At 67.9% G+C, this 47,057-nt stretch carries 63 protein-coding genes (1 of these 63 running past the window's edge); 60 read left to right on the forward strand and 3 right to left on the reverse strand.

Annotated features, from left to right (window positions below):
• The 51 genes from BM287_RS03095 to glmM form a co-directional block, all read left to right on the forward strand.
• A protein-coding gene (locus tag BM287_RS03095; RefSeq protein ID WP_170857411.1) for a type IV pilus twitching motility protein PilT crosses the window boundary here: on the forward strand, positions 1–74 show its 3' end. It extends 1,132 nt beyond the left edge of the window; the window shows 74 of its 1,206 coding nt (coding positions 1,133–1,206); its start codon lies beyond the left edge, outside the window; the stop codon is at positions 72–74.
• Entirely contained in the window at positions 74–1,297 is a 1,224-nt protein-coding gene (locus BM287_RS03100) for a type II secretion system F family protein (RefSeq protein WP_090035881.1), read from the forward strand. Before BM287_RS03095 ends, BM287_RS03100 begins: the two co-directional genes overlap by 1 nt.
• Before the next feature lie 208 nt (positions 1,298–1,505).
• Positions 1,506–1,913 carry a type II secretion system protein gene (locus tag BM287_RS03105; protein ID WP_244527848.1) on the forward strand — a complete coding sequence of 136 codons (408 nt, stop codon included), beginning with the start codon at positions 1,506–1,508 and terminating at the stop codon, positions 1,911–1,913.
• Between the two features lie 87 nt (positions 1,914–2,000).
• Complete coding sequence (locus BM287_RS03110) at positions 2,001–2,399, forward strand: type IV pilus modification PilV family protein (protein ID WP_090035885.1); 399 nt, start codon at positions 2,001–2,003, stop codon at positions 2,397–2,399.
• A 1-nt stretch (position 2,400) separates the two neighbouring features.
• A complete protein-coding gene (locus BM287_RS03115; protein ID WP_090035887.1) occupies positions 2,401–2,982 on the forward strand; it encodes a prepilin-type N-terminal cleavage/methylation domain-containing protein in 582 nt (193 codons plus the stop codon).
• A 68-nt stretch (positions 2,983–3,050) separates the two neighbouring features.
• Complete coding sequence (locus BM287_RS03120) at positions 3,051–4,448, forward strand: hypothetical protein (RefSeq protein WP_139230608.1); 1,398 nt, start codon at positions 3,051–3,053, stop codon at positions 4,446–4,448.
• Position 4,449: 1 nt separating this feature from the next.
• Positions 4,450–5,271, forward strand: a complete 822-nt coding sequence (locus BM287_RS03125; RefSeq protein ID WP_090035889.1) for a prepilin peptidase — start codon at positions 4,450–4,452, stop codon at positions 5,269–5,271.
• A gap of 46 nt (positions 5,272–5,317) precedes the next feature.
• Positions 5,318–6,382 (forward strand): type IV pilus assembly protein PilM, encoded by a 1,065-nt coding sequence (gene pilM, locus BM287_RS03130; RefSeq protein WP_090035890.1) that lies wholly within the window; start codon positions 5,318–5,320, stop codon positions 6,380–6,382.
• A complete protein-coding gene (locus BM287_RS03135) occupies positions 6,379–7,134 on the forward strand; it encodes a hypothetical protein (RefSeq protein WP_244527849.1) in 756 nt (251 codons plus the stop codon). The genes pilM and BM287_RS03135 overlap by 4 nt, the downstream gene beginning before the upstream one ends.
• Before the next feature lie 2 nt (positions 7,135–7,136).
• A complete protein-coding gene (locus tag BM287_RS17745) occupies positions 7,137–7,898 on the forward strand; it encodes a hypothetical protein (RefSeq protein WP_170857412.1) in 762 nt (253 codons plus the stop codon).
• Positions 7,899–7,977: 79 nt separating this feature from the next.
• Positions 7,978–9,120, forward strand: coding sequence for a cation:proton antiporter (locus BM287_RS03145; protein ID WP_090035891.1), 1,143 nt, complete (start codon positions 7,978–7,980; stop codon positions 9,118–9,120).
• Between the two features lie 14 nt (positions 9,121–9,134).
• Positions 9,135–9,629 carry a hypothetical protein gene (locus BM287_RS03150; protein WP_090035892.1) on the forward strand — a complete coding sequence of 165 codons (495 nt, stop codon included), beginning with the start codon at positions 9,135–9,137 and terminating at the stop codon, positions 9,627–9,629.
• A 348-nt stretch (positions 9,630–9,977) separates the two neighbouring features.
• Positions 9,978–10,352, forward strand: a complete 375-nt coding sequence (gene rpsL, locus BM287_RS03155) for a 30S ribosomal protein S12 (protein ID WP_011186743.1) — start codon at positions 9,978–9,980, stop codon at positions 10,350–10,352.
• On the forward strand, positions 10,352–10,822 hold the full coding sequence (gene rpsG, locus BM287_RS03160) for a 30S ribosomal protein S7 (RefSeq protein WP_090035893.1): 471 nt from the start codon (positions 10,352–10,354) through the stop codon (positions 10,820–10,822). Before rpsL ends, rpsG begins: the two co-directional genes overlap by 1 nt.
• A 120-nt stretch (positions 10,823–10,942) precedes the next feature.
• Positions 10,943–13,057 carry an elongation factor G gene (gene fusA / locus BM287_RS03165; protein WP_090035894.1) on the forward strand — a complete coding sequence of 705 codons (2,115 nt, stop codon included), beginning with the start codon at positions 10,943–10,945 and terminating at the stop codon, positions 13,055–13,057.
• A gap of 116 nt (positions 13,058–13,173) precedes the next feature.
• Positions 13,174–14,367, forward strand: a complete 1,194-nt coding sequence (tuf, locus tag BM287_RS03170) for an elongation factor Tu (RefSeq protein WP_090035896.1) — start codon at positions 13,174–13,176, stop codon at positions 14,365–14,367.
• A 462-nt stretch (positions 14,368–14,829) separates the two neighbouring features.
• Positions 14,830–15,819, forward strand: coding sequence for a hypothetical protein (locus tag BM287_RS03175; protein ID WP_090035897.1), 990 nt, complete (start codon positions 14,830–14,832; stop codon positions 15,817–15,819).
• Positions 15,820–16,366: 547 nt separating this feature from the next.
• Positions 16,367–16,675, forward strand: coding sequence for a 30S ribosomal protein S10 (gene rpsJ, locus BM287_RS03180; protein ID WP_018191969.1), 309 nt, complete (start codon positions 16,367–16,369; stop codon positions 16,673–16,675).
• 14 nt (positions 16,676–16,689) lie between these two features.
• On the forward strand, positions 16,690–17,349 hold the full coding sequence (rplC, locus tag BM287_RS03185) for a 50S ribosomal protein L3 (protein WP_090035899.1): 660 nt from the start codon (positions 16,690–16,692) through the stop codon (positions 17,347–17,349).
• A 4-nt stretch (positions 17,350–17,353) separates the two neighbouring features.
• Positions 17,354–18,022 carry a 50S ribosomal protein L4 gene (gene rplD / locus BM287_RS03190; protein ID WP_090035901.1) on the forward strand — a complete coding sequence of 223 codons (669 nt, stop codon included), beginning with the start codon at positions 17,354–17,356 and terminating at the stop codon, positions 18,020–18,022.
• On the forward strand, positions 18,022–18,321 hold the full coding sequence (gene rplW, locus BM287_RS03195; protein ID WP_090035902.1) for a 50S ribosomal protein L23: 300 nt from the start codon (positions 18,022–18,024) through the stop codon (positions 18,319–18,321). Before rplD ends, rplW begins: the two co-directional genes overlap by 1 nt.
• A gap of 24 nt (positions 18,322–18,345) precedes the next feature.
• A complete protein-coding gene (gene rplB / locus BM287_RS03200) occupies positions 18,346–19,185 on the forward strand; it encodes a 50S ribosomal protein L2 (protein WP_090035905.1) in 840 nt (279 codons plus the stop codon).
• A gap of 12 nt (positions 19,186–19,197) precedes the next feature.
• The gene (gene rpsS / locus BM287_RS03205) at positions 19,198–19,479 is read left to right on the forward strand and encodes a 30S ribosomal protein S19 (protein WP_018191964.1); all 282 of its coding nucleotides are present in this window, start codon (positions 19,198–19,200) and stop codon (positions 19,477–19,479) included.
• A 25-nt stretch (positions 19,480–19,504) separates the two neighbouring features.
• Positions 19,505–19,897, forward strand: a complete 393-nt coding sequence (gene rplV / locus BM287_RS03210; RefSeq protein ID WP_090035907.1) for a 50S ribosomal protein L22 — start codon at positions 19,505–19,507, stop codon at positions 19,895–19,897.
• On the forward strand, positions 19,897–20,664 hold the full coding sequence (rpsC, locus tag BM287_RS03215) for a 30S ribosomal protein S3 (protein WP_090035909.1): 768 nt from the start codon (positions 19,897–19,899) through the stop codon (positions 20,662–20,664). Before rplV ends, rpsC begins: the two co-directional genes overlap by 1 nt.
• Before the next feature lie 2 nt (positions 20,665–20,666).
• Positions 20,667–21,086, forward strand: a complete 420-nt coding sequence (rplP, locus tag BM287_RS03220) for a 50S ribosomal protein L16 (protein ID WP_018191961.1) — start codon at positions 20,667–20,669, stop codon at positions 21,084–21,086.
• Positions 21,086–21,451 (forward strand): 50S ribosomal protein L29, encoded by a 366-nt coding sequence (rpmC, locus tag BM287_RS03225; protein WP_090035910.1) that lies wholly within the window; start codon positions 21,086–21,088, stop codon positions 21,449–21,451. The genes rplP and rpmC overlap by 1 nt, the downstream gene beginning before the upstream one ends.
• On the forward strand, positions 21,451–21,756 hold the full coding sequence (gene rpsQ / locus BM287_RS03230; RefSeq protein WP_090035912.1) for a 30S ribosomal protein S17: 306 nt from the start codon (positions 21,451–21,453) through the stop codon (positions 21,754–21,756). The genes rpmC and rpsQ overlap by 1 nt, the downstream gene beginning before the upstream one ends.
• On the forward strand, positions 21,753–22,121 hold the full coding sequence (rplN, locus tag BM287_RS03235) for a 50S ribosomal protein L14 (RefSeq protein ID WP_018191958.1): 369 nt from the start codon (positions 21,753–21,755) through the stop codon (positions 22,119–22,121). The genes rpsQ and rplN overlap by 4 nt, the downstream gene beginning before the upstream one ends.
• Before the next feature lie 3 nt (positions 22,122–22,124).
• On the forward strand, positions 22,125–22,484 hold the full coding sequence (gene rplX, locus BM287_RS03240) for a 50S ribosomal protein L24 (protein WP_090035914.1): 360 nt from the start codon (positions 22,125–22,127) through the stop codon (positions 22,482–22,484).
• Entirely contained in the window at positions 22,484–23,071 is a 588-nt protein-coding gene (gene rplE / locus BM287_RS03245) for a 50S ribosomal protein L5 (protein WP_090035916.1), read from the forward strand. Before rplX ends, rplE begins: the two co-directional genes overlap by 1 nt.
• A 102-nt stretch (positions 23,072–23,173) precedes the next feature.
• Positions 23,174–23,572: a 30S ribosomal protein S8 gene (rpsH, locus tag BM287_RS03250; protein WP_090035918.1), complete on the forward strand. Its 399-nt coding sequence runs from the start codon at positions 23,174–23,176 to the stop codon at positions 23,570–23,572.
• A gap of 6 nt (positions 23,573–23,578) precedes the next feature.
• A complete protein-coding gene (gene rplF, locus BM287_RS03255; RefSeq protein ID WP_090035920.1) occupies positions 23,579–24,115 on the forward strand; it encodes a 50S ribosomal protein L6 in 537 nt (178 codons plus the stop codon).
• Between the two features lie 2 nt (positions 24,116–24,117).
• Positions 24,118–24,489, forward strand: a complete 372-nt coding sequence (gene rplR, locus BM287_RS03260; protein ID WP_090035922.1) for a 50S ribosomal protein L18 — start codon at positions 24,118–24,120, stop codon at positions 24,487–24,489.
• A gap of 59 nt (positions 24,490–24,548) precedes the next feature.
• Positions 24,549–25,199, forward strand: a complete 651-nt coding sequence (rpsE, locus tag BM287_RS03265) for a 30S ribosomal protein S5 (protein ID WP_280140922.1) — start codon at positions 24,549–24,551, stop codon at positions 25,197–25,199.
• Entirely contained in the window at positions 25,199–25,384 is a 186-nt protein-coding gene (gene rpmD, locus BM287_RS03270; protein WP_090035925.1) for a 50S ribosomal protein L30, read from the forward strand. The genes rpsE and rpmD overlap by 1 nt, the downstream gene beginning before the upstream one ends.
• On the forward strand, positions 25,384–26,082 hold the full coding sequence (rplO, locus tag BM287_RS17940; protein WP_090035926.1) for a 50S ribosomal protein L15: 699 nt from the start codon (positions 25,384–25,386) through the stop codon (positions 26,080–26,082). Before rpmD ends, rplO begins: the two co-directional genes overlap by 1 nt.
• Positions 26,083–26,158: 76 nt before the next feature.
• The gene (gene secY, locus BM287_RS03280; RefSeq protein WP_090035928.1) at positions 26,159–27,481 is read left to right on the forward strand and encodes a preprotein translocase subunit SecY; all 1,323 of its coding nucleotides are present in this window, start codon (positions 26,159–26,161) and stop codon (positions 27,479–27,481) included.
• Positions 27,478–28,092, forward strand: coding sequence for an adenylate kinase (locus BM287_RS03285; RefSeq protein WP_170857413.1), 615 nt, complete (start codon positions 27,478–27,480; stop codon positions 28,090–28,092). The genes secY and BM287_RS03285 overlap by 4 nt, the downstream gene beginning before the upstream one ends.
• Before the next feature lie 16 nt (positions 28,093–28,108).
• Positions 28,109–28,939, forward strand: coding sequence for a type I methionyl aminopeptidase (map, locus tag BM287_RS03290; protein WP_090035931.1), 831 nt, complete (start codon positions 28,109–28,111; stop codon positions 28,937–28,939).
• A 172-nt stretch (positions 28,940–29,111) separates the two neighbouring features.
• Positions 29,112–29,333, forward strand: a complete 222-nt coding sequence (gene infA, locus BM287_RS03295) for a translation initiation factor IF-1 (protein ID WP_011186713.1) — start codon at positions 29,112–29,114, stop codon at positions 29,331–29,333.
• An 81-nt stretch (positions 29,334–29,414) separates the two neighbouring features.
• A complete protein-coding gene (rpmJ, locus tag BM287_RS03300; RefSeq protein WP_021759549.1) occupies positions 29,415–29,528 on the forward strand; it encodes a 50S ribosomal protein L36 in 114 nt (37 codons plus the stop codon).
• A 134-nt stretch (positions 29,529–29,662) separates the two neighbouring features.
• Entirely contained in the window at positions 29,663–30,037 is a 375-nt protein-coding gene (rpsM, locus tag BM287_RS03305; RefSeq protein ID WP_090035932.1) for a 30S ribosomal protein S13, read from the forward strand.
• A 42-nt stretch (positions 30,038–30,079) separates the two neighbouring features.
• Positions 30,080–30,478, forward strand: coding sequence for a 30S ribosomal protein S11 (gene rpsK, locus BM287_RS03310; RefSeq protein WP_018191944.1), 399 nt, complete (start codon positions 30,080–30,082; stop codon positions 30,476–30,478).
• Between the two features lie 118 nt (positions 30,479–30,596).
• Positions 30,597–31,595, forward strand: coding sequence for a DNA-directed RNA polymerase subunit alpha (locus tag BM287_RS03315; protein WP_090035934.1), 999 nt, complete (start codon positions 30,597–30,599; stop codon positions 31,593–31,595).
• A 55-nt stretch (positions 31,596–31,650) separates the two neighbouring features.
• A complete protein-coding gene (gene rplQ / locus BM287_RS03320) occupies positions 31,651–32,223 on the forward strand; it encodes a 50S ribosomal protein L17 (protein WP_090035935.1) in 573 nt (190 codons plus the stop codon).
• 86 nt (positions 32,224–32,309) lie between these two features.
• Complete coding sequence (locus BM287_RS03325; RefSeq protein ID WP_244527850.1) at positions 32,310–33,344, forward strand: GNAT family N-acetyltransferase; 1,035 nt, start codon at positions 32,310–32,312, stop codon at positions 33,342–33,344.
• Positions 33,334–34,203 (forward strand): tRNA pseudouridine(38-40) synthase TruA, encoded by an 870-nt coding sequence (truA, locus tag BM287_RS03330; protein ID WP_090035938.1) that lies wholly within the window; start codon positions 33,334–33,336, stop codon positions 34,201–34,203. The genes BM287_RS03325 and truA overlap by 11 nt, the downstream gene beginning before the upstream one ends.
• 205 nt (positions 34,204–34,408) lie before the next feature.
• Complete coding sequence (gene rplM / locus BM287_RS03335; protein WP_090035941.1) at positions 34,409–34,855, forward strand: 50S ribosomal protein L13; 447 nt, start codon at positions 34,409–34,411, stop codon at positions 34,853–34,855.
• 50 nt (positions 34,856–34,905) lie between these two features.
• The gene (rpsI, locus tag BM287_RS03340; protein WP_090035943.1) at positions 34,906–35,403 is read left to right on the forward strand and encodes a 30S ribosomal protein S9; all 498 of its coding nucleotides are present in this window, start codon (positions 34,906–34,908) and stop codon (positions 35,401–35,403) included.
• A 27-nt stretch (positions 35,404–35,430) separates the two neighbouring features.
• A complete protein-coding gene (gene glmM, locus BM287_RS03345) occupies positions 35,431–36,792 on the forward strand; it encodes a phosphoglucosamine mutase (protein WP_090035945.1) in 1,362 nt (453 codons plus the stop codon).
• 57 nt (positions 36,793–36,849) lie between these two features.
• Here glmM and BM287_RS03350 read toward each other — a convergent pair whose 3' ends face one another.
• A complete protein-coding gene (locus BM287_RS03350; RefSeq protein WP_090035946.1) occupies positions 36,850–37,158 on the reverse strand; it encodes a helix-turn-helix domain-containing protein in 309 nt (102 codons plus the stop codon).
• A gap of 81 nt (positions 37,159–37,239) precedes the next feature.
• A complete protein-coding gene (gene coaA / locus BM287_RS03355) occupies positions 37,240–38,178 on the reverse strand; it encodes a type I pantothenate kinase (RefSeq protein WP_090035948.1) in 939 nt (312 codons plus the stop codon).
• 66 nt (positions 38,179–38,244) lie between these two features.
• Between coaA and glmS the strand changes: the two genes are divergently transcribed.
• The 8 genes from glmS (at position 38,245) to BM287_RS03395 (ending at position 45,198) form a co-directional block, all read left to right on the forward strand.
• Complete coding sequence (glmS, locus tag BM287_RS03360; protein ID WP_090035950.1) at positions 38,245–40,095, forward strand: glutamine--fructose-6-phosphate transaminase (isomerizing); 1,851 nt, start codon at positions 38,245–38,247, stop codon at positions 40,093–40,095.
• Positions 40,096–40,099: 4 nt separating this feature from the next.
• Positions 40,100–40,456 (forward strand): holo-ACP synthase, encoded by a 357-nt coding sequence (locus BM287_RS03365; protein WP_090035951.1) that lies wholly within the window; start codon positions 40,100–40,102, stop codon positions 40,454–40,456.
• The gene (gene alr, locus BM287_RS03370) at positions 40,453–41,613 is read left to right on the forward strand and encodes an alanine racemase (protein WP_170857414.1); all 1,161 of its coding nucleotides are present in this window, start codon (positions 40,453–40,455) and stop codon (positions 41,611–41,613) included. The genes BM287_RS03365 and alr overlap by 4 nt, the downstream gene beginning before the upstream one ends.
• Positions 41,614–41,699: 86 nt before the next feature.
• Complete coding sequence (gene tsaE / locus BM287_RS03375; protein WP_244527862.1) at positions 41,700–42,236, forward strand: tRNA (adenosine(37)-N6)-threonylcarbamoyltransferase complex ATPase subunit type 1 TsaE; 537 nt, start codon at positions 41,700–41,702, stop codon at positions 42,234–42,236.
• Between the two features lie 9 nt (positions 42,237–42,245).
• Positions 42,246–42,866 (forward strand): tRNA (adenosine(37)-N6)-threonylcarbamoyltransferase complex dimerization subunit type 1 TsaB, encoded by a 621-nt coding sequence (gene tsaB / locus BM287_RS03380; protein WP_090035957.1) that lies wholly within the window; start codon positions 42,246–42,248, stop codon positions 42,864–42,866.
• Positions 42,863–43,375 (forward strand): ribosomal protein S18-alanine N-acetyltransferase, encoded by a 513-nt coding sequence (gene rimI / locus BM287_RS03385; RefSeq protein WP_090035958.1) that lies wholly within the window; start codon positions 42,863–42,865, stop codon positions 43,373–43,375. Before tsaB ends, rimI begins: the two co-directional genes overlap by 4 nt.
• Positions 43,372–44,457: a tRNA (adenosine(37)-N6)-threonylcarbamoyltransferase complex transferase subunit TsaD gene (gene tsaD / locus BM287_RS03390; RefSeq protein ID WP_090035960.1), complete on the forward strand. Its 1,086-nt coding sequence runs from the start codon at positions 43,372–43,374 to the stop codon at positions 44,455–44,457. Before rimI ends, tsaD begins: the two co-directional genes overlap by 4 nt.
• A 123-nt stretch (positions 44,458–44,580) precedes the next feature.
• Entirely contained in the window at positions 44,581–45,198 is a 618-nt protein-coding gene (locus BM287_RS03395; RefSeq protein WP_090035962.1) for a DUF4190 domain-containing protein, read from the forward strand.
• A gap of 33 nt (positions 45,199–45,231) precedes the next feature.
• Here the strand turns inward: BM287_RS03395 and BM287_RS03400 are convergent, their stop codons facing one another.
• Complete coding sequence (locus BM287_RS03400) at positions 45,232–46,419, reverse strand: THUMP-like domain-containing protein (protein ID WP_090035964.1); 1,188 nt, start codon at positions 46,417–46,419, stop codon at positions 45,232–45,234.
• Positions 46,420–46,570: 151 nt separating this feature from the next.
• Between BM287_RS03400 and groES the strand changes: the two genes are divergently transcribed.
• Positions 46,571–46,867 carry a co-chaperone GroES gene (gene groES, locus BM287_RS03405; protein WP_090035966.1) on the forward strand — a complete coding sequence of 99 codons (297 nt, stop codon included), beginning with the start codon at positions 46,571–46,573 and terminating at the stop codon, positions 46,865–46,867.
• Positions 46,868–47,057 lie beyond the last annotated feature (190 nt).

The raw sequence follows: 47,057 nt of genomic DNA on the forward strand, positions 1-47,057 counted from the left end.
GCGACAGCGCCACGCGCGCTTTCGCGGCGAGCGGTCCCGACTATGGCGACTCCTACTCCGGGGGTACCCGCTGATGGCCGTCGTACAGGCTTACGCGTACCGAGGACGCGACGCAGGAGGGCGCCTGGTGAAGGGGCGCGTGGATGCGTCGAGCGAAGCCGCGGTCGCCTCCCGGCTCCGCACCCTCGGGGTCTCGCCGATCGCGATCACCGAGGCCAATGCGACCGGACTCAATCGCGAGATCGACATCCGGTTCGGCTCCGGCGTCAAGCTCAAGGATCTCGCCGTCATGAGCCGGCAGATGAGCACGATGATCGGCGCAGGGCTCTCGTTGCTCAAGACGTTGAACGTCCTCGGCGAGCAGACGGCCAACAAGCGGCTCGCGAAGATCCTGACCGAAGTGAGCACCCAGGTGGAGGCCGGATCGGCGCTGTCCGATGCGTTCCGCAAGCAGGGCGACGTCTTTCCTCCTCTCATGGTCAACATGGTGCGTGCAGGAGAGACAGGCGGCTTCCTGGACAGCGCTCTGGAGTCCATCGCGACGAACTTCGAGAAGGAGGTCAAGCTCCGCGGCACCATCAAGTCGGCGCTGACCTATCCGGTGATCGTACTGATCATGTCGCTGGTGTCGGTCATCGGCATGCTGCTGTTCATCGTCCCCGTGTTCGACAACATGTTCAAAAGCCTCGGTGGCCAGTTGCCGCTGCCGACCGAGATCCTCGTCGTCCTCTCGCACTCGATGGTCTGGCTGGCGCCTGTGCTGCTCGTGCTGATCATCGGCGGAGCGTGGTGGTGGGCCAAGAACAAGAACAGCGAGAAGGTGCGGCGGAAGGTCGACCCGATCAAGTTGAAGCTGCCGGTCTTCGGCCCGCTGATGAAGAAGATCGCAGTGGCGCGGTTCAGCCGTAACTTCGCGAACATGATCGGCGCGGGAGTTCCCATCCTCCAGGCGATCCGCATCGTCGGCGAGACGAGCGGCAACTGGGTGATAGAGCGTGCATTGATCGGCGTGGCGGAGTCGGTGCGGAGCGGCGAGTCGATTTCGCGGCCGCTGCTCGAGCATCCCGTCTTCCCGTCGATGGTGACCCAGATGATCGCTGTCGGGGAGGATGCGGGATCGCTCGAGGTGATGCTGGAGAAGATCGCCGACTTCTACGACGACGAGGTCCAGGCGGCCACTGAACAGCTCACAGCGATGATCGAGCCGCTGATGATCGCGTTCCTGGGCGTCGTGATCGGCGGCATGGTGATCGCTCTGTACATGCCGATCTTCCAGATCTCGAGCCTGATCAAATAGCGGAAACGCAACTGTCTGTCCACCAAGACGCGGACACACGGTCATGAATCACCCTCGCTTTGGGGCCATGACCAGGGGTTAAACCCCCCACTCAAGGGATTCTGGTGACAGGGTCGTCCTTTCTACTATCAAGACACGGACGGATCCTCGGGCCGCCTGCATCCCAAACATTCCCGACCGAATGGACACTGCAATGTATTTCCGACTCATGGGCAAATTGAATCGCCGCCGCCAGGGTCTCCTCGAAGAGAACGAGAAGGGCTTCACGCTCATCGAGTTGCTCGTCGTCGTGATCATCATCGGCATCCTCGCCGCCATCGCGATCCCGGTGTACCTGGGCATTCAGGACAACGCCAAGGACAGCGCGACCCAGTCCGACCTCACCAACATGAAGACCGCGGTGGTGTCGGCCGAGACCACGGCCAACGGCGTTCTGCCGGCCAACATCGGCGCCGCTGGTATCGGCGACACCCAAGCTACGACGGGCGTCACGTACACGACGACCGCTGCCACCGCGACGACTCCGGCGACCTTCTGCATCCAGGGCACCAGCAAGTCGACCAAGACCTTTAAGATCACCGATTCCACCTCCGTGGTTGCGGGTACCTGCCCGTAAGCATGGGTTGAGTGAAGGGTGGGCCGGCTCCTCGCGCGGGCCCACCCTTCCTCTCTTCCCTGCTGGAAAGTTGAAAGGAGGAGGACCATGATCGCTCGCACGCGCAGCGACAACGAAGACGGCTTCGGTATCGCCGAGGTCTTGGTCGCCATGTTCCTCCTCGGTCTGATCGCCGTCGCCGTCATCCCGATCCTCGTCCAGGGCCTTCGGGCCTCCCTCTCCAACGCCGCCGTCGCCAGCGCGACACAGCTGGCGAACCAGCAGCTGGAGCAGGTGCGGGGCCTCACCGCCTGCAGCGCCGTCACCTCGGCCGATACGACCAGCACCATGCAGAACGTCCCGCTCCGTGCCACCCGCACGATCGGCACGACCTGCCCGGCCACCGGCTATCCCATCACCGTGAAAGTCTCCGTCAGTGTGAAGCGCACGGATACGAACATCGTGCTGACGACCGCCTCCACGCTCGTCTTCGTCACAGGACCCTGACATGCCCCACTCGCCCGCACCGGCCGATGAGACCGGCACCGACCAGGGCTTCACGCTCATCGAGCTGCTCATCGCCTCGCTCCTCCTGGTCGTCGTGCTCGCCATCGTCGGCGCGATGCTCGCCAGCCTCCAGACGGCGTCACGACGTGTGGATGCCCTGTCTGCGACATCGAGCTCGGCGCAGGTCGCCGCCGAATCCATCGAGCGCGGCATCCGCAACTCGTCGGATTTCCTGCTGAGCACTCCCAGCGGGACCGACCAACTGCTGATCGCACGCACCGCTCAGGGTGGATCGACTCTCACGTGGATATGCGCGGCGTGGTACTTCTCCGCCGCGAACGGTGGGAGCATCCGGTACACGCAGTCGCCCTCTGCCATCGCTGCGCCCTCGTCATCGGCGCTCGCGACCTGGACGCTGCTCGCGAGCAACGTCTCACCTCTCAGCGGCAGTGCGGTGTTCGGCGGTACCAGCCCCCAGCTCACGATCGGGTTCTCGGGTCAGTCGTCCTCGGGTGGCTCGGTCTCCATTTCCAGCACAGTTCTCAGCCGAGCCGGTTCAGCAGGGAGTCCCGCATGCTACTGATCGTACGAACGCTCCGAGGCCGCCTTCGATCCGAGAGTGGCTCGGCACTCATCGCGGTGCTCGGAGTCATGATGGTCGGCCTCATCCTCACGACCCTCGTCGCCACCTCCGTCGTCTCTGCAGCCGGGACGAGTGCATCGACGAGGTCCGGCGTGCAAGCGCAGGCGGCTGCCGATGCAGGAATCGCCGCCGCCCGTGCAGGGCTCTACACGCCGGGCAACTGCGCCGCGCAACCGTCTCCCGGAACCTACACATCGACCGGAACCCTGACCTACACCGTGACCGTGCAGTTCGACGCAGGCTCCGGCTGGCAGGCCGGGTGCCCCACGTCCACGACCAGCCGGATACGCCTCCTCTCGACGGGAACGCCGCAGTCGCCGGCGATGGCAGGATCCACGACCCCGCGCACCCGCACGGTCGAGGCCATCTACAACTGGCTCATACCGGGCCCCACGCCGTCCGGGACGTCGGTCAACCTCTACAGCGGAGGTGAAGTCGAGGCGAACTCGTCGTTCGACCTCTCCGAGAGCGGCGGGCTGGTCGTGCAGAACGGGAACCTCCTATGCAATAAGAACAACTCGGTCTTCAACGGAAACGTCACGGTGGCGGGCAACAGCCCGAACGGCAACCTGACATTCAGCGCGACGTGCGCGGTCAACGGCGATGTGGCCGTCCAGAACACGGCGACTCTCGGCAGCGGGACGGTCAACGGCGACCTGACGGCCGGAGCGGTGTCCCCGAACCCGCCCGGCAGTCATGTCACCGGAACCTACACGCAGGGTTCGATCGCGCCCCCGACCGCCCCGTGGGTGGATGTGACCTACACGCCGTCCGACTGGCGCGACTCCACCGGCGCTCAGTTCGCCGTGAAGGTCGCCCCGACGGACACGCCCTGCTCGTTCGTCAACGGAAACCTGGGTGGTCCGTCTGGCTCGCCGATCATCGTCAACATGCTCGGCTGCGTCGGTGGCCCGTCCGCGGGGAACAACACGACTGTCGCCCTGACGAGCGATGTGGTGATCTTCGCGAACCAGTTCAATTTCACCACCGTCAACGGACTTCAGTTCACCTCGTCGTCGTCGGCGGTGCACCGCCTGTGGTTCATCACGCCGGACAACGTCGCCGACCACAAGCCGACGTGCAATACCGCACCCGCGGCCACCGACCCGGCACACCAGGACGACTTCAACGTGAAGAACACCCTCACTGCGTCCGACGTGATCCAGACGACCAACGCCGTCCAAGCCATGCTCTACACGCCGTGCGCGCTGGTGACCAAGAACAACCTGACGTGGAATGGGCAGATCTACACAGGTTCCTACAGCACCATCGTGAACAACCCCGTCTACACCTACGATCAAGTGGGCATCGCCGGGTACGACCTCAGCACCGGTGCCGTGATCCCGCCGCTGCTCAGCCCCCAGCCGGGAACGCTGATCTCCGACCGGGACTTGGCAGGTGGTTGAGATGCCCGTACTGTTCGGGGTGTTCGGCTCACTGATCGGGTCGTTTCTGAACGTAGTGATCTTCCGCGTCCCCGCCGGGCGCTCGATCGTCGCGCCGCCCAGTGCCTGCGGGTCATGCGGAGCGCGCATCCGGCCGTATGACAACGTTCCGGTGATCTCCTGGCTGCTGCTTCGAGGACGCTGCCGCGACTGCGGCGAGCGCATCTCGATGCGTTACCCCCTGGTCGAGCTCTTCACGGCACTCGCCTTCGGCGCAGTCGCCCTCTGGGCGCTCGATCGCTGGGGGACTGAGGCCACCCCCCTGGGCGGATTCGCCGCCGCAGGGCTCGCCCTCGCCGGCTACCTCTACCTCGTGGCCTCCAGCATCGCCCTGGCGCTCATCGACCTGGACACCCACCGGCTGCCCAACAGGATCGTCCTGCCGTTGTACCCGGCGGGCATCCTGTTTCTGGGCTCCAGTGCCCTGCTGTCAGGAGACCCGGCTGCCCTCCTGCGAATGGGACTGGGCATGGCGGGTCTCTGGGCTCTCTACGCCCTGCTCGCCCTCGCATATCCCGGGGGCATGGGCTACGGGGATGTGAAGCTGGCCGGCGCGCTCGGCCTCTTCCTCGGCTTCGCGGGGTGGGGCGAGCTCGCAATCGGCGCGTTCGCCGCATTCGCCTTCGGCGGCCTCTTCAGCATCGGCTTGCTCATCGCGCGCCGGGCCACCCGGCGTAGCGGCATTCCGTTCGGTCCGTGGATGCTGGGTGGCGCCTGGATCGGGCTGGTCGCCGGAGGCTCCATCGCCTCGGCGTACCTGACGTTGATCGGAGTCGGGCGATGAGGAGGAGCACCATGGAACTCTCGCTGACAGGAAGAGGAGTCGACTGATGGCATCCAAGATCGTCGGCCTCGACATCGGTAGCGACTCGGTGCGCGCTGTGGAGCTGGCCGACCCGTTCAAGCCACGACCGACGCTCGTGCGCTACCACCAAGCGGCCCTTCCGCCCGGCGCGGTGGTCCGCGGCGAGGTGGTCGAGCAGAACACGGTGGCCGAGACACTCAAAAGGGTGTGGAAGGCCGGCGGATTCACCTCGCGCCGGGTCGTTCTGGGCGTCGGCAATCAGAAGGTGTTCGCGCGGGAGCTGACCGTTCCGCGGGCGCCGCTCATCAACATCCGGGAGTCCCTTCCGTTCGTCGTTCAGGACATGCTCCCTGTCCCCGTCTCCGATGCGCTGCTCGACTTCTACCCGATAGCGGAGGTCCACGGAGAGGGGGCGCCGGCCGTGCGTGGCCTGTTGATCGCCGTGATCAAGGAGGCGGTCATCCCGAACGTGACGGCCGCCCGGCTCGCCGGCCTCACCGTCGAGGACGTGGACTTGCTCCCCTTCGCCCTCACGCGCCTCCTCCTTCCGCGACCGGGCTCGCGGGCGGAGGCGTCGGAGCCCGGAGGCGCCGTCCTCATCGATGTGGGCGCGAACACTACCAGCGTGGTGATGACGGAGGATGGTGTGCCGCAGTTCGTGCGTCTCATCCCCGCCGGGGGAGTGGATGTCACGCGCTCCGTCCAGGAGGGCTTGGAACTCGACGCGCCCACCGCGGACGCGGTCAAGCGGCGCATCGGCGTGAGACCGGTGCAGTCGGCGGAGGATCGCCCAGCTCTCGAGCTCATCCAGCGCCCGACCGGCGAGTTGCTGAACAGCCTGAGGAACACGATTTCGTTCTTCACGAACACACGCCCGGAGCAGGCGATCCGTCGCATCGTTCTGACCGGTGGCGGCGGCCTGCTCCCCGGCTTCTCCGAAAGCCTCGCGCGGCTCACCGGCATCCCCGTGATTGCGGGCGACCCGTTGGCGGCGGTCACTCTCGCGCCGCGCCTTGCGGCGGACGACGTACGACGTGACGGTCTCGCCCTTTCGGCAGCACTCGGTCTGGCGATGGGAGCGGCAGCATGATACAGACAGCCGAACCCGACGCCTCGGCGACGGTCGAGCGCTCGGGCCGCCGTTCCGGCGACGGCCGGAGCCGGCCGGCACCCGAGAGCCGAGCCCGGCGCCATGAGCAGCTGGTACTGGGTGCAACGCCGCGTGCACATTTGCTGCCGCCTGAAGTGCAGGCGGATCGTCGGGCTGCTGCCCTGCACCGACGGCTCGTCTTCGCCGTCCTCGCCGTGGTCGCCGTGGTCGCGCTGGGAGTCCTGGGGGCCGGTGCCGCGTCGACCAATGCGCAGGCGCAGCTCGCCGGCGCGCAGGCGACGACCCAGTCGCTCCTCGCCCAGGAGCTGAAGTTCGTGAAGGTCCGCGCGGTTCAGAATCAGGTGGATCTGATCAAGACAGCACAGGAAGTCGGCGCTTCGACCGAGATCGACTGGAAGCCCTATCTGCAGAAGGTGCAGGCGACCCTCCCCGCCGGCGTCACCATCGCGACCGTCAACATCGACTCCTCCACCCCCATCGAGCTGTATCAGCAGTCGTCCGCCTCGCTTCAAGGCCCCCGTGTCGCGACGATCGTGTTCACCGCGAAGAGCCCGGCTCTTCCGGTCGTGCCGTCCTGGCTGGATGCGCTGAAGACCCTGCCGGGTTACACCGACGCCCTTCCCGGCTCTGTCGCTCTCGACTCCGCCTCGGGCATCTACACCGTGACGATCACGATGCACATCGATGCGAGGGCCTTCTCTCACCGTTTCGCACAGAAGACGGGTAAGTGATCATGGACAAGAACAGACTCTGGATCATCGGCTCGGTGCTTCTCATGGCGATCGTGCTGGCACTGGGATGGTTCGTCGGCGTGGCACCGCAACTGGCGGCCGTCGCGACGGCCGACACTCAGCGGGCGCAGGTGCAGACGCTCAACGCGCAGCACCAGGCGACGCTTGCCCAGTTGAAAAGGGACTTCGCGCACCTCAGTGTGCTGAAAGGTCAACTGGCCGACTTGTCCCGGTCCGTGCCCGCCGACTCCGCCATGCCCGCGTTCGTCGATGAGGTGAATGCGCTGGCCGCGACAACCGGTGTCATCGTCACGGGCGTCTCCGTCGCCGACGCCAAGCCGTATGCTCCGGTCGCGCCGCCCGCGGCGTCCGGCGGGGCGACACCGACGGGGACGCCGTCTCCGTCGCCCTCGTCCTCCGCTGCCACGCCGACGCCCACTCCCAGCCCGACTGCCGTCGCCGGGATGCCGCCGGTCACGAGTTCAGAGCTCGACTCCAAGAACTTCTCGTCGCTCGCGATCACGCTGGATGTGGCCGGCACCTATGACCAGGTCCTCTCGTTCGTCGATGGCATCCAGTCAGGTGAGCGGCTCTTCCTGGTGAGCGGCATCACGACAGAGCCCGGGACGGGCAAGGGAGGAACCACCGCTCCGGATCCGAGCGGCGCACAGAAGGCCACGATCTCCGGGCTCGTCTACGTCGTCACCCCGGACGGCCAGACGGCAGGCTCGACCCCGACTCCGACCCCCACCCCGTCGCACTGACGGCCCGCCTCCCTGGACACGGCCCGCCCCGTTGCTACAGTGGGCGCAACGGGCCCGCCGGGCCGATGGAGGAGCCAGGATGAGCGACACGCCGGAGTCCGCGCCCAAGCGCGAGACCTACGAGCCCGCGCCGGACGCCGACCAGGTCGCCCCCGCGACCGCACCGGCGGCGTCGGCCGCAGCAGAGCCGCAGGACGGCGACCACCAGGTGGCCGAGCCGCCGTCGGACCCGGTCTCGGCCCGCGGGCACATCAACCGTCCGGCCGGGGAGGCAGGCGCGGAGCACGCTCCCGCGTATGCAGCACCAGCGGCACCGGCCGAGCCCGCACGGCCCGCCGCCATCGCCGAGCCCGAGCCCGTCGTCGCGAGCGAGGACGATGTCGCTGCGGCTGTCGCGCGCTCCGGCGCCCAGCCCTCCGCGACCGCGGCAGGCGACGCGACCCTCGACACAGCATCCCCGGTCGAGTCGGCGACGCCCGTGATCGCAGCGGCGGAGGCGGCCAACCTCCGGCAGTCGGGCCAGGCACCCACCGTCGCCTACGCCCCGGCGCCTGCCGGTGAGGCGACCGCGGCGCCGGCCGCCGGACCCGGCGCGTCCGTCCCGGGTCCGCAGCCCGTCACGCCGATCTACCTCCAGCGTCCCGAGCCGCCGAAGAAGAAGAGCAACCGCGGCGTCGGCATCCTGATCGCCCTCGTCGGCACCCTCGCCTTCGCCGTGCTGTGGGCGGCCGCCGTGCTGATCGTCGGCTCGCTGTTGACGCCGAGCGACGAGTTCCTGCCGGCGCTGATCCAGTTCTTCACCGGCGGGCTGCGCGGATGGGTGCCCGTCGTGGCGTTCTTCATCGGGATGGTCGTGCTCATCCAGCTCCTGAACCGCGCGCGCTGGTGGGCCTACATCCTGGGCGGCCTCTTCGTCGCCGTGTTCGTCTACTTCGTCTATATCGGCGCAAGCCTGATCGACGCCGAGTACTGGAAGCGCAACTCCAACGAGTTCGTCATCCTGCTGCGCAGCGCCTGGGTCAACCCGTTCGCGGTGCTCGCCGGCCTGATCGCCCGTGAGATCTCGGTCTGGACGGGCGCCTGGCTCGCCGGCCGCGGCCGACGGCTCAAGGCGCGCAACGCCGAGGCTCAGGCCGACTACGAGCAGCAGGTGGCCGACGCCCAGAACCAGGCTGCCGCCGCGTACGCTCAGCAGGGGACGTACGCCCAGCAGGGATACTGACCGGCGGATGACGGATGCGTGACGAGCGCGCCTACGCCACGATCGTCGCATTCTTCGCGGCGGGGCTCTACCTGGCGCTGCTGGTCGCCGCGTTCGGCCTGATCTCCCTCGCGACGGACACCGACGTGGTCTCCGATCCGGCGGCCGGTCCGCTGGTCGGACCGGTCATGGTGGGAGCTGCGACGATCGTCCTGCTCGTGTTCCTCATCGCCCTCGGGACGCGCGTCCCGGGCGACCGCCAGCGGATCGCGCCGGGGACGGCGCTGGGCGTCGGCGTCGCCTGCTACGTCGTCTTCGCCGTCGCGGGCGGGATCGCCGGTGCGGTGGGCGATCCGCGCGACCCGCTGCATTACGTCCTCTTCGGCCTGGCGCAGCTCGGCGGCTGGCCGGCCATCACGGCCGCCGCTGCGGCGTTCGTCGTGACGCTGCTCTACCAGCTGGTCCTCGTCGGCCGGTTCAGCCAGCGGGGACGGCCGCGCTGGCCCTGGGAGCGCGACGACGACGAGTGACGGCCCAGGGCTGAGCCGCTCCACCCTCCTTTCGCCCTGCGCGGACAGCGCTCCCTCGGCCCCTCGCTCATTTGACCGGCAGGGACACGGCGGATAGTATTTATCGGGTGTGCGCTTTGCCGCGCGCTCGTCGCATGCCCGGATTTCCGGGCCGGGGATGAGCGGGCCGGCACGTACTCATCCGATGGGCAGAGAGACCGCACGGGATCTCAGCCCCCACGGCATATCGGCCGGCGGACAACGCCTGTCAGCCGATTCCCCCAGACGCCTGACGCCCGCGATGCGGGTGGGTGGCTCATGGGGAAAATGCAACAGCTGTCACCGTGCAGTCCATACAAGGAGAAGTCAGTGCCAACCATTCAGCAGTTGGTCCGCAAGGGACGGACGCCGAAGGTCACCAAGACCAAGGCTCCCGCCCTGAAGGCCAACCCCCAGCAGCGCGGCGTGTGCACCCGCGTCTACACCACGACCCCGAAGAAGCCGAACTCCGCGCTCCGCAAGGTCGCCCGCGTGAAGCTGTCCAACGGGACCGAGGTCACCGCCTACATCCCCGGTGAGGGCCACAACCTGCAGGAGCACTCCATGGTGCTCGTCCGCGGCGGTCGTGTGAAGGACCTCCCCGGTGTCCGCTACAAGATCGTTCGTGGCGCCCTGGACACCCAGGCCGTGAAGAACCGCAAGCAGGCTCGCAGCCGCTACGGCGCGAAGATGGAGAAGAAGTAATGCCTCGCAAGGGTCCCGCTCCGAAGCGCCCCGTCGTCGCCGATCCGGTGTACGGCTCGCCGGTCGTCAGCCAGCTCGTCAACAAGATCCTCCTCGACGGCAAGAAGGGCCTCGCCGAGCGCATCGTGTATGACGCGCTCGAAGGCGTCGGCACCAAGTCCGGTCAGGATGCGGTCACCACGCTCAAGAAGGCTCTGGACAACATCCGTCCGACCCTCGAGGTCCGCAGCCGCCGCGTCGGCGGCTCGACCTACCAGGTTCCGGTCGAGGTCAAGCCGCACCGCGCGAACACTCTGGCGCTCCGCTGGCTCACCAGCTACGCCAAGGGCCGTCGCGAGAAGACGATGACCGAGCGTCTCACCAACGAGATCCTCGACGCGTCCAACGGTCTCGGCGCCGCGGTCAAGCGCCGCGAGGACACGCACAAGATGGCCGAGTCGAACAAGGCCTTCGCGCACTACCGCTGGTAACCGCGGCGCGGCCGGCCCTGCCGGCCCGCTGAGGAACATGGCGTCCGTCCGGGCGGTTGCACCCCACTGGGTGCCGCCCGGACGCGACACCTTCCACTTTCAACTTTTCGGAGGAACCCTGTGGCACAGGACGTGCTCACTGACCTGAAGAAGGTCCGCAACATCGGCATCATGGCGCACATCGATGCCGGCAAGACCACCACGACCGAGCGCATCCTGTTCTACACGGGCGTCAACCACAAGATCGGCGAGACCCACGACGGCGCCTCGACCACCGACTGGATGGAGCAGGAGAAGGAGCGCGGCATCACCATCACGTCCGCGGCCGTCACCTGTTTCTGGAACAAGAACCAGATCAACATCATCGACACGCCGGGTCACGTCGACTTCACCGTCGAGGTGGAGCGTTCGCTCCGCGTCCTCGACGGCGCCGTCGCCGTGTTCGACGGCAAGGAGGGCGTCGAGCCCCAGTCGGAGACGGTCTGGCGCCAGGCGGACAAGTACAACGTCCCGCGCATCTGCTTCGTCAACAAGATGGACAAGCTGGGCGCCGACTTCTACTTCACCGTCGACACCATCGTGAAGCGCCTCGGCGCGAAGCCGCTGGTCATGCAGCTCCCGATCGGCTCGGAGTCCGACTTCGTCGGCGTCGTCGACCTGATCGAGATGCGCGCGCTGGTCTGGCCGGGCGACTCCAAGGGTGATGTCACCATGGGCGCCAAGTACGAGGTCCAGGAGATCCCCGCCGACCTCAAGGAGAAGGCCGAGGAGTACCGTCAGACGCTGCTCGAGACCGTCGCCGAGACCGACGACGCGCTGCTCGAGAAGTTCTTCGGCGGCGAAGAGATCACCATCCCGGAGATCAAGGCCGCCATCCGCAAGCTGACGGTGAACAGCGAGATCTACCCGGTCCTCTGCGGTTCCGCGTTCAAGAACCGCGGTGTCCAGCCGATGCTCGACGCCGTGATCGACTACCTCCCGTCGCCGCTCGACGTGCCCTCCATCGAGGCCCACGACCCGCGCGACGAAGAGAAGGTCATCCTCCGCCACCCGGACGCGACCGAGCCCTTCGCGGCTCTCGCGTTCAAGGTCGCGGTGCACCCGTTCTTCGGTCGCCTCACTTACGTGCGCGTCTACTCCGGCCGCCTCGACTCCGGCGCCCAGGTCATCAACTCGACCAAGGGCCGCAAGGAGCGCATCGGCAAGATCTTCCAGATGCACGCCAACAAGGAGAACCCGGTCGACTTCGTCACCGCCGGCAACATCTACGCGGTGATCGGCCTCAAGGACACGACCACCGGTGACACGCTGTGCGACCCGGACAACCAGGTCGTGCTCGAGTCGATGACCTTCCCGGAGCCGGTGATCGAGGTCGCCATCGAGCCGAAGACGAAGGCCGACCAGGAGAAGCTGGGCACCGCGATCCAGAAGCTGGCCGAAGAGGACCCGACGTTCCGCACCGAGCAGAACCAGGAGACCGGCCAGACCGTCATCAAGGGCATGGGCGAGCTCCACCTCGACATCCTCGTCGACCGCATGAAGCGCGAGTTCAACGTCGAGGCGAACGTCGGCAAGCCCCAGGTGGCCTACCGCGAGACCCTCCGCCGCACGGTGGAGAAGCACGACTACACCCACAAGAAGCAGACCGGTGGTTCCGGTCAGTTCGCTAAGGTGCAGATCACCCTGGAGCCGCTCGAAGTCACCCCGGAGACCTCGTACGAGTTCGTGAACGCCGTCACCGGCGGTCGCGTGCCCCGCGAGTACATCCCCTCGGTGGATGCGGGCATCCAGGACGCGATGCAGGTCGGCGTGCTCGCCGGCTTCCCGACGGTGGGCGTCAAGGCGACGCTCGTCGACGGTGCAGCGCACGACGTCGACTCCTCGGAGATGGCGTTCAAGATCGCCGGCTCGATGGCCTACAAGGAGGCTGCTCGGAAGGCGAACCCGGTGCTCCTCGAGCCGCTCATGGCGGTCGAGGTCCGTACACCGGAGGAGTACATGGGCGACGTCATCGGCGACCTGAACTCCCGCCGCGGCCAGATCCAGTCGATGGAGGACGCCAGCGGTGTCAAGGTGGTGCGTGCCAACGTCCCGCTGTCCGAGATGTTCGGCTACATCGGTGACCTGAGGTCGAAGACCTCGGGCCGCGCGGTGTACTCGATGCAGTTCGACAGCTACGCGGAGGTCCCGAAGGCTGTGGCCGACGAGATCGTCCAGAAGAGCAAGGGCGAGTGACCTCGGGTCTCCAGCCTTCGGCAACATCCCGTAACATAAGAAACCAATCCCGTAGAGCTTCCGGTCGAAACCCATCGCCCGGTTCCTCTACACGAGAGTCCTGAGGAGGACCCACAGTGGCTAAGGCCAAGTTCGAGCGGACTAAGCCGCACGTCAACATCGGAACCATCGGTCACGTCGACCACGGCAAGACCACGCTCACCGCGGCGATCTCGAAGGTGCTTGCTGACAAGTACCCGTCGGCGACCAACGTTCAGCGCGACTTCGCGTCGATCGACTCGGCTCCGGAAGAGCGTCAGCGTGGTATCACGATCAACATCTCGCACGTCGAGTACGAGACGCCGAAGCGCCACTACGCGCACGTTGACGCCCCGGGTCACGCCGACTACATCAAGAACATGATCACCGGTGCTGCTCAGATGGACGGCGCGATCCTCGTGGTCGCCGCCACCGACGGCCCGATGGCCCAGACGCGTGAGCACGTTCTGCTCGCCAAGCAGGTCGGCGTGCCGTACCTGCTGGTCGCGCTGAACAAGGCCGACATGGTCGACGACGAGGAGATCCTGGAGCTCGTCGAGCTCGAGGTCCGCGAGCTGCTCTCCAGCCAGAACTTCGACGGGGACAACGCCCCGGTCGTCCGCGTCTCGGGCCTCAAGGCTCTCGAGGGCGACGAGAAGTGGACGCAGAGCATCCTCGACCTCATGGAGGCCGTGGACAACTCCATCCCCGACCCCGTGCGCGACAAGGACAAGCCGTTCCTGATGCCGATCGAGGACGTCTTCACGATCACCGGTCGTGGAACCGTCGTCACCGGTCGCGCCGAGCGCGGAACCCTCGCCATCAACTCCGAGGTCGAGATCGTCGGCATCCGCCCGACGCAGAAGACCACGGTCACGGGTATCGAGATGTTCCACAAGCAGCTCGACGAGGCCTGGGCCGGCGAGAACTGTGGTCTGCTCCTCCGTGGCACCAAGCGCGAGGACGTCGAGCGCGGCCAGGTCGTGGCGAAGCCGGGTTCTGTGACCCCGCACACCAACTTCGAGGGAACTGCCTACATCCTCTCGAAGGACGAGGGCGGCCGTCACAACCCCTTCTACACGAACTACCGCCCGCAGTTCTACTTCCGTACCACCGACGTCACCGGCGTCATCTCGCTGCCCGAGGGCACCGAGATGGTCATGCCCGGCGACACCACCGACATGTCGGTCGAGCTGATCCAGCCGATCGCCATGGAGGAGGGCCTCGGCTTCGCCATCCGTGAGGGTGGCCGCACCGTGGGCGCCGGTACGGTGACGAAGATCCTCAAGTAAGTCCTTCGCGACTCACTCGTGAGAGGGTCGGGCCTTCGGGCCCGGCCCTTTTTCGCGTTTCCTGGCGATCCTCTCGCAGCTCTTTACCTCTCGGCATCGCGGACGCAGAATTGACGCACCGTTTCAACCGGACGGTCCCGTCGACGAGAGGAACGCCTATGGATACCCACAGCCTCGCAAACCAGCCCACGCCCGCAGGTTCTCGTAACGGAAGTTCGGGGGCCGCATAGCGGTCGTAGGACATTCAGCTGAGTGGCGGCGCGAGGCGCCACTCGAGCGGGGCCGGCATCGCCGGCTCCGCTCCTTTGTGCGGTGTCTCGGAACGTCTGCGCCTGCGCGCGCCACCGCATACGTTCCCAATCGCCGCAGACGCACCTCTCCACACGCAGCAGGGGCGGCGGGTTCTCCACAGAAGTCCGCAGCGGCGGCTGCTCAGGGGTGGATGAGCCCTAGACCGGGAGGATGACCCGCGACTCCTCGCTCCCCATGCTCGTACTCGTGCGCCACCTCGTCGGCCACGACGAGACCCGTCAGCAGCACGCCCGCGCTGCCCGGCGCGGCGTCGAGGTCCGCGTGGGACGCGGCGCCTACGTCGAGCGCGAGACCTGGGAAGCGCTCGCGCGTGCGGAGAAGCAGTGGGTGCGGCTGAGCGCCTACGCGCGCACCCGGGCGCGCGCACCGATCTTCTCGCACTGGTCGGCGGCGGTCCTCCACGGATTGCCGTTCGCGGACGAACGCACCGGCGACATCCACGTGGCGGTGGGCAGCACGGCGGGCGGTCGTTCCGCGAGGGGGGTCAGGGCGCACTCGGTCCAGGTGCCCGAGGAGGACATCGTCCAGATCGACGGCATGCTCTGCACCGACCTGGCCCGGACCGTCGTCGACATCGCCGCGACCTCTCCGATGCGGGAGGCTGTCGCGGCGACGGACCACGTCCTGCGCGGCGCGAGCGCCCGCTCTGCGGAAGAGTACTCCGAGGAGGTTCGCCGCGGGCTGCTGGCCGCTTGGATGCGGGCACAGCCTCTGCGCGGCCATCGCCGTGCCCTCGATGTCCTCTCCTTCGCCGATGGCCGGTCCGAATCGGTGCTGGAGTCGGTCAGCAGGCTCGCGATGTACGAGGCCGGCCTCCCGAAGCCGGAGCTGCAGAGGTCGTTCTCCGACGCGCGAGGAAGGATCGGCTACGTCGACTTCGCCTGGCCCGACTTCCGCATCATCGGGGAGGCCGACGGCGATGCCAAATACCTGGATGCCGCGCTCCGCGGCGGCCGTACGGCCGAGCGGGTGGTTCTCGAGGAGAAGATCCGGGAGGACCGCCTCCGCGCGCTCGGATGGACGGTCGTGCGCTGGCGCTGGCCGGCCGTGCAGCGCCCGGCGGAGCTGATTGCGGCCCTCAGCGCAGCGGGCCTGCCCGCCGACCCCCGCCGCCGCTGGGACGACTGCGGCGCCGCGTAGCGACTGCGCCGGCGCGTAGCGACTGCGGCTCCGCGTAGCGACTGCGGCGGCGCGTAGCGACTGCGGCGGGGCGACCCGCCGCAGTCGCTACGAGGCGCCGCAGTCGCCACCCGGCGGGGCGCGAGAGGGCCGCGAGAGGGGCGCAGCCGGCGCCCGCCGGGCGGCGCGACACGCCCGGGTTGCAGCATCGCCGATCATCTGGCAAACTTGTCTAGTTCAACATTTCGGAACGAGCGTGCAGCTGTGCGCTCCGACCGGATCACTGCCAGGCAGTGCATAGCCCACCGCGAGAGTCGCACAGTGTTCAGTCACGAGAGCGATCGGCGGACGTTGGTTAGGCCGCAGGCAGCAGGACACGCTCAATTCGACCACCACCACGGGCACGGATACATCTGTGCCTCAAGCCGGGCGACACGCCCGAGCGCGGGGGTCGGGGAGTTGACAGAAGAATAGTGGCGTTCCCACGCGTACGTCGCCCGCGTCCAATGCGAAGAACGGCTCGAGAGAGCCGTCTCGTAAGACGCCATAACCAGAGAGAGAGTCAGACATGGCGGGACAGAAGATCCGCATCCGGCTTAAGTCGTATGACCACGAGGTCATCGACACCTCGGCGCGCAAGATCGTCGACACGGTGACCCGTGCCGGCGCGACGGTCGTCGGCCCGGTGCCGCTTCCCACCGAGAAGAACGTGGTGGTCGTCATCCGTTCGCCCCACAAGTACAAGGACAGCCGCGAGCACTTCGAGATGCGCACGCACAAGCGGCTGATCGACATCATCGACCCGACGCCGAAGGCCGTCGACTCGCTCATGCGTCTCGACCTGCCCGCCGACGTCAACATCGAGATCAAGCTCTAAGGGGGAGTGCCACCATGTCCAACATCGAGACCAAGACGTCGCGCGGCCTCCTCGGCACGAAGCTCGGGATGACCCAGGTCTGGGACGAGAACAACAAGCTCATCCCCGTGACCGTCATCGAGATCACGCCGAACGTCGTGACCCAGGTCCGGACGCCCGAGGCCGACGGCTACAACGCCGTCCAGATCGCCTACGGCCAGATCGACCCGCGCAAGGTCAACAAGCCGTCCGCCGGACACTTCGAGAAGGCCGGCGTCACGCCGCGCCGTCACCTCACCGAGGTCCGGACCGCCGACGCCGCGGAGTACGCGGCCGGCCAGGAGCTGACCGTCGACGGGACCTTCGAGGTCGGCCAGCGCGTCGACGTCGTCGGAACGTCCAAGGGCAAGGGCTTCGCCGGTGTGATGAAGCGCCACAACTTCCAGGGTGTCTCCGCCTCGCACGGTGCGCACCGCAACCACCGCAAGCCGGGCTCCATCGGCGCCTCCTCGACCCCGAGCCGTGTCTTCAAGGGCATGCGCATGGCCGGTCGCATGGGTGGCGAGCGCGTCACCGTCCTGAACCTCACGGTCCAGGGCATCGACGCCGAGAAGGGCCTGCTGCTGGTCAAGGGTGCCGTTCCCGGTGCCCGTGGCCGCATCGTTTTCGTCCGCAACGCAGTGAAGGGGGCCTGACCGCATGGCTACCTCGATTGACGTCGTCGACCTCAAGGGCAAGAAGGCCGGCTCCATCGAGCTTCCGGAGACCCTGTTCGACGTTCAGACCAACATCCCGCTGATCCACCAGGTCGTGACCGCCCAGCTCGCAGCAGCGCGCCAGGGCACGCACAAGACCAAGGGTCGTGGCGAGGTCTCCGGCGCCGGCCGCAAGCCGTTCAAGCAGAAGGGCACCGGCCGCGCCCGCCAGGGATCGATCCGCGCCCCGCAGATGACCGGTGGTGGCATCGTCCACGGGCCGACGCCGCGCAGCTACGCCCAGCGCACCCCGAAGAAGATGATCGCCGCAGCTCTGCTCGGCGCGCTCTCGGACCGCGCACGCGGCAGCCGCATCCACGCCGTCCAGGCCTTCACCACCGGTGACGCGCCCTCGACCAAGTCCGTCGTCGAGCTGCTCAGCGGCATCGCGACCTCGAAGCACGTCCTCGTCGTGCTCGAGCGCGACGACGTGCTGGCCTTCAAGAGCGTGCGCAACATCCCGACGGTGCACGTGCTGACCCAGGACCAGCTGAACGCGTACGACGTCCTGGTGAGCGACGACATCGTCTTCTCGCAGGCCGCCCTCGAGGCCTTCATCTCCGCGAAGACACAGATCGCAAGCACGAGCAACAAGGAAGAGGTGAACGCGTAATGGCCGCCGTCAACAAGGACCCGCGCGACGTCATCATCGCCCCGGTCGTCTCCGAGAAGAGCTACGGCCTGATCGACGAGGGCAAATACACCTTCGTCGTCGACCCGCGCTCGAACAAGACCGAGATCAAGCTCGCGATCGAGTCGATCTTCAAGGTCGAGGTCGCTTCGGTGAACACCCTGAACCGTCAGGGCAAGACCCGTCGCACCAAGTTCGGTCAGGGCAAGCGCAAGGACACCAAGCGTGCGATCGTGACGCTGAAGTCCGGTTCCATCGACATCTTCACGGCCGTCGGCTGAGCGAAGGACTAGAGGAAGACAGACATGGCTATTCGTAATTACAAGCCCACGACCCCCGGTCGTCGCGGCTCCTCGGTCGCCGACTTCGCGGAGATCACCCGCTCGACACCGGAGAAGTCCCTTCTCCGTCCGCTGTCGAAGTCCGGTGGCCGCAACAACCAGGGCCGCATCACGACCCGTCACATCGGTGGTGGCCACAAGCGCCAGTACCGTGTGATCGACTTCCGTCGCAACGACAAGGACGGCGTCAACGCCAAGGTCGCTCACATCGAGTACGACCCCAACCGCACCGCGCGCATCGCGCTCCTGCACTTCGTCGACGGCACCAAGCGCTACATCCTCGCGCCGGCCGGCCTCAAGCAGGGCGATGTCATCGAGTCGGGTGCCGGCGCGGACATCAAGCCGGGCAACAACCTCCCGCTGCGCAACATCCCGACCGGTACCGTCGTGCACGCGATCGAGCTGAAGCCGGGCGGTGGCGCCAAGATGGCCCGTTCCGCCGGTGCGTCGGTCCGACTCGTCGCGAAGGACGGCCCCTACGCCCAGCTGCGTCTCCCCTCGGGTGAGGTCCGCAACGTGGATGCGCGTTGCCGCGCCACGATCGGCGAGGTCGGCAATGCCGAGCAGTCGAACATCAACTGGGGCAAGGCCGGCCGCATGCGCTGGAAGGGCGTCCGCCCGACCGTCCGTGGTGTCGCGATGAACCCGATCGACCACCCGCACGGTGGTGGTGAGGGCAAGACCTCCGGTGGTCGCCACCCGGTCAGCCCCTGGGGTCAGAAGGAAGGCCGTACGCGCCACCCCAACAAGGAAAGCGACAAGCTCATCGTCCGCCGCCGTAACGCCGGCAAGAAGCGCAAGTAGGAGTTCGAGAAGATGCCACGCAGTCTCAAGAAGGGCCCCTTCGTCGACGAGCACCTGTTTCGCAAGGTGGTCGCCGCGAACGAGGCCAACAGCAAGAACGTGATCAAGACCTGGTCGCGCCGCTCGATGATCGTCCCGGCCATGCTCGGCCACACCATCGCGGTGCACGACGGTCGCAAGCACATCCCGGTGTTCGTCACCGAGACCATGGTCGGCCACAAGCTCGGCGAGTTCGCGCCGACCCGCACCTTCCGTGGACACGTGAAGGACGACAAGAAGGGTCGCCGCCGCTGACGCGGTGGCGAAAAGGAGGAGAGAAATGGTGGAGTCGATCGCCCGCGTGCGACACATCCGCGTAACCCCCATGAAGGCCCGCCGCGTCGTCAACTTGATCCGCGGCAAGCAAGCTCAGGAGGCCCTGGCCATCCTGAAGTTCGCGCCTCAGAGTGCGAGCGAGCCGGTGTACAAGCTCGTCGCCTCGGCCATCGCCAACGCGCGCGTCAAGGCCGACCAGAGCAACACCTACCTGGACGAGCAGGACCTGTACGTGAGCCGCGCCTTCGTGGATGAGGGGACCACCCTCAAGCGGTTCCAGCCGCGTGCGCAGGGCCGGGCCTTCCGCATCAACAAGCGCACCAGCCACATCACGGTCGTTCTTGCGACGCCGGACGAGGCAGAGGCCGCCAACGCAGCTAAGAAGGCGAGCAAGTAATGGGTCAGAAAGTCAATCCGTACGGTTTCCGTCTGGGCATCACCACCGACCACGTGTCGCGTTGGTTCTCGGACAGCACCAAGCCGGGTCAGCGTTACAGCGACTACATCGCTGAGGACGTGAAGATCCGTCGTCTGCTGCAGACCTCGCTCGACCGTGCCGGCGTGTCCCGCATCGAGATCGAGCGCACCCGTGACCGCGTCCGCGTCGACATCCACACCGCCCGCCCGGGCATCGTGATCGGTCGTCGTGGCGCCGAGGCCGAGCGCATCCGCTCCGACCTCGAGAAGCTCACGAGCAAGCAGATCCAGCTGAACATCCTCGAGGTGAAGAACCCCGAGGCCGACGCTCAGCTCGTCGCGCAGGGCATCGCCGAGCAGCTCTCCGCACGTGTGGCCTTCCGCCGCGCGATGCGCAAGGGTCTGCAGGGTGCGCAGCGTGCCGGCGCCAAGGGTGTCCGCATCCAGGTGTCGGGTCGCCTCGGCGGCGCCGAGATGAGCCGCTCCGAGTTCTACCGCGAGGGTCGTGTGCCCCTGCACACGCTCCGCGCGAACATCGACTACGGCTTCTACGAGGCCAAGACGACCTTCGGTCGCATCGGTGTGAAGGTGTGGATCTACAAGGGCGACATCACGAACAAGGAACTGGCTCGCGAGCAGGCCAACCAGAAGCCGTCGCGCGAGCGCAACGACCGTCCGCGCCGCGGTGGCCGGGGCAGCGCCCCCGAGTCCTCGAACGCGCCGGCCGCAGCAGGAGTTGAGGCATAACCATGTTGATCCCACGCAGAGTCAAGCACCGCAAGCAGCACCACCCCGGCCGTAGCGGCCAGGCGACCGGTGGCACGAAGGTCTCCTTCGGCGAGTTCGGCATCCAGGCCTTGACGCCCGCTTACGTGACCAACCGTCAGATCGAGTCCGCTCGTATCGCCATGACGCGTCACATCAAGCGTGGCGGAAAGGTGTGGATCAACATCTACCCCGACCGTCCGCTCACGAAGAAGCCGGCCGAGACCCGAATGGGTTCCGGTAAGGGTTCGCCGGAGTGGTGGGTCGCCAACGTCAAGCCGGGTCGCGTCCTCTTCGAGGTCTCCGGAGTCTCCGAGCAGCTCGCTCGCGAGGCCATGACCCGTGCAATTCACAAGCTGCCCCTCAAGGCACGCATCATCAAGCGCGAGGAGGGCGACGCGTAATGGCGATCGGATCCAAGGAGCTTGCCTCGAGCGAGCTCGACACTTTCGAAGACGAGCGACTCGTCGACGAGCTGAAGAAGGCCAAGGAAGAGCTGTTCAACCTGCGCTTCCAGTCGGCCACCGGCCAGCTCGAGAGCCACGGCCGCCTGCGCGCCGTGAAGCGCGACATCGCTCGCATCTACACCGTGATCCGTGAGCGCGAGCTCGGGATCCGGCCGACCCCGGTCCCCGCCGAGGCCACCCCGGCGAAGGCCGAGAAGAAGACCGCAGCGAAGTCCCGTGCCAAGAAGGCCGCCCCCGAGGCGACCGAGGCCGAGGCCGACACCACGGCAGCGTCCAACGAAGAGAATGCGGAGGCCAAGTAATGGCTGAGACCACCAAGGCCGCGGCCGCGGAGTCGACGGCCGACGAGGCCATCGTCCGCGGGTACCGCAAGGCCCGCCGCGGATACGTCGTCAGCGACAAGATGGACAAGACCATCGTCGTCGAGGTCGAGGACCGCGTGAAGCACCCCCTGTACGGCAAGGTCATCCGCCGCACCTCCAAGGTGAAGGCGCACGACGAGAACAACATCGCCGGCATCGGCGACCTCGTTCTCATCAACGAGACCCGTCCGCTGAGCGCCAGCAAGCGCTGGCGCCTGGTTGAGATTCTGGAGAAGGCCAAGTGATTCAGCAGGAATCCCGACTCAAGGTCGCCGACAACACCGGCGCCAAGGAGCTCCTCGCGATCCGTGTGCTCGGTGGCTCCAGCCGCCGTTACGCGGGCCTCGGCGATGTCATCGTCGCCACGGTCAAGGACGCGATCCCGGGTGGGAACGTCAAGAAGGGCGACGTCGTCAAGGCGGTCGTCGTGCGGGTTCGCAAGAACACCCGCCGCCCGGACGGCTCCTACATCAAGTTCGACGAGAACGCCGCTGTCATCCTGAAGAACGACGGTGACCCCCGCGGCACGCGCATCTTCGGACCGGTCGGCCGCGAGCTCCGCGACAAGAAGTTCATGAAGATCATCTCGCTCGCACCGGAGGTGCTGTAAGCCATGGCGAACATCAAGAAGGGCGACCTGGTCCAGGTCATCTCGGGCCGCTCGCAGGCCCGCGGTGGTGACCGTGGCAAGCAGGGTCGCGTCATCGAGGTTCTCGTCGAGCAGAACCGCGTCATCGTCGAGGGCGTCAACTTCGTGACCAAGCACGTGCGCGTCGGCCAGACGCAGCGTGGCACGAAGACCGGCGGCATCGAGACCCACGAGGCCCCGATCCACGTCTCGAACGTGGCCCTGGTCGACCCCGAGAGCAAGAAGCCGACCCGCGTCGGCTTCCGCGAAGAGAGCGTCACGAAGGACGGCGTCACAAAGACGGTCCGCGTTCGCTACGCCAAGAAGTCTGGTAAGGACCTTTAATGACTGACACTGCAGTGGGAACTGGCAAAATCCAGCCCCGCCTCAAGCAGAAGTACAAGAACGAGATCTCGCAGCAGCTCCTGAGCGACTTCGGCTTCACGAACGTGCACCAGGTGCCCGGTCTCGTGAAGATCGTGGTCAACATGGGTGTCGGCGAGGCGGCCCGCGACGGCAAGGTGATCGACGGTGCGGTCAACGACCTCACCCTGATCACCGGCCAGAAGCCGCAGATCAACAAGGCCCGCAAGTCCATCGCGCAGTTCAAGCTGCGCGAGGGTCAGCCGATCGGCGCGCACGTCACGCTGCGCGGCGACCGCATGTGGGAGTTCCTGGACCGTCTGCTGTCCCTCGCGCTTCCGCGCATCCGCGACTTCCGCGGCCTGAGCGACAAGCAGTTCGACGGGAACGGCAACTACACGTTCGGTCTCACGGAGCAGTCGATGTTCCACGAGATCAACCAGGACCGCATCGACCGCGTCCGCGGCATGGACATCACTGTGGTGACCACTGCCAAGAACGACGACGAGGGCCGCGCGCTGCTCAAGCAGCTCGGCTTCCCGTTCCGTTCGAACGACGCCGCCAACTAAGGCCCTACCTGCGGGCCGGCCGATCCGGTCGGCCCGCTTCCACCACAGGTCGTCAGTCGTGTACCGGCTGAACGAAACCTGGTGAACGAAAGAAGAACCGCAATGACCATGACAGATCCGGTCGCAGACATGCTGACCAGACTGCGCAACGCGAACTCGGCTCACCACGACACCGTGTCGATGCCGCACTCGAAGCTGAAGTCCCACATCGCCGAGATCCTCACCTCCGAGGGATACATCGCCGGCTGGGATGTCGCTGACGCCCGCGTGGGCAAGACGCTGACCCTGCAGCTCAAGTTCGGCCCGAACCGCGAGCGTTCCATCGCCGGTATCAAGCGCGTGTCCAAGCCCGGCCTCCGCGTCTACGCGAAGTCCACGGAGCTCCCCAAGGTGCTCGGCGGGCTCGGTGTCGCCATCCTGTCCACCTCCTCCGGTCTGCTCACGGACCGCCAGGCTGAGAAGAAGGGCGTGGGTGGGGAAGTCCTCGCCTACGTGTGGTAATCCGCCATGTCGCGTATTGGAAGACTGCCCATCGACGTCCCGGCAGGGGTCGATGTGAAGATCGACGGCCAGGCCGTCACGGTCACGGGCCCGAAGGGTGAGCTGAGCCTCACCGTCGCCAGCCCGATCGAGGTCAAGCTGGAGGAGAACCAGGTCCTGGTGACCCGTCCGGACGACGAGCGCGCTTCGCGCTCGCTGCACGGCCTGACCCGCACACTCATCAACAACCAGATCATCGGCGTCACCGAGGGCTACTCCAAGGGCCTCGAGATCGTCGGCACCGGTTACCGCGTCGCCCAGAAGGGCTCGGCTGTCGAGTTCGCGCTCGGCTTCTCGCACCCGGTGACCGTCGAGCCGCCTGCGGGCATCACGCTGACGGTGGAGGGCAACAACCGCCTCACCGTCGCCGGGATCGACAAGCAGGCCGTCGGCGAGGTCGCCGCGAACATCCGCAAGATCCGCAAGCCCGAGCCGTACAAGGGCAAGGGTGTGCGTTACGCCGGCGAGGTCGTTCGTCGCAAGGCCGGAAAGGCTGGTAAGTAATCATGGCTCTGGGTACCAGAGGAAAGAGCAAGGCGGCCGCCCGCGGGCGTCGTCACACCCGCCTTCGCAAGAAGATCGAGGGCACCGCGCTGCGTCCGCGCCTGGTCGTCACCCGTTCGGCCCGCCACGTCTTCGTGCAGGTCGTCGACGACGCCCAGGGTCGTACCCTGGCGTCCGCGTCGACCATGGAGGCCGACCTGCGCACCTTCGACGGTGACAAGACCGCCAAGGCCCGCAAGGTCGGAGAGCTCGTCGCCGAGCGCGCCAAGAGCGCCGGTGTCGAGGCCGTGGTGTTCGACCGTGGAGGCAGCAAGTACGCCGGCCGCGTCGCCGCTGTCGCCGAGGGCGCTCGAGAGGGTGGACTGAACCTGTGAGCGACGAGAACAACAAGGAGCAGACCGTGGCCGATCAGGTAACGGACAGCACGCAGCCGGTGGAGACCGCTGCGGGCACCGACAACAACACCCGGGCCGAGCGCGAGCCGCGCCGTGGTGGCCGCGAGCGCAACCCCAACCGCGACCGTGGCAGCCGTGACGCCGACAAGAGCCAGTTCCTGGAGCGCGTCGTCACCATCAACCGCGTCTCCAAGGTCGTGAAGGGTGGTCGTCGCTTCAGCTTCACCGCCCTCGTGGTCGTCGGAGACGGCAACGGCCTGGTGGGCGTCGGCTACGGCAAGGCCCGCGAGGTGCCGCTGGCGATCTCGAAGGGCGTCGAGGAGGCGAAGAAGAACTTCTTCCGCGTCCCCCGCGTCGGCGTCACCATCCCGCACCCGGTGCAGGGTGAGGCCGCTGCCGGCGTCGTCCTCCTGCGTCCGGCAGCTGCGGGTACCGGTGTCATCGCCGGTGGTCCCGTGCGCGCCGTGCTGGAGTGCGCCGGCATCCACGACGTCCTGAGCAAGTCGCTCGGCTCGTCCAACACGATCAACATCGTGCACGCGACCGTCGAGGCGCTGAAGCAGCTCGAGGAGCCCCGCGCTGTCGCTGCTCGCCGTGGTCTCGACTACGACCAGGTGGCTCCGGCCCGCCTGCTGCGTGCCGAGGCCGAAGCGGCAGAGGCTGCCGCGACCGCGAAGGCAGGTGCCTGATGGCTGCGCGTCTGAAGATCACGCAGGTCAAGTCGAAAGTGAGCGAGAAGCAGAACCAGCGCGACACACTGCGCAGTCTGGGTCTGAAGCGCATCGGTGACGTCGTCGTCCGCGAGGACAACCCGCAGAACCGCGGGTACGTCAACACCGTCGCCCACCTGGTTAAGGTCGAGGAGATTGACTAATGGCTGAAGAGAAGGCCACAACAGAGGCCGTCGAGAAGCCGGCCGCCAAGAAGCCCGCGACCAAGGCCGCGAGCACGAAGGCTGCCGAGAAGACGGCCACCGAGAAGACGGCTACCGAGAAGCCGGCCGCCGAGAAGAAGGCTCCGGCCAAGAAGGCGCCCGCAAAGGCCGCCGACAAGGCCGCTGCCTCCTCCACGGATGAGACCGTCGCCGCGAAGCCGGCGAAGGCCTCGGCCAAGAAGGATGTCGTCGCCCCGCGCGAGCAGGTCCTGAAGGTGCACCACCTCCGTCCCGCCGCCGGTTCCAAGAAGGACAAGACCCGCGTCGGACGCGGTGAAGGTTCCAAGGGAAAGACGGCCGGCCGCGGTACCAAGGGAACCAAGGCCCGCTACCAGGTCCGTCCGGGCTTCCAGGGCGGCCAGCTCCCGATGCACATGCGTGCGCCGAAGCTGCGCGGCTTCAAGAACCCGTTCCGGGTCGAGTACCAGGTCGTGAACCTGGAGAAGCTCGCCGAGCTGTACCCGTCCGGCGGTGACGTCACCGTCGCGGATCTCGTCTCCAAGGGAGCCGTTCGCAAGAACGAGAAGGTCAAGGTTCTCGGCAACGGGGACATTGCGGTTAAGCTGAACGTTGCGGTCGACAAGGTCTCCGGCTCAGCTGAGCAGAAGATCGTCGCCGCTGGTGGCTCCGTCAAGTAGCCACTCGATGAGCAGTTGAGTCGGGTGGCCGGGAGACCGGCCACCCGACTCACTCTTAGGAAAGCAGGACGCAACTTTGTTCAGCGCCGTTGCGCGGATCTTCCGCACCCCCGATCTTCGCCGGAAGATCTTCTTCACCCTGGGCATCATCGCCCTGTTCCGGCTGGGATCGTTCATCCCGTCGCCGTTCGTCGACTTCGGCAACGTTCAGACCTGTCTGAACGCCAATCAGGACACCTCGGGCCTCTATTCGCTCGTGAACCTGTTCTCCGGCGGTGCCCTCCTCAAGCTTTCGATCTTCGCGCTCGGCATCATGCCGTACATCACCGCGTCGATCATCGTTCAGCTGCTGCGCGTGGTCATCCCGCGCTTCGAGACCCTCTACAAGGAGGGTCAGGCCGGCCAGGCCAAGCTGACGCAGTACACGCGCTACCTCACGATCGCGCTGGGCGTCCTCCAGTCGACGACCCTGATCACCGTCGCCCGCAGCGGCGCCCTGTTCGGCACCACGGCCGTCTCGCAGTGCACGCAGCTGATCACGGACGACTCCTGGTACGCGATCATGCTCATGGTCATCACGATGACCGCGGGCACCGGCCTCATCATGTGGATGGGCGAGCTCGTCACCGAGCGCGGCATCGGCAACGGCATGTCGCTGCTCATCTTCACGTCGATCGCGGCGCAGTTCCCGTCCTCCCTCTGGGCGGTCGGCCAGTCGCAGGGCATCGAGATCCTGCTGGTCGTGATCGCGATCGGGTTGCTGATCGTGATGGGTGTCGTCTTCGTCGAGCAGTCGCAGCGGCGCATCCCGGTCCAGTACGCGAAACGGATGGTCGGGCGCCGGACCTACGGCGGCAACAACACGTACATCCCGATCAAGGTGAACATGGCCGGCGTCGTGCCCGTCATCTTCGCGTCGTCGCTGCTCTACCTGCCGGCTCTGATCGCACAGTTCAACCAGCCGGCCGCGGGCAAGGCCCCGGCCCCGTGGGTCACCTGGGTCACGAACTACCTGACCAAGGGCGACCACCCGCTCTACATGCTGCTGTACTTCCTCCTGATCGTGGGCTTCACGTACTTCTACGTCGCCATCACCTTCAACCCGGAGGAGGTCGCGGACAACATGAAGAAGTACGGCGGCTTCATCCCCGGCATCCGTGCAGGCCGTCCGACCGCCGAATACCTGGACTACGTGCTCACCCGCGTGACGCTGCCCGGTTCGTTCTATCTCGGCATCATCGCGCTGATCCCCTTGGTCGCCTTCGCCCTCATCGGCGCAAGCCAGAACTTCATGTTCGGCGGCACATCCATCCTGATCATCGTCGGTGTCGGGCTCGAGACGGTCAAGCAGATCGACTCCCAGCTCCAGCAGCGGCACTACGAAGGGCTGCTGCGTTGACCCGGATGCTGATCGTCGGTCCTCCGGGGGCGGGCAAGGGCACGCAGGCCTCCCGGATCACCTCGGCCTACGGGATCCCCGACATCTCCACGGGCGACATCTTCCGGGCCAACATCAAGAACGGCACACCGCTCGGCACGCAGGTGAAGGCCATCGTGGATGCGGGGGACTACGTCCCCGACACCCTGACGAACCAGCTCGTGGCCGATCGGCTGGACGAAGAGGATGCCAGGAACGGCTTCCTCCTCGACGGCTACCCGCGGACGCTGGCCCAGGTGGACTACCTCGACGAGCTGCTCGCCGGCAAAGGGCAGAAGCTCGATGCGGTCATCCAGCTGACGGCCGACCAGGAGGAGATCGTCCAGCGGCTGAGCAAGCGCGCTCGCGAGCAGGGACGCGCCGACGACTCCGAAGAAGCGATCCGGCACCGGCAGGCGGTCTACCTCCGCGAGACGTCGCCGCTGATCGCGGTGTACCGGGATCGGGGGCTGCTGGTCCCGGTCGATGGTCTCGGCGCGGTGGACGAGGTCGCCGACCGCATCGCCACGGCGCTTGCCGGGCGCGGTATCCACCCGGTCGCCGGCGAACCCGCCGGCGAGCCGGTCGCCTAGCGATGCCGCTGCTCCCATGAAGATCGGACGGTCGATCTACAAGACGCCCGCCCAGCTGCGCGAGATGGTCGCGCCGGGCCTTGCCACGGCGGCATCCCTGGATGCCGTCGCAGCAGCGGTCGCTCCCGGCGTGTCGACGCTCGAGCTCGACGCGATCGCGGAGCAGGCGATCCTCGCCGCCGGCGGAGCCTCCAACTTCAAGCTGGAACCGGGATACCACCACACGATCTGCGCGTCGGTGAACGACGAGGTGGTGCACGGTGTCCCGGGCGCGCGCATCCTGCAGCCGGGTGACATCCTCTCGGTGGACAGCGGTGCCGTCCTGCAGGGGTGGAACGGGGATGCGGCCCGCACTTTCGTGCTGCCGGACGCCGCACAGCCGGAGGTCGTCGCCGAGCGGCAGCGCCTCTCGGACGTCACCGAGCGGTCGCTGTGGCGGGGGATCGCCACGCTGGCGTCGGCCCGCTACCTCAACGATGTCGGCGCGGTGATCGAGGACTACCTCCTGTCCCAGGGGGACTTCGGCATCCTCACCGACTACATCGGCCATGGCATCGGCCGGCGGATGCACGAGGAGCCGCCCGTCTTCAACTACCGGGTGCGGGCGAAGGGACCGGAGGTGCGTCCCGGTCTCGTCGTCGCGATCGAGCCCATGGTGGTCCTCGGAGGCCAGGAGACCTACGTGAAGGACGACGGCTGGACGGTCGCGACCGAGGACGGCTCGGCCGCCGCTCACTGGGAGCACAGTGTCGCGGTGCACGCGGACGGCATCTGGGTCCTCACCGCCGCGGACGGCGGGGCAGCGGGCCTCGCGCCGTTCGGCGTGATCCCCACCCCCATCGCCTGATGGAACCGCTCAGCGAGCGTTCGCTCACAGCAGCGGAGGATCATACACTCCGATTGGCGAAGACGCTCCCTTTCCCATAAGATAGATCCTTGGTGTCTTAGGCGCGTTCTCACGCGCCTTTCGCCGATCAACGCACGACCAGCAAACCACGACTTTTAGCGACAGTGAGGCTATGGCCAAAAAAGACGGTGTCATCGAGATCGAAGGATCCGTGATCGAAGCTCTGCCCAATGCGATGTTCCGCGTCGAGTTGACGAACGGTCACAAGGTTCTTGCCCACATCTCCGGCAAGATGCGCCAGCACTACATCCGCATCCTCCCCGAGGACCGCGTGATCGTGGAGCTGAGCCCCTACGATCTGACCCGCGGCCGGATCGTCTATCGCTACAAGTAAAGGTCTGCTGTAAGTAACGGCCACGCCGATGGGTTGCCCCGGGCGAGGTACGAGGACAGCGAACAAAGGTAAAGAACACTCATGAAGGTCAAGCCCTCCGTCAAGAAGATCTGCGACAAGTGCAAGGTCATCCGTCGCAACGGCCGGGTCATGGTCATCTGCGAGAACCCGCGCCACAAGCAGCGCCAAGGCTGAACGCAGTTTCATAACCGAATAACGACAAGGCAATCCCAGATCCCGCGTCCGGAAGGGCGCGGGGGACACCCCCGGTGGAGGCCGGAGCACCGGGATTGCTGCAGACCTCCACACAACACAGGAGAAGCCACAACATGGCACGTCTAGCAGGCGTCGACATTCCGCGCGAGAAGCGCGTGGAAGTCGCACTCACCTACATCTACGGCGTCGGGCGCACCCGCGCGCTGCAGACCTTGCGCGAGACCGGTATTTCCGGCGACGTCCGCGTCAAGGACCTGACCGACGAGCAGCTGGTCGCCCTGCGCGACTACATCGAGGGAAGTTTCAAGGTCGAGGGTGACCTCCGCCGCGAGGTCGCCGCCGACATCCGCCGCAAGGTCGAGATCGGCAGCTACGAGGGTATCCGCCACCGCAAGGGCCTCCCGGTCCGCGGCCAGCGCACCAAGACGAACGCTCGCACCCGCAAGGGTCCGAAGCGCACCGTGGCCGGCAAGAAGAAGGCGCGCTAAGGCCCGCGGCCCCCGCAACGCTCTGAGGATTCAGGAGAAGAAATGGCAGCACCCAAGTCGGCCGCTCGAAAGCCGCGCAAGAAAGAAAAGAAGAACATCGCTGTGGGCCAGGCCCACATCAAGAGCACGTTCAACAACACGATCGTCTCGATCACCGACACCACCGGTGCGGTCATCAGCTGGGCTTCGTCCGGCGGCGTCGGGTTCAAGGGCTCCCGCAAGTCGACCCCGTTCGCGGCGCAGCTCGCCGCCGAGTCGGCGGCTCGTCAGGCACAGGAGCACGGCATGAAGAAGGTCGACGTCTTCGTCAAGGGCCCGGGCTCCGGTCGCGAGACCGCGATCCGCTCGCTCCAGGCCGCCGGCCTCGAGGTGGGCTCGATCAACGACGTCACCCCCCAGGCGCACAACGGTTGCCGTCCGCCCAAGCGCCGTCGCGTCTAGTAGTTCTCTCCGTTAAATTTTCGCGCAAGCGAGGGGCGGCGCCGGCTTCGCCGACGTCGTCCCTCACGCGCGACGCGAGTGTCATATAGCGGACACTCAGTCGAAAGGAAAATAAATAGTGCTCATTGCACAGCGTCCTACGCTCACCGAAGAGAACATCTCCGAGTTCCGCTCGCGGTTCGTTATCGAGCCCCTGGAGCCCGGCTTCGGATACACGCTCGGCAACTCCATGCGCCGCACCCTGCTCTCCTCCATCCCCGGCGCTGCTGTCACCAGCATCCGCATCGACGGTGTGCTGCACGAGTTCAGCACGGTGCCGGGCGTCAAGGAGGATGTCACCGAGATCATCCTGAACATCAAGGGCCTCGTCGTCTCGAGCGAGCACGACGAGCCGATCACGGCCTACCTGCGCAAGACGGGTGCCGGTCAGGTGACCGCTGCGGACATCTCGGCTCCGGCCGGCGTGGAGATCCACAACCCGGAGCTCGTCATCGCGACGCTCAACGACAAGGCGAAGTTCGAGGTCGAGCTGACCATCGAGCGCGGCCGCGGCTACGTCTCGGCGCAGCAGAACCGAAACGAGTACAGCGAAGCGGGCCAGATCCCGATCGACTCGATCTACTCGCCCGTGCTGAAGGTCACCTACCGCGTGGAGGCCACGCGTGCCGGTGAGCGCACGGACTTCGACCGCCTCGTGGTCGACGTCGAGACCAAGCCCGCGATCAGCCCGCGCGACGCCATCGCCTCTGCCGGCCGCACCCTGGTCGAGCTGTTCGGCCTGGCGCGCGAGCTCAACAGCGCCGCCGAGGGCATCGAGATCGGCCCGGCTCCGGTCGACGCCGTCCTCAGCTCCGAGCTGTCGATGCCGATCGAGGACCTCGACCTGTCGGTCCGCTCGTACAACTGCCTCAAGCGCGAGGGAATCAACACCGTGAGCGAGCTCGTCTCGCTGTCCGAGACCCAGCTCATGAACATCCGCAACTTCGGTCAGAAGTCGGTGGATGAGGTCAAGGACAAGCTGACGGAGATGGGCCTGTCGCTGAAGGACTCGGTCCCCGGGTTCGACGGCGCCCACTTCTACAGCGGCTACGACGAGGACGAGTCCACCACCATCTGAGGCTCGTCTTCCTCGACCCGCCAACCGACCTTTTCAACACTGGAGATAACCGATCATGCCCAAGCCCACCAAGGGCCCCCGCCTCGGGGGCGGCCCGGCGCACGAGCGCCTGATGCTCGCCAACCTGGCCGCTGCGCTCTTCACCCACAAGAGCATCAAGACCACCGAGACCAAGGCCAAGCGCCTGCGTCCGGTGGCCGAGCGCCTGATCACGTTCGCGAAGCGCGGTGACCTGCACGCCCGCCGTCGCGTCCTGGCCGTGATTCAGGACAAGACCGTGGTCCACGAGCTCTTCACCCAGATCGCACCGCTGGTCGCCGAGCGTGAGGGCGGCTACACCCGCATCACGAAGCTCGGCTTCCGCAAGGGCGACAACGCGCCCATGGCGCAGATCGAGCTCGTTCTCGAGCCGGTCAGCCCCAAGGTGAAGTCCACCAAGACCTCCGCCGCCCCGAAGGCTGCGCCGGTCGACGAGGCCCCGGCTGAGGAGACTCCGGTCGAGGAGACCAGCGCCGAGGAGACCAGCGCCGAGACCGCCGCTGCCGAGGCGGAGGTCGCCGAGGACGCGACCGCCGACGCCGACGCCGCCGGTGAGACCGACGCCGAGACCGAGGCCGAGAAGGCGTAACGCTTTTTCTCTCGTACCTTCGAATGCCCCGCATCCGTGTGATGCGGGGCATTCGTCGTCTCGGGGCGTCTTCTAAGGTGAAAGGCGTGACCTCGACCGACGACATCCCCATGCCGCCGCTGAGCGCCCGCATCCCGGGACCGAATGTGCACCAGCCCCAGCATCCCCTGATCGCCGAATGGCGACCGGCGACAGCCGACGATGCGGCCGCTGTGCACGAGGTGTTCCAGGCGATGGATGAGCGCGATCATCCCAACTACGCGACCACCCGCGAAGACGTGGACGTGGAGCTCGGCTACAGCTTCGTGGACCTGGAGACGGACACCCTGCTGGCTGTGACGGCCGAGGGCCGGGTGGCCGCGGTGGGGATCGTGCTGGAGCCGCCCCGGCAGGAGACGCTCGTGCGCGAGTTCATGAACGGCGGGGTGCATCCAGAGTTCCGGGGCCGGGGGATCGGGCGTGAGCTGCTCGCCTGGCAGCGGACGCGCGGTGAGCAGAAGCTGATCGCGGCCGACAAGCCGCTTCCCGGCTGGCTCGTCGGCTACGCCGACCGTCGTGCACCCGACCGGGAGCGGCTGCTCGTCGCCGGCGGCTTCGAGGTGGCGCGCTACTTCCACACGATGGAGCGCGATCTGCGCGAGCCCATCCCGGAGGTGTCGCCCACCATGGAGGTGCGGATCGTGCCGTATACGGCCGATCGCGCGGACGCTGTGCACGCGGCTCGCGATGCCGCCTTCCGCGATCACTGGGGCAGCCAGCCCCTGAGCGATGAGCAGTTCGCCGGGCTCGTCTCCGGAACCTTCGCCCCCGACCTCTCCTTCGTCGCGCTTGCCGGTGACGAGGTCGCAGGTGTGCTGCTCACCGAGGTGAACGAGGACGACTGGGCGCATCAGGGCTACACCGGCGCCTACGTCTCGACGGTGGCGGTGACGAGACCGTTCCGCGGCCGTCGCATCGCCCCGAGCCTGCTCCGCGCGGTGCTGGAGGGGTGCGCTGGGCGCGGCTGGGACAAGGTGGTGCTGGATGTCGACGCCGAGAACCCGACCGGAGCCCTGGGGCTGTACACGGGCATGGGGTTCGTGTCCACGCAGACCGAGACGGGACTGGTCCGTGCTTACTGAGGGCAAGCGTCGGTATCGCCTCGACATCGCCTACCAGGGCACCGACTTCAACGGCTGGGGGCGCCAACCGGGCCTCCGCACGGTGCAGGGAACGCTGGAGGATGCGCTCGCGACAATCTTCCGCCGCGCCGGTGAGCCGCCGCAGCTGACCGTCGCCGGGCGGACGGACGCGGGCGTGCATGCCGTGGGTCAGGTCGCTCATGTCGATCTGACCCCGGAGCAGGAGACGCTGCTGCGCAAACCTCACGGCAAGCGGGCGCCCCTTTCGGCCGAGGAGGCCCTCGGCCGGCGGCTGAACGGCATCCTCGGTCCGGTGTCCGACGTCGTGGTGCTCGCAGCCTCCCTCGCGCCGGAGGGATTCGACGCGCGGTTCTCGGCGCTGTGGCGGCGATACGAGTATCGAGTGGCCGACCGGGCGGCGCTGCGCGACCCCCTCCAGCGGCATCGGACGACCTGGGTCTCGTCCGACCTGGACGCGGCCGCCATGGACATGGCCGCTCACGGCCTGCTCGGCCTGCACGACTTCGCCAGCTACTGCAAGGCGCGGGAGGGCGCCACGACGATCCGCACGTTGCAGTCCTTCGCCTGGCGCCGGGAGCCGGACGGCGTGCTCGTGGCGGACCTGACCGCGGACGCCTTCTGCCACAGCATGGTGCGTGCGCTCGTCGGCGCATGCGTGGAGGTGGGGGAGGGCGAGCTCGACCCGGGCGACCTGGTGTCGCTGCGCGACGAGAAGCGGCGGACCAGCGCCTTCAAAGTCATGCCGGCCCGGGGGCTGACCCTGCTGGAGGTCGGATACCCCGAGGGCCCCGAGCTCGCGTTGCGGGCAGAGCGCACCCGCGCACTGCGCGAGCTGTAGCCGGGTTCCGTCACCGAACGAGCCCACCCGGTTTGACCGGTAGTGCGGGGGTCACGTAGTATTGAGCTTTGGTGTCCGCGCCTTCTGCGGCGCGACATACGAACGTGAGCCCTCCACCGGCACGGTTCCGTCCTCTCGGGATGCGAACCTCCATCGGAGCGGGATTCACGAACACCTCCGTTCGAGACAGAAAGCAGCCACTACTGTGACGCGCACCTATTCCCCGAAGGCCGACGAGATCCAGCGCGACTGGGTCATCATCGACGCGACCGACGTCGTGCTCGGCCGCCTCGCCAGCCACACCGCCGCCCTCCTGCGCGGCAAGCACAAGCCGACCTTCGCCCCGCACATGGACGGCGGCGACTTCGTCATCATCGTCAACGCCGAGAAGGTCGCCCTGACCGGTCAGAAGGCCCTGCAGAAGAAGGCCTACCGCCACTCCGGTTACCCGGGGGGCCTCAAGGCCACCACCTACGCCGAGCTCCTCGAGAAGAACCCGGTGCGTGCCGTCGAGAAGGCCGTGCGCGGGATGCTGCCGAAGAACTCCATCGGTCGCGCCCAGCTCCGCAAGCTGAAGGTCTACACCGGAAGCGAGCACCCGCACGCCGCCCAGCAGCCGAAGCCGTACACGCTCGGCCAGGTCGCCCAGTAGCGGGCGCCGAAGACCTTCACGACTTCACGAGACAAAGGATTATCACCACCGTGGCGAAGATCGCAGACAGCATCGAAACGGCTCAGGCCGACAACGTCGAGTCCTACTCGACCGAGACCCCGGCCTCGGAGGCCCCGGCCGCCCCGCGCGCCGTCCTCTCCGTCCCCGGCGCGGCCGTCGGCCGCCGCAAGGAGGCCATCGCGCGCGTGCGCCTGGTCCCGGGCTCCGGCAGCATCACGGTCAACGGCCGTGAGTTCGCCGCCTACTTCCCGAACAAGCTGCACCAGCAGCTCATCAACGACCCGTTCAAGGTGCTCGACCTGATCGGCTCCTACGACGTCGTCGCCCGCATCACCGGCGGTGGCCCCTCGGGTCAGGCGGGCGCCCTGCGCCTCGCCATCGCGCGCGCTCTCAACGAGATCGACCGCGAGAACAACCGCCCGACCCTGAAGAAAGCCGGCTTCCTCACGCGCGACGCCCGCGTCACCGAGCGCAAGAAGGCCGGTCTCAAGAAGGCCCGCAAGGCGTCGCAGTTCTCCAAGCGCTGACGCACGCGAGCGTCTAGGCTTCGGTCCATGCCACGCCTCTTCGGAACCGACGGCGTTCGCGGTCTCGCGAACGGAAGTCTCACCGCCGACCTGGCGCTCGGCCTTGCGCAGTCAGCTGCTGCTGTACTGACGCAAGGCCGAAGCGCCGAGGCGCGGCGCGCTGCGGGCAAGCGCCCGAGCGCGATCGTCGCCCGTGACCCCCGCGTCTCGGGCGAGTTCCTCTCCGCCGCCGTCTCGGCCGGGCTCGCCAGCTCCGGTATCGACGTCTACGACGCGGGAGTCATCCCCACGCCGGCCGCCGCCTTCCTGATCGCCGACTTCGACGCCGACTTCGGTGTGATGGTATCCGCGTCGCACAACCCGGCGCCGGACAACGGGATCAAGATCTTCGCCCGCGGCGGCACCAAGCTCCCCGACATCGTCGAGGACCGCATCGAGCAGCACCTCGATCTCGAGAAGCTGACGCCGACCGGCGCCGACGTCGGCCGCATCCGCCGGTTCGCCGACGCCGAGGACCGCTATGTGGTCCACCTGCTGGCCAGCCTCCCGCACCGGCTCGACGGCATCCACGTCGTGCTCGACTGCGCGCACGGCGCCGCCGCCGGCATCTCGCCCGAGGTGTTCACCGACGCGGGCGCCCGCGTCACCGTCATCGGCGACTCGCCGGACGGCATGAACATCAACGACGGTGTCGGATCGACCCACCTCGACAACCTCGCCAAGGCCGTCCTCGCCGCCGGCGCGGACGTCGGAATCGCGCACGACGGCGACGCCGACCGCTGCCTGGCGATCGACGCGCACGGCAATGTGGTCGACGGCGACCAGATCATGGCCATCCTCGCGGTGGGGATGAAGGAGCGCGGCAAGCTGCGCGAGAACACCCTCGTGGCGACCGTGATGAGCAACCTCGGCTTGAAGCTCGCCATGCGCGACAACGGGATCCGGGTCGTCGAGACGGCCGTCGGGGACCGCTACGTGCTCGAAGAGATGAACGAGAAGGAGTACTCGCTCGGAGGCGAGCAGTCCGGTCACGTCATCATGCGGGACTTCGCGACCACCGGCGACGGCATCCTCACCGGGCTGCATCTCCTCAGCGAGATGGCCCGGCAGGGCAAGACCCTCGCCGAGCTGGCCCGCGTGATGACCGTGTATCCGCAGGTGATGGTGAACGTCAAGAACGTCGACCACCACGCCGTGCACACCGACGAGGGGCTGAAGACCGCCGTGAGGACGGCGGAGAGCGCGCTCGGCGACACGGGACGCGTGCTCTTGCGGCCCTCCGGAACCGAGCCGCTGGTGCGGGTGATGGTGGAGGCTGCCGACCAGATCACGGCCGAGCGCCTCGCCAACGAGCTGGCCGACGTCGTGCGGGAGCGCCTGGCGCTCTGAGCGCTGCAGGCGCGTCGCAGGCTGCGGTCACGCCCGCTGCCGGGACGCAGGTCGCGGTCAGTGCGACTCGTGCTCCCGTCGCGCGGCGATGAAGTCGGCGACCGAGTACGCGCGCGAGCGGTCGGGCAGCATGTCCGTTCCGTACAGCCCGGCCATCAGCTCGCCCGGGTCCTTGTCGAGCGCCGTTGCGATGCGGACGATGGTGTGGAGCTCCGAGTTGGCCTCGCCGCGCTCCACGCGCCCGTAGTTGGTCACGTGCATGTCGGCCAGGTTGGCGATGTCCTCCTGGCTCATGCCGAGGGCGATGCGCGCCTCGCGAACCCGCTGTCCGAGGAGTTCGGCGGCACGAGAGCGAGAAGTAGGCACGCCTCATGCCTACGCGACGCGCTCATCGCTGGCCAGAGCTTGACAACCTCCACTACTTGAGCGTCTGGCTTAAAAGCCCTCTCACAGCTTGCGCAGCAGCACCGAGCTGACCGCGTGATCCACGTCCTTGCGCAGCACCAGCTTCGCTCGCGAACGGGTCGGCCGGATGTTCTGGAGCAGGTTCGGCTCGTTGATCGCGGTCCAGATGGAGGCGGCCCGCGCCCGCGCCTCCTCCTCGGTCAGCTGCGCATACCGGTGGAAGTACGATTTCGGATTCGCGAAGGCTCCGCGCTGCAGCTTCAGGAACCGCTCCTCGTACCAGTGCGCGATGTCGCGCGTGCGCGCATCCACGTAGACGCTGAAGTCGAACAGGTCGCTGACCGCCAGCCGGTTTCCGCCGCCCGCCGGCTGCAGGACGTTCAGACCCTCCACGATGAGGACGTCGGGGCGCCGCACCACGATCTCGGCATCCGGGACGATGTCGTAGCTCAGGTGCGAGTAGAAGGGAGCCCGGACCTCCGCGGCGCCGCTCTTCACGGCGGTGACGAAGCGCAGCAGCGCCTTGCGGTCGTAGGACTCGGGGAAGCCTTTGCGCTCCATCAGGCCCTGGCGCTCCAACTCGGCGTTCGGCAGCAGGAAGCCGTCGGTCGTGACCAGTTCGACCCGGGGGGTGTCGTCCCAGCGCGACAGCAGCTCGCGGAGCAGGCGCGCGATGGTCGACTTGCCCACGGCCACGGATCCCGCGACGCCGATGACGAACGGGGTGCTGGCCGCGCGTTCGCCGAGGAACTCGTTCGTCACGCGGTGGAGCTGCTTGGTGCCGCCGACGTACAGGTTGAGCAGCCGGCTGAGCGGCAGATAGACCTCTTCGACCTCGCGCATGTCGAGCGGATCGCCCAGGCCGCGCAGCTGCACGACCTCGGTCTCCTGCAGCGGCAGGCGCGTGTTCTGCGCGAGCTCCGCCCAGTCGCTCCTGCTCAGCTCGACGAAGGGGGAGGAGTCGCCGCCGTTCTCAGCCATAGGCCCCCAAGTCTAGGGGGGAGCATTCAGCGGGTCCTCACTCCGGCCCACGATAGACTCGGGTGCATGTGTGGAATCGTGGGGTACGTCGGTACCGACAAGAGCCTCGAGGTGCTGATGGGCGGGCTGAAGCGCCTGGAGTATCGCGGGTACGACTCGGCCGGCATCGCCGTCATCGGCCCGGACGGAGCCCTCGGCACCGCTAAGAAGGCGGGCAAGCTGTCCGTGCTGAGCGACGAGCTGCAGGAGCACCCCATCCCGAACGGCCAGACGGGCATCGGCCACACGCGCTGGGCGACCCACGGCGGCCCGACCGACGTCAACGCGCACCCGCACCTGGGCGACGACGGCCGCCTCGCCGTGATCCACAACGGCATCATCGAGAACTTCTCCACGTTGAAGGACGAGCTGCTCGCCGACGGCTTCGCGTTCGAGTCCGAGACCGACACCGAGGTCGCCGCCGTCCTGCTCGGCCGCGAGTACCGCCGCACGGGCGACCTGCCGGAGGCGTTCCAGGCGGTCGTCTCACGCCTCGAGGGCGCGTTCACGCTGCTCGCGATGCACCAGGACCAGCCGCACGTCGTCGTCGGCGCGCGCCGCAACTCCCCGCTCGTCATCGGGCTGGGCGACGGCGAGAACTTCCTCGGCTCCGACGTCGCGGCGTTCGTGGAGCACACCCGCCGGGCGATGGCGATCGGCCAGGACCAGATCGTCACCATCACGCCGGACAACGTCACGGTCACCGACTTCGCCGGTGCGCCGGTCGAGGTCGAGCCGTTCGAGGTGGCGTGGGATGCCTCGGCCGCCGAGAAGGGCGGCTGGTCGTCCTTCATGGCCAAGGAGATCTCCGAAGAGCCGGATGCCGTCGCCAACACCCTGCGCGGCCGCATCGTGGACGACGCCGTCCACATCCCGGAGCTGGATGCGCTGGGCGACGAGTACTTCGCCGGCATCGACCGCATCACGATCATCGCCTGCGGCACCGCCGCGTATGCGGGCATCGTCGGCAGCTACGCGATCGAGAAGTGGGCCCGCGTCCCGGTGAACGTCGAGCTCAGCCACGAGTTCCGCTACCGCGAGCCGGTGCTGTCGGAGGGCACGCTCGTCATCTCGATCAGCCAGTCCGGCGAGACGATGGACACGCTGATGGCGGTCAAGTACGCCCGCGAGGCCGGCGCGAAGGCGATCTCGGTCTGCAACACGCAGGGTGCGACCATTCCGCGCGAGTCGGATGCAGCCCTCTACACGCATGCCGGACCGGAGGTCGCGGTCGCGTCGACCAAGGCGTTCGTCGCGCAGATCACGGCGCTGTACCTGTTCGGCCTGCACCTGGCGCGGATCCGCGGCACCATCGACGGCTCCCGGCAGCGCGACGCGATCGCCGAGCTGCTCGCGGTGCCCGGCAAGATCTCGACCGTGCTGGAGTCGCACGGCGAGATCGCCCAGCTGGCCAAGTGGATGTCGGATACCCGCTCTGTGCTCTTCCTCGGCCGCCACGTCGGCTACCCGATCGCGCTGGAGGGTGCGCTCAAGCTCAAGGAGCTCGCGTACATCCACGCGGAGGGCTTCGCGGCCGGTGAGCTCAAGCACGGTCCGATCGCGCTGATCGAGCCCGGTCAGCCGGTCTTCGTGGTGGTGCCGAGCCCCCGGTGGTCGGACGAGCTGCACAAGAAGGTCGTCTCGAACATCCAGGAGATCCGCGCGCGGGGAGCCCGCGTCATCGCGATCGCCGAGGCCGGGGACGCGGCTGTGCTGCCGTTCGCCGACGAGGTCATCCGCATCCCGCTCGCCGCACCGCTCTTCGAGCCGCTGCTGGCCGTCGTCCCGCTGCAGATCTTCGCGATGGAGCTCTCGGCGGCGAAGGGCCTGGACGTGGACCAGCCGCGCAACCTGGCCAAGTCCGTCACCGTGGAGTGAGGCCGTGATCGCCGGCATCGGAGTCGATGTGGTCGATCTCGCGCGCTTCGAGCGGTCGATCGCGCGCACGCCGAAGCTGCGCGAACGGCTCTTCACCGAGGCGGAGCAGCCGCTGCCCGTGCACTCCCTCGCGGCGCGGTTCGCCGCGAAGGAGGCGCTGATCAAGGCGCTCGGCGGTTCGGAGGGCGTGCGCTGGCACGACCTGGAGATCGTCCCGGACGCGGAGAGGAACCCCGGTTTCGTGCTGCACAATGTCGTCGAGGCGCAGGTGCGTGAGCGGGGTATCGTCCGCATCCACGTGTCGATGTCGCACGATGCCGGAGTCGCGACGGCATTCGTCGTGACGGAGACCGCGCCGTGACCGCCTTCCGCGAGCGGGTGGTCGATCTGGATGCGGTGACCGCGAACGTCGTCCGCTTGCGCGAGCTGGTCGGCACGCCGCACGTCATGGTGGTCGTCAAGGCCGACGCGTACGGGCATGGTGCGGTGGAGTGCGCGCGGGCGGCGCTCGCCGGAGGCGCCGACTGGCTCGGTGTTGCGGACATCGCCGAAGGGCTCGCACTCCGGGAGGCCGGGATCGCAGCGCCGGTCCTCGCCTGGCTGCACGATCCCGGCGAGGACTTCGCCGCGGCGGTCCGTGCCGGTCTCGACCTGGGCATCTCGTCGCGTGCGCAACTGGAGGCGGCGGCATCAGCGGCGGACGGCGAGCGGCCGGTCTTCCTCCAGCTGAAAGTGGAGACGGGACTGAGCCGCAACGGCATCGCCGAGTCGGACTGGGAGGCGGTGTTCGCCCGGGCACGGGAGCTGGAGACCGCCGGCCGCGTCGTCGTCCGCGGCATCTTCTCCCACGTGTCGAACGCCTCGCCGGAAGACGACCGTGCTGCGGTGGCCGTCTTCGAGCGGGCGCTCGAGCGCGCGCGAAGCGCCGGGCTCACGCCAGAGCTGCGGCACCTGGCGGCGAGCGCGGCCGCGCTCTCGCTTCCGGAGGCGCGGTACGACCTGGTGCGGCTGGGCATCGCCGCGTACGGGTTGTCGCCGTTCGGCCGGTCGGCGGCTTCCGCGGCTTCCGCGGCTTCCGCGGCTCCGGCGGCTTCCGCCGCTGAGCTGGGGCTGCGTCCCGCGATGACGCTGCGTGGCCGCGTCGCCGCAGTGCGGCGCGTGCCCGCCGGCACAGGCGTCTCCTACGACTACACGTACCGCACCGAGAAGGAGACGACGCTGGTCCTCGTCCCGCTCGGCTATGCGGAGGGCATCCCGCGTCATGCCTCCAACGCGGCGCCGGTCTCGATCGGCGGGCGGACCTTCCGCGTGAGCGGCCGCGTGGCCATGGACCAGTTCGTGGTCGACGTCGGTGACCTCGAGGTGGCCGTGGGCGACGAGGTCGTGCTGTTCGGCGACCCCGCGACCGGTGTCCCGAGTGCGGACGACTGGGCCGAGGCGGCCGGAACCATCAACTACGAAATCGTGACGCGGCTCGGCGGCCGGCTCGAACGGACCTTCGTCGGGGGAGGCCGGTGATGGATGCGCCGGGTACGCACGGCGGACCGGCTGCGCCGGGTGCGCTGCCGCTTCCGTTCATCCGCCGCGTCGCCACGGCCGCCGGCATGCACGCCCTCGGCCGGGAGCTGGCGTCGGTCCTGCGCGCGGGCGACCTCGTCGTCCTCTCGGGTCCGCTCGGTGCGGGGAAGACGACGCTGACCCGCGGGATCGGCGAGGGCCTGGACGTGCGCGGCCCGGTGACGAGCCCGACGTTCGTGCTGGCGCGGACGCATCCCGGCCTCTCCGGCGGCGCGCCTCTGGTGCACGTGGACGCGTACCGGCTCTCGAGTGCGCTCGAGCTCGACGACCTCGACATCGACTTCGCCCGCTCGGTCGTCGTGGTCGAGTGGGGCAGCGGGATGCTCGAGGGCGTCGCCGAGTCGTGGCTCGAAGTCGAGATCGAACGGCCGACCGGCGCTGAGCAGCGGGTGGCTGAGGCCGGCGGTCGCGGCTCCGGCCAGCCCGTCGACCGCGCCGGCCTCGACGAGCTCGCCGAGTCCGATGAGCTCGACGACCTGGATGAGCCGCGCACCGTCCGGATCACCGGCTTCGGGCCGCGGTGGGCGGCCTCGCCGGGTCCGGCCTCCGTCGATCCCGCTTAGGCTGGAAGCATGCTCCTCGCCATCGACACGTCCGCCGGCACCAGCGTGGCGGTCGTCGACCGGGAGGCCGGCGTCCTCTGCGAGCTCATCGAGACCGACACGATGCGCCACGCCGAAGTGATCGGGTCCCTGATTGAGGAGGCACTGACGGTCGCCGGGGTCGACGTGCGCGCACTCTCCGGTGTGGTCGCGGGGATGGGACCGGGCCCGTTCACCGGTCTCCGCGTCGGCATCGCCGCCGCGAAGGCGTTCGCCTTCGGCGCGGGCAAGCCGCTCGTGCCGGTCGTCAGCCACGACGCCGTCGCCTCCGAGAGGTACGCCGCAGGCGTCACCGGTCCGCTGCTGGTGGTGACCGACGCCCGCCGGCGCGAGCGCTACTGGACCGCCTACTCGGGCACGGACGCGTTCGGGCTGCCCGTGCGTCTCAACGGACCGGGGCTCGGGAAGCCCGGCGAACTCCCGCATCCCGAGATCCCGCGCTTCGAGGCGGCGGTGGTTCCGGCCGGCCGGCTCGGGATGCTGGCCGAGCTCCGGTACGCCAACGGACTGCCCATGGATGCGGACGACGCCCTCTATCTGCGCTCGCCGGATGTGACGCTGTCGGCCGGACCCAAGCGGGTGACGGCATGAGCGCATCCGGTCACCCGGAGTACCGGCTTCGGCGCGCGGTGGTCGAGGACGTGCCGGCCATCATGGAACTGGAGCGAACGACCTTCGTCACCGACGCGTGGTCCGAGCGCTCGATGCGATCGGAGGTGACCGGCGAGCACGGGTACTACCTCGTCGCCTTCGAGCCGTCGGCACCCGAGCGGATCGACGGCTACGCCGGCCTGCTCGCACCGCGCGGCGGAGGCGAGGGCGACATCCAGACCATCGCGGTGGCTCCGCATGCGCGCCGACGCGGCGTCGGGCGGACGCTCATGCTGGCTCTGCTCGCCGAGGCGCGGGACCGCGGAGCGCGCGAGGTGTTCCTCGAGGTCCGCGCCGACAATCCCGGAGCCCAGGCGCTGTATCGGGAGCTCGGCTTCGAGGAGATCGGCGTGCGCCCGAAGTACTACGAGCCCGACGGCGTGGATGCGGTCGTCATGCGTCTCGGCGACCCGGCCACAGCCATCCCCACTCCGGAGACGACCGCATGACCCACCCCGCTACGACGGTCGACGCGCCCCTGGTGCTCGGGATCGAGACCTCCTGCGACGAGACCGGCATCGGCATCGTCCGCGGCACGACCCTGCTCGCCAACACGATCGCCTCCTCGATGGAGGAGCACGCCCGGTACGGCGGCGTCGTCCCGGAGGTCGCGGCGCGAGCGCATCTGGAAGCGCTCGAACCGACGCTGCGGACGGCGGTGGCGGACGCCGGCATCGAGCTGGCGGACGTGGATGCGATTGCGGTCACCAGCGGACCCGGTCTCTCCGGAGCGCTCATGGTCGGCGTCGGTGCGGCGAAGGCGCTCGCGGTGTCGCTGGGCAAGCCGCTCTACGCGGTGAACCACCTCGTCGGGCATGTCGGCGCCGACCTGCTGGACGCGGCCGGCGGCCCCGGGCATCCCGTCGAACTGCCCACGATCGCGCTCCTGGTGTCCGGCGGTCACACCTCGCTGCTGCTCGTGCGCGACCTCGTCTCGGATGTCCGCCTGCTCGGCGAGACCATCGACGACGCAGCGGGGGAGGCGTTCGACAAGGTCGCGCGGGTGCTCGGCCTGCCCTATCCCGGGGGTCCGCAGATCGATCGGGTGGCGGCGGACGGCGACCCTCGCGCCATCCGCTTCCCCCGCGGGCTGACCCGGCCGAAAGACCTCGAGCAGCACCGCTACGACTTCTCCTTCTCCGGCCTCAAGACGGCGGTCGCCCGATGGGTGGAACAGCGGCAGGACGCCGGCGAGGAGGTGCCGACGGCGGATGTCGCCGCCTCCTTCCGCGAAGCGGTCGCCGACGTCCTCATCACGAAGGCGCTGGCCGCCTGCCGCGACCACGGCGTGCCCCGGCTGCTGCTGGGAGGCGGGGTGGTCGCCAACGCGCGGGTCCGGCAGCTCGCCGTCGCGCGCGCGGCAGAGGCGGGCGTGGCTCTGCGCATCCCCGCTCTCTCGCTGTGCACCGACAACGGGGCGATGATCGCCGCGCTGGGCGCGCAGCTCATCCTGGCCGGGCACGGACCCAGCGAGCTGACCTTCTCGGCGGATTCGACCCTCCCCGTCACGGCGATTCAGGTCACCGGCTGAGACGCTGCGTTGACACCCCCGCCGGGTGACTGCCACGATGGAGGCGATACAGCGTTCTCTCAGGAAGTCTCTTCCTGCGGGAGCCGCCGACCACCAGCTTCCAGCATGAAGGAGATGGGTCCCATGACCGATCCGAACGCTCCCACCGACCCGGTGGACCCCAACGCAGAGAACGGCTCGGTCCCACCGCCTCCTCCCGTGCCGCCGGCGGGCGACACCGGCGCTGTTCCTCCGCCCGCGCCGGACTACGGCCAGCAGCCGCCCGCGCCCGACTACGGCCAGCAGCCGCCGGCGCCGGGATACGGCCAGCAGCCGCCCGCGCCGGGATACGGCCAGCCCTACCAGCAGCCGTACGGGCAGCAGCCGGGCCAGCCCTATGGCCAGCAGCCGTACGGTCAGCAGCCGGGCCAGCCCTACGGGCAGCCCGCCTACGGCCAGCCCGTGCCGGGCTACCAGCAGCCGTACGGGCAGCCGGCGGCCAAGTCGCCCATCCTGAGCATCCTGTCCCTGGTCGGCGGCATCGTCGGCATCGTGATCAACCTCGCGTGGGGCATCGGCGTCCTCTTCGGAATCGCCGCCGTCGTGCTCGGGTTCATCGGACGCAACAAGGAGCCGCAGGCTCGCGGCTTCTGGCTGACCGGAATCATCCTCGGATTCGTCGCGATCGTGATCGCGATCATCTACTGGATCTTCCTCGTGATCATCTTCGCGAGCCTGGCGCACTACTCCTCGACGTACTGAGCCTGACGGACTGACGCGGCTCGCCGGGCGGCCTCAGAGCCGTTCGGCGAGCAGCGCGGTGTGCCGCCCGGCGACCCTGGTGAGGATCAGGGTCGCCGGGCGATCGCCGTTCAGGGCCAGGCGCCGGCGCAGCACGGCCGGGTCGACATCCACGCCCCGCTTCTTGATCTCCAGCGTGCCGATGCCGCGCTGACGCAGCGCCCGCTTGAGCTCCTTCTCGGCGTACGAAAGCGCCTCCAGGATGCGGAATCCCGCAGCGAACGGCGTCTCGACCGGAGCGTCCGCCGTGATGTACGCGATCTGCTCGGACAGCATCCGGCCACCGATCCGGCGCGCGAGGTCGCCGATGAGCCGGGCCCGGATGACCGCGCCGTCGGGTTCGTACAGGTACTCGCCGAGCGGGCCGGTGTCCTCGTCCTCGCTGTCCGCATCAGCGACCAGCTCGTCGGTCTGGTCGCCGCGCAGCACGAGCGCCGCGCGCCGGATGCCCGGCCGGGCGAGCGCGCCGAACCAGAGCCCCAGCTCCACCACCTGACCGTCCGCCGACACCCACTGGGCCTCGGCGGTCGAGGGGATGAGGTCGCGGTCGAAGCCCGGCCCCAGCTTCAGGCCGATGGAGCGCCCGGTGGCGAGCTCGTACGCGAACCCGAGGGAGGGCGTGTAGTCGTCGGGGTCGGTGAGCCGTTCCGTCTGCGTGTGGCCCGGAGTGCGACGCGCGGGGTCGAGGAAGACGCCGTCGATCTCGCGCAGGTCGACATCCTCGGCGCGCTGGTTCTCGACCACGGCGCTCGGGAAGGGCGCCAGGTTGAAGGAGGCGATGGCCGCGGTCACCTCGTCGGCTTCGATCGCGGTGACCTCCAGCTCGAGGGCCGCGAACGCGAGCGCGTCGCCGCCGATGCCGCACCCGAGGTCGGCGACGCGGCGGATGCCCGCCGAGCGGAACCGTCCCGCGTGATGGGCCGCCACCGGGAGGCGCGTCGCCTGCTCGAGCCCCGCCTCGGTGAAGAGCATGCGCGAGGCGAAGTCGCCGAACTTGGACTCCGCCTTCCTGCGCAGCTTGGACTGGGTGAGCACGGCGGCGACCAGCGCGGGGGAGTGGCCCTGCTTGCGCAGGTCGGTGACGATGCGCAGCACATCCTGCTCGCTGCGATAGGGCGGCAGTGCGTCGAGCAGACGCAGACCCTCTGGACTCAGCAGGGCTACGAGCTCGGACCGTTCCATGGGGTCAACGCTACCCTGGCCGTTTCGCCCCACCTGGCACTCACGTTGCGTGACTGCTAACTCTCCCCCTAGACTCGGGTTAGCACTCTCAGTGCGAGTTTGCTAATTCAGTCTTAGTCGAGACACTGTTCTTCACAGGAAAGGGGTCAACGTGTCGGTCTCCATCAAGCCGCTCGAGGATCGCATCGTCATCAAGCAGGTCGAGGCTGAGCAGACCACTGCTTCCGGTCTGGTCATCCCCGACACCGCCAAGGAGAAGCCGCAGGAGGGCGAGGTCGTCGCCGTGGGCCCCGGCCGCATCGACGACAACGGCAACCGCGTCCCGCTCGACGTCTCCGTCGGCGACAAGGTCATCTACTCCAAGTACGGCGGCACCGAGGTCAAGTTCGGCGGCGAGGACTACCTCGTCCTGTCGGCCCGCGACGTGCTGGCGGTCGTCGTCCGCTGACGAACCCCGCTTCCGACGGCCCGGCTGCTTCGCGCAGCCGGGCCGTTCGTCGTTCCCGGCTCCGCCGACGCTGGGCGGGCGACATTCGTGACGAATGTGCCCGTAGACGTTCGCGGGGGCGACATTCGTGACGAATGTGCTGGTAGACGCTCGCGGGGGCGACATTCGTGACGAATGTGTCGGTGGAGGG

It is taken from the genome of Leifsonia sp. CL147 (assembly GCF_900114565.1).
Taxonomy (GTDB): domain Bacteria; phylum Actinomycetota; class Actinomycetes; order Actinomycetales; family Microbacteriaceae; genus Leifsonia.

What these genes read in the sequence shown, in the direction of transcription:
- infA (WP_011186713.1), top strand. Translation starts at nt 29,112, where the DNA reads ATGGCCAAAAAAGACGGTGTCATCGAGATCGAAGGATCCGTGATCGAA.
- BM287_RS03400 (WP_090035964.1), bottom strand. Translation starts at nt 46,419, where the DNA reads ATGGAACGGTCCGAGCTCGTAGCCCTGCTGAGTCCAGAGGGTCTGCGT.
- rpsJ (WP_018191969.1), top strand. Translation starts at nt 16,367, where the DNA reads ATGGCGGGACAGAAGATCCGCATCCGGCTTAAGTCGTATGACCACGAG.
- rplP (WP_018191961.1), top strand. Translation starts at nt 20,667, where the DNA reads ATGTTGATCCCACGCAGAGTCAAGCACCGCAAGCAGCACCACCCCGGC.
- BM287_RS03175 (WP_090035897.1), top strand. Translation starts at nt 14,830, where the DNA reads ATGACCCGCGACTCCTCGCTCCCCATGCTCGTACTCGTGCGCCACCTC.
- BM287_RS03395 (WP_090035962.1), top strand. Translation starts at nt 44,581, where the DNA reads ATGACCGATCCGAACGCTCCCACCGACCCGGTGGACCCCAACGCAGAG.
- rplX (WP_090035914.1), top strand. Translation starts at nt 22,125, where the DNA reads ATGGCGAACATCAAGAAGGGCGACCTGGTCCAGGTCATCTCGGGCCGC.
- rplR (WP_090035922.1), top strand. Translation starts at nt 24,118, where the DNA reads ATGGCTCTGGGTACCAGAGGAAAGAGCAAGGCGGCCGCCCGCGGGCGT.
- BM287_RS03125 (WP_090035889.1), top strand. Translation starts at nt 4,450, where the DNA reads ATGCCCGTACTGTTCGGGGTGTTCGGCTCACTGATCGGGTCGTTTCTG.
- rpsQ (WP_090035912.1), top strand. Translation starts at nt 21,451, where the DNA reads ATGGCTGAGACCACCAAGGCCGCGGCCGCGGAGTCGACGGCCGACGAG.
- tsaE (WP_244527862.1), top strand. Translation starts at nt 41,700, where the DNA reads ATGCACGCCCTCGGCCGGGAGCTGGCGTCGGTCCTGCGCGCGGGCGAC.
- rpsG (WP_090035893.1), top strand. Translation starts at nt 10,352, where the DNA reads ATGCCTCGCAAGGGTCCCGCTCCGAAGCGCCCCGTCGTCGCCGATCCG.
- glmS (WP_090035950.1), top strand. Translation starts at nt 38,245, where the DNA reads ATGTGTGGAATCGTGGGGTACGTCGGTACCGACAAGAGCCTCGAGGTG.
- rpsS (WP_018191964.1), top strand. Translation starts at nt 19,198, where the DNA reads ATGCCACGCAGTCTCAAGAAGGGCCCCTTCGTCGACGAGCACCTGTTT.
- rplQ (WP_090035935.1), top strand. Translation starts at nt 31,651, where the DNA reads ATGCCCAAGCCCACCAAGGGCCCCCGCCTCGGGGGCGGCCCGGCGCAC.
- pilM (WP_090035890.1), top strand. Translation starts at nt 5,318, where the DNA reads ATGGCATCCAAGATCGTCGGCCTCGACATCGGTAGCGACTCGGTGCGC.
- coaA (WP_090035948.1), bottom strand. Translation starts at nt 38,178, where the DNA reads ATGGCTGAGAACGGCGGCGACTCCTCCCCCTTCGTCGAGCTGAGCAGG.
- BM287_RS03105 (WP_244527848.1), top strand. Translation starts at nt 1,506, where the DNA reads ATGGGCAAATTGAATCGCCGCCGCCAGGGTCTCCTCGAAGAGAACGAG.
- BM287_RS03110 (WP_090035885.1), top strand. Translation starts at nt 2,001, where the DNA reads ATGATCGCTCGCACGCGCAGCGACAACGAAGACGGCTTCGGTATCGCC.
- rplE (WP_090035916.1), top strand. Translation starts at nt 22,484, where the DNA reads ATGACTGACACTGCAGTGGGAACTGGCAAAATCCAGCCCCGCCTCAAG.
- BM287_RS03120 (WP_139230608.1), top strand. Translation starts at nt 3,051, where the DNA reads ATGATGGTCGGCCTCATCCTCACGACCCTCGTCGCCACCTCCGTCGTC.
- rpsC (WP_090035909.1), top strand. Translation starts at nt 19,897, where the DNA reads ATGGGTCAGAAAGTCAATCCGTACGGTTTCCGTCTGGGCATCACCACC.
- BM287_RS03100 (WP_090035881.1), top strand. Translation starts at nt 74, where the DNA reads ATGGCCGTCGTACAGGCTTACGCGTACCGAGGACGCGACGCAGGAGGG.
- rpmC (WP_090035910.1), top strand. Translation starts at nt 21,086, where the DNA reads ATGGCGATCGGATCCAAGGAGCTTGCCTCGAGCGAGCTCGACACTTTC.
- rpsH (WP_090035918.1), top strand. Translation starts at nt 23,174, where the DNA reads ATGACCATGACAGATCCGGTCGCAGACATGCTGACCAGACTGCGCAAC.
- BM287_RS17745 (WP_170857412.1), top strand. Translation starts at nt 7,137, where the DNA reads ATGGACAAGAACAGACTCTGGATCATCGGCTCGGTGCTTCTCATGGCG.
- BM287_RS03135 (WP_244527849.1), top strand. Translation starts at nt 6,379, where the DNA reads ATGATACAGACAGCCGAACCCGACGCCTCGGCGACGGTCGAGCGCTCG.
- tsaD (WP_090035960.1), top strand. Translation starts at nt 43,372, where the DNA reads ATGACCCACCCCGCTACGACGGTCGACGCGCCCCTGGTGCTCGGGATC.
- rimI (WP_090035958.1), top strand. Translation starts at nt 42,863, where the DNA reads ATGAGCGCATCCGGTCACCCGGAGTACCGGCTTCGGCGCGCGGTGGTC.
- tsaB (WP_090035957.1), top strand. Translation starts at nt 42,246, where the DNA reads ATGCTCCTCGCCATCGACACGTCCGCCGGCACCAGCGTGGCGGTCGTC.
- rpsM (WP_090035932.1), top strand. Translation starts at nt 29,663, where the DNA reads ATGGCACGTCTAGCAGGCGTCGACATTCCGCGCGAGAAGCGCGTGGAA.
- BM287_RS03145 (WP_090035891.1), top strand. Translation starts at nt 7,978, where the DNA reads ATGAGCGACACGCCGGAGTCCGCGCCCAAGCGCGAGACCTACGAGCCC.
- rplB (WP_090035905.1), top strand. Translation starts at nt 18,346, where the DNA reads ATGGCTATTCGTAATTACAAGCCCACGACCCCCGGTCGTCGCGGCTCC.
- rpmD (WP_090035925.1), top strand. Translation starts at nt 25,199, where the DNA reads ATGGCTGCGCGTCTGAAGATCACGCAGGTCAAGTCGAAAGTGAGCGAG.
- rpsK (WP_018191944.1), top strand. Translation starts at nt 30,080, where the DNA reads ATGGCAGCACCCAAGTCGGCCGCTCGAAAGCCGCGCAAGAAAGAAAAG.
- rplW (WP_090035902.1), top strand. Translation starts at nt 18,022, where the DNA reads ATGGCCGCCGTCAACAAGGACCCGCGCGACGTCATCATCGCCCCGGTC.
- BM287_RS03115 (WP_090035887.1), top strand. Translation starts at nt 2,401, where the DNA reads ATGCCCCACTCGCCCGCACCGGCCGATGAGACCGGCACCGACCAGGGC.
- rplF (WP_090035920.1), top strand. Translation starts at nt 23,579, where the DNA reads ATGTCGCGTATTGGAAGACTGCCCATCGACGTCCCGGCAGGGGTCGAT.
- glmM (WP_090035945.1), top strand. Translation starts at nt 35,431, where the DNA reads ATGCCACGCCTCTTCGGAACCGACGGCGTTCGCGGTCTCGCGAACGGA.
- rplO (WP_090035926.1), top strand. Translation starts at nt 25,384, where the DNA reads ATGGCTGAAGAGAAGGCCACAACAGAGGCCGTCGAGAAGCCGGCCGCC.
- rplD (WP_090035901.1), top strand. Translation starts at nt 17,354, where the DNA reads ATGGCTACCTCGATTGACGTCGTCGACCTCAAGGGCAAGAAGGCCGGC.
- BM287_RS03150 (WP_090035892.1), top strand. Translation starts at nt 9,135, where the DNA reads ATGCGTGACGAGCGCGCCTACGCCACGATCGTCGCATTCTTCGCGGCG.
- rpmJ (WP_021759549.1), top strand. Translation starts at nt 29,415, where the DNA reads ATGAAGGTCAAGCCCTCCGTCAAGAAGATCTGCGACAAGTGCAAGGTC.
- map (WP_090035931.1), top strand. Translation starts at nt 28,109, where the DNA reads ATGAAGATCGGACGGTCGATCTACAAGACGCCCGCCCAGCTGCGCGAG.
- rplV (WP_090035907.1), top strand. Translation starts at nt 19,505, where the DNA reads ATGGTGGAGTCGATCGCCCGCGTGCGACACATCCGCGTAACCCCCATG.
- rplC (WP_090035899.1), top strand. Translation starts at nt 16,690, where the DNA reads ATGTCCAACATCGAGACCAAGACGTCGCGCGGCCTCCTCGGCACGAAG.